The organism is Echinicola salinicaeni, from assembly GCF_014280965.1.
In the GTDB taxonomy this organism is placed as follows: domain Bacteria; phylum Bacteroidota; class Bacteroidia; order Cytophagales; family Cyclobacteriaceae; genus Echinicola; species Echinicola salinicaeni.
Window position 1 is genome coordinate 1 of the sequence record NZ_JACODZ010000009.1, and the last position, 57,671, is coordinate 57,671.

Annotated in this window: 32 protein-coding genes (1 of these 32 running past the window's edge); 22 read left to right on the forward strand and 10 right to left on the reverse strand. The window is 39.8% G+C overall.

Annotation, left to right across the window (positions count from 1 at the left end):
* Positions 1-930: 930 nt before the first annotated feature.
* The gene (locus H7U17_RS17360) at positions 931-2,151 is read left to right on the forward strand and encodes a glycosyltransferase family protein (protein ID WP_186758029.1); all 1,221 of its coding nucleotides are present in this window, start codon (positions 931-933) and stop codon (positions 2,149-2,151) included.
* A gap of 1,906 nt (positions 2,152-4,057) precedes the next feature.
* Here the strand turns inward: H7U17_RS17360 and H7U17_RS17365 are convergent.
* Positions 4,058-4,234, reverse strand: a complete 177-nt coding sequence (locus H7U17_RS17365) for a hypothetical protein (protein WP_186758030.1) — start codon at positions 4,232-4,234, stop codon at positions 4,058-4,060.
* Positions 4,235-4,865: 631 nt separating this feature from the next.
* Between H7U17_RS17365 and H7U17_RS17370 the strand changes: the two genes are divergently transcribed.
* Positions 4,866-6,044 carry a hypothetical protein gene (locus H7U17_RS17370; protein ID WP_186758031.1) on the forward strand — a complete coding sequence of 393 codons (1,179 nt, stop codon included), beginning with the start codon at positions 4,866-4,868 and terminating at the stop codon, positions 6,042-6,044.
* A 502-nt stretch (positions 6,045-6,546) separates the two neighbouring features.
* Here H7U17_RS17370 and H7U17_RS17375 read toward each other — a convergent pair.
* A complete protein-coding gene (locus H7U17_RS17375; protein WP_186758032.1) occupies positions 6,547-6,714 on the reverse strand; it encodes a hypothetical protein in 168 nt (55 codons plus the stop codon).
* A gap of 1,350 nt (positions 6,715-8,064) precedes the next feature.
* Here H7U17_RS17375 and H7U17_RS17380 point away from each other — a divergent pair.
* The gene (locus tag H7U17_RS17380; RefSeq protein ID WP_186758033.1) at positions 8,065-9,048 is read left to right on the forward strand and encodes a polysaccharide deacetylase family protein; all 984 of its coding nucleotides are present in this window, start codon (positions 8,065-8,067) and stop codon (positions 9,046-9,048) included.
* A gap of 192 nt (positions 9,049-9,240) precedes the next feature.
* On the opposite strand, the gene H7U17_RS17385 is transcribed toward H7U17_RS17380, so the two are convergent.
* Together H7U17_RS17385 and H7U17_RS17390 are read right to left on the reverse strand one after the other, a co-directional pair.
* The gene (locus H7U17_RS17385; RefSeq protein WP_186758034.1) at positions 9,241-9,423 is read right to left on the reverse strand and encodes a hypothetical protein; all 183 of its coding nucleotides are present in this window, start codon (positions 9,421-9,423) and stop codon (positions 9,241-9,243) included.
* A gap of 323 nt (positions 9,424-9,746) precedes the next feature.
* Complete coding sequence (locus H7U17_RS17390; protein ID WP_186758035.1) at positions 9,747-10,043, reverse strand: hypothetical protein; 297 nt, start codon at positions 10,041-10,043, stop codon at positions 9,747-9,749.
* A gap of 1,143 nt (positions 10,044-11,186) precedes the next feature.
* On the opposite strand from H7U17_RS17390, the gene H7U17_RS17395 reads away from it, so the two are divergent.
* The 12 genes from H7U17_RS17395 (at position 11,187) to H7U17_RS17450 (ending at position 33,453) form a co-directional block, all read left to right on the forward strand.
* Positions 11,187-13,256 carry a sulfatase-like hydrolase/transferase gene (locus H7U17_RS17395; RefSeq protein WP_186758036.1) on the forward strand — a complete coding sequence of 690 codons (2,070 nt, stop codon included), beginning with the start codon at positions 11,187-11,189 and terminating at the stop codon, positions 13,254-13,256.
* 520 nt (positions 13,257-13,776) lie between these two features.
* Positions 13,777-15,339, forward strand: a complete 1,563-nt coding sequence (locus tag H7U17_RS17400) for a sulfatase family protein (protein ID WP_186758037.1) — start codon at positions 13,777-13,779, stop codon at positions 15,337-15,339.
* A 920-nt stretch (positions 15,340-16,259) separates the two neighbouring features.
* Positions 16,260-16,721, forward strand: coding sequence for an IS200/IS605 family transposase (tnpA, locus tag H7U17_RS17405; RefSeq protein ID WP_186758038.1), 462 nt, complete (start codon positions 16,260-16,262; stop codon positions 16,719-16,721).
* A 465-nt stretch (positions 16,722-17,186) separates the two neighbouring features.
* The gene (locus H7U17_RS17410; RefSeq protein WP_186758039.1) at positions 17,187-17,597 is read left to right on the forward strand and encodes an SRPBCC family protein; all 411 of its coding nucleotides are present in this window, start codon (positions 17,187-17,189) and stop codon (positions 17,595-17,597) included.
* Positions 17,598-17,996: 399 nt separating this feature from the next.
* Positions 17,997-18,677, forward strand: a complete 681-nt coding sequence (locus H7U17_RS17415) for an RNA polymerase sigma factor (protein WP_186758040.1) — start codon at positions 17,997-17,999, stop codon at positions 18,675-18,677.
* A gap of 226 nt (positions 18,678-18,903) precedes the next feature.
* Entirely contained in the window at positions 18,904-19,956 is a 1,053-nt protein-coding gene (locus H7U17_RS17420) for a FecR family protein (protein ID WP_186758041.1), read from the forward strand.
* 55 nt (positions 19,957-20,011) lie between these two features.
* Complete coding sequence (locus H7U17_RS17425; protein ID WP_230981464.1) at positions 20,012-23,392, forward strand: SusC/RagA family TonB-linked outer membrane protein; 3,381 nt, start codon at positions 20,012-20,014, stop codon at positions 23,390-23,392.
* 26 nt (positions 23,393-23,418) lie between these two features.
* Positions 23,419-24,942: a RagB/SusD family nutrient uptake outer membrane protein gene (locus tag H7U17_RS17430; RefSeq protein ID WP_186758042.1), complete on the forward strand. Its 1,524-nt coding sequence runs from the start codon at positions 23,419-23,421 to the stop codon at positions 24,940-24,942.
* Between the two features lie 120 nt (positions 24,943-25,062).
* A complete protein-coding gene (locus tag H7U17_RS17435; RefSeq protein WP_186758043.1) occupies positions 25,063-27,516 on the forward strand; it encodes a glycoside hydrolase family 95 protein in 2,454 nt (817 codons plus the stop codon).
* A 17-nt stretch (positions 27,517-27,533) separates the two neighbouring features.
* Positions 27,534-29,198 carry a glycoside hydrolase family protein gene (locus H7U17_RS17440; RefSeq protein WP_222439231.1) on the forward strand — a complete coding sequence of 555 codons (1,665 nt, stop codon included), beginning with the start codon at positions 27,534-27,536 and terminating at the stop codon, positions 29,196-29,198.
* Between the two features lie 422 nt (positions 29,199-29,620).
* On the forward strand, positions 29,621-31,150 hold the full coding sequence (locus H7U17_RS17445) for a sulfatase (RefSeq protein ID WP_230981466.1): 1,530 nt from the start codon (positions 29,621-29,623) through the stop codon (positions 31,148-31,150).
* A gap of 689 nt (positions 31,151-31,839) precedes the next feature.
* Positions 31,840-33,453 (forward strand): FN3 domain-containing metallophosphoesterase family protein, encoded by a 1,614-nt coding sequence (locus H7U17_RS17450; RefSeq protein ID WP_186758044.1) that lies wholly within the window; start codon positions 31,840-31,842, stop codon positions 33,451-33,453.
* Positions 33,454-33,549: 96 nt separating this feature from the next.
* On the opposite strand, the gene H7U17_RS17455 is transcribed toward H7U17_RS17450, so the two are convergent.
* The 5 genes from H7U17_RS17455 to H7U17_RS17475 all read right to left on the reverse strand — a co-directional run bounded on the left by H7U17_RS17455 (position 33,550) and on the right by H7U17_RS17475 (position 41,963).
* Positions 33,550-33,939, reverse strand: a complete 390-nt coding sequence (locus H7U17_RS17455) for a response regulator (protein ID WP_186758045.1) — start codon at positions 33,937-33,939, stop codon at positions 33,550-33,552.
* Between the two features lie 623 nt (positions 33,940-34,562).
* Positions 34,563-37,175: a PAS domain-containing protein gene (locus H7U17_RS17460; RefSeq protein WP_222439232.1), complete on the reverse strand. Its 2,613-nt coding sequence runs from the start codon at positions 37,173-37,175 to the stop codon at positions 34,563-34,565.
* Positions 37,176-37,365: 190 nt separating this feature from the next.
* A complete protein-coding gene (gene corA / locus H7U17_RS17465) occupies positions 37,366-38,463 on the reverse strand; it encodes a magnesium/cobalt transporter CorA (RefSeq protein WP_222439233.1) in 1,098 nt (365 codons plus the stop codon).
* Positions 38,464-39,057: 594 nt separating this feature from the next.
* Positions 39,058-41,409 carry a type IA DNA topoisomerase gene (locus H7U17_RS17470; RefSeq protein WP_186758047.1) on the reverse strand — a complete coding sequence of 784 codons (2,352 nt, stop codon included), beginning with the start codon at positions 41,407-41,409 and terminating at the stop codon, positions 39,058-39,060.
* Between the two features lie 74 nt (positions 41,410-41,483).
* A complete protein-coding gene (locus tag H7U17_RS17475) occupies positions 41,484-41,963 on the reverse strand; it encodes a YchJ family protein (RefSeq protein WP_186758048.1) in 480 nt (159 codons plus the stop codon).
* Between the two features lie 279 nt (positions 41,964-42,242).
* On the opposite strand from H7U17_RS17475, the gene H7U17_RS17480 reads away from it, so the two are divergent.
* From H7U17_RS17480 to H7U17_RS17510, 7 genes are all read left to right on the forward strand, one after another.
* The gene (locus H7U17_RS17480) at positions 42,243-43,754 is read left to right on the forward strand and encodes a sulfatase (RefSeq protein ID WP_230981470.1); all 1,512 of its coding nucleotides are present in this window, start codon (positions 42,243-42,245) and stop codon (positions 43,752-43,754) included.
* A gap of 701 nt (positions 43,755-44,455) precedes the next feature.
* On the forward strand, positions 44,456-48,172 hold the full coding sequence (locus tag H7U17_RS17485) for a helix-turn-helix domain-containing protein (RefSeq protein ID WP_186758049.1): 3,717 nt from the start codon (positions 44,456-44,458) through the stop codon (positions 48,170-48,172).
* Positions 48,173-48,347: 175 nt separating this feature from the next.
* Positions 48,348-51,416 (forward strand): SusC/RagA family TonB-linked outer membrane protein, encoded by a 3,069-nt coding sequence (locus H7U17_RS17490; RefSeq protein ID WP_186758050.1) that lies wholly within the window; start codon positions 48,348-48,350, stop codon positions 51,414-51,416.
* 21 nt (positions 51,417-51,437) lie between these two features.
* Positions 51,438-53,018 carry a RagB/SusD family nutrient uptake outer membrane protein gene (locus H7U17_RS17495; RefSeq protein ID WP_186758051.1) on the forward strand — a complete coding sequence of 527 codons (1,581 nt, stop codon included), beginning with the start codon at positions 51,438-51,440 and terminating at the stop codon, positions 53,016-53,018.
* Between the two features lie 102 nt (positions 53,019-53,120).
* Positions 53,121-54,962 carry an alkaline phosphatase gene (locus H7U17_RS17500; protein WP_186758052.1) on the forward strand — a complete coding sequence of 614 codons (1,842 nt, stop codon included), beginning with the start codon at positions 53,121-53,123 and terminating at the stop codon, positions 54,960-54,962.
* A 3-nt stretch (positions 54,963-54,965) separates the two neighbouring features.
* Positions 54,966-56,474, forward strand: coding sequence for a calcineurin-like phosphoesterase C-terminal domain-containing protein (locus H7U17_RS17505; RefSeq protein ID WP_186758053.1), 1,509 nt, complete (start codon positions 54,966-54,968; stop codon positions 56,472-56,474).
* Positions 56,475-56,500: 26 nt separating this feature from the next.
* Positions 56,501-57,283, forward strand: coding sequence for a glycerophosphodiester phosphodiesterase (locus tag H7U17_RS17510; RefSeq protein WP_186758054.1), 783 nt, complete (start codon positions 56,501-56,503; stop codon positions 57,281-57,283).
* 78 nt (positions 57,284-57,361) lie between these two features.
* On the opposite strand, the gene H7U17_RS17515 is transcribed toward H7U17_RS17510, so the two are convergent.
* Positions 57,362-57,671: the 3' portion of a rhodanese-like domain-containing protein gene (locus H7U17_RS17515; RefSeq protein ID WP_186758055.1), read on the reverse strand. 155 nt of this gene lie beyond the right edge of the window; 310 of the gene's 465 nt are visible here — the last part of the coding sequence; its start codon lies off the right edge, out of view; the stop codon is at positions 57,362-57,364.

A 57,671-nucleotide genomic window follows, 5' to 3' on the forward strand; every position in this document is an offset into this window, starting at 1 on the left:
TGACAAGGAGCTATAGCTGCTCAGCATTTGTCATATGAAGCGTATCCAGTCTTTACTCTTTGTTCTTTCTTCTATTATCTCAAGTCTCAAGTCTCTTTACCCTTGCTACTTGATACTAGCTACTAGATACTTCAAATAATGCTGTTCCCCCTTCGGGGTCTTGAGGGAAAAAGGTTAATTAGGAATGCCGAAAGCTGAATGTCAAAAGTCTAAGGCTGAAAGCTTAGTCCCATACTCAGTCTTTGCTCTTTGTTCTTGACTCTTGATACAAGCTACTAGCTACTAGATACTCAATTCTTCAATTAATGCTGTTCCACATTTGCAATGTGGAACCCCTATAAACGGGCATTTGCAATGCCCCTTTGAATCCATGGAAAACGAATATATGCAGATATATGATCCCCAGGCTAGTGTAAAAAATAATGCGATGTCGTAAAGAGATTCTTCCTTGCAGTCAGAATGACAAGGAGCTATAGCTGCTCAGCATTTGTCATATGAAGCGTATCCAGTCTTTACTCTTTGTTCTTTCTTCTATTATCTCAAGTCTCAAGTCTCTTTACCCTTGCTACTTGATACTAGCTACTAGATACTTCAAATAATGCTGTTCCCCCTTCGGGGTCTTGAGGGAAAAAGGTTAATTAGGAATGCCGAAAGCTGAATGTCAAAAGTCTAAGGCTGAAAGCTTAGTCCCATACTCAGTCTTTGCTCTTTGTTCTTGACTCTTGATACAAGCTACTAGCTACTAGATACTCAATTCTTCAAATAATGCTGTTCCACATTTGTAACTTGGAAGCGTATCCAGTCTTTGATCTTTACCCTGTCCCGATGACTATCGGGATCTTTTTTCATTACTCTTATATCTCACGTCTCCTGTCTCACGTCTAGGGTCTAGCATCTAATATTACTCTCACCCAATAACTTTATCTTAACTTGAATAACGTCAACCACCCCAAAAAACTCCTCTTCATCACCTGGGACAGTGACAGCACCAATTACCTGGAAAGCCTTTTCCTGCCCATATTGGATGGCCTCCAGGAACAGGGAGAATATAGCTGTGCCATCCTCCAATTTTCCTGGGCCAAGCCAAATAAGGTAAAGCAATTAAAAAGCCTGGCTGCAGAAAAAGGCATAGCCTATTGGCATCATCCCATTACCAGAAAACCACATCCATTGCTGGGAACCTTATGGACTACTTACCAAGGGAGAAAGATGATCAAAAAACTGATCAAGCAGGAAGGGGTTGATATCATCATGCCCAGAAGCACCATGCCGGCCCTGATGGTCAATAGACTCTGGTGGGTATTGAAAAGGAAAGAGGTGAAGGTGGTCTTTGATGCAGATGGCCTGCCCTTGGAAGAGCGCTTGGACTTTACCTCATTGGAAACGACAGACTTTCAGTACAAATACCTAAAAAGGCAAGAGACCAAGATGCTCAAAAAGGCAGATAAGGTCTTATGTCGGACCCAAAAGTCCATAGACTACCATATTCCCAAAGTCGGGGAGAGCAGGAGAAGGGATTTTTCTTTGGTAAGCAATGGTCGGGATGCCTCCCTATTTTCATTTTCTGTCAAGTCACGGGAGCGGGTCAGAGAGGGCTTGGGCTTGGAAGAGGAGGCAAAGCTTTGGGTGTATACAGGTACCTTGGGACCCCAATATGCCCTGAAGGAGATGCTGGGGATATTTGCATTATACCTGGAAAAACATCCCCAAAGCCGCTTTTTAATTTTATCATCCAATGATATTTATCTAAAACAACATACCCCAAAAGACCTTAAAGACAAACTGATCCATAAGGCGGTGCCCTTTAAGGAAATTCCCGCTTATTTATCTGCTGCTGACATAGCCCTTTCCCTGCGCCTACCAGCATGGAGCATGAGGGGAGTAGCGCCCATTAAGCTAGGGGAGTATTTGTTGATGGGACTTCCCGTGATAGCCAGCAGTGGTATAGGAGATACCGAACTACTATTTCAAGGCCTGCCCTTTGTCCATTTATATTACCACCGCGAGCAGGAGAGAAAGGAAAAAGCCGTAGAATGGCTCGAACAATTGCCCCCAGTCAACCGCCAAGAAATCAGAAGCTTTGCTTTAAACCATTTTACCTTGGCAAAAAGCGTGGAGGCTTATAAAAAAGTATTAAGTGAGGTTGTTTAATGGTTTGATTTTAAGTTGTTTAAATTATCCTAGTTAGTGTTGATTACACAGCTGTTCCACATTTGTTATGTGGAACCAATATATCAGGGCATTTGCAATGCCCTTACGTTTACGTCTCCGTTGTCCCGTCAGTTGTACTGCGGGACGATGAAGCTTGAGTCTCTGACTCAACTATATTTATGTGTCTCAAATCTCAATACCCTTTGCTAGCCTGAATTTGCAATCCAGACTCACCGAAAATTGGCATTTGTAAGCCACAAACGGATTCAAGCTTCCAACTTTACACTTCCCACTTTGTACCTTATACTTCGTACCTTATCTCCGGTCTCCTGTCTCCCGTCTCAAATCCTTTCTACTTCAAACCTTGTTCTATAGCGCGTTAGGCTCCCCTTCAGGGGCCGGGGGTAGCGATGGGAATGCAGAGCGCCTAAGGCCTAAAGTTGAAAGTCAAAAGTCGAAAGCAGATAACCTATTCCATTCCCAATCTTTACTCTTTATTCTTTACCCTCATCTTGCTACTAGCTACTAGCTACTCAATACTCCAAATAATGCTGTTTCCCATTTACAATTTGGAACTCATATAAAATGGCATTTGCAATGCCCCAACCCACAAACAATTAACCAGTTAACCCTTAACCATTCCCGAATCCCAATCCCCAATCCTCCAATCCCCCAGCCAGGCTGCCGCAAGGCAGGTTCGACAGTTCAACAGTTCGACAATTCACCTGTTCAACCATTTTTCATTCCTAATTCTTCATTCCCCATTCATCATACTCCCTTCTCCCGTCTCCAGTCTCAAATCTCAAATCTTCACCTAATATCAAACGATGCTGCAAAGAGACTCTCTGTTCCTAAGGTCTAGTTGATATATTGAAGCTAAAGGCCAAAGGCCGAAAGCTGAAAGTTCGTTCACGGAGCTGTTCAACATTTACAATAAGGTGCCTGATCCTTCGTACTTTCTACATCGTACTTCCCACCTCATACTTCATACTCCCATCTCACGACTCAATACTCATGACTCAGACAACTAAGACGCTCTACCAAAGGCAGCCAGGTTCGCTACCCTCAGAGAGCCAAAAGATAGCGTGAATCTATTCTTACAAGAGGGAGCATCCAGTCTTTGTTCTTTACTCTTTTCTCTTTATTCTTTACTCTCATCTTGCTACTAGATACTAGCTACTCAATACTCCAAATAATGCTGTTCCCCATTTGCAATGTGGAACTCATATAAAAGGGCATTTGCAATGCCCCAACCTCAAACAATTTACCATTTAACCTTAACCATTCCCGAATCCCGAACCCCAATCCCCCAGCCAGGCTGCTGCAAGGCAGGTTCTACAGTTCGACAATTCATCAATTCAACCATTTTTCATTCTTCATTCCTAATTCTTCATTACCCAGTTAACCCTTAACCATTCCCGAACCCCAATCCCCCAGCCAGGCTGCTGCAAGGCAGGTTCTACAGTTCGACAATTCATCAATTCAACCATTTTTCATTCTTCATTCCTAATTCTTCATTACCCAGTTAACCCTTAACCATTCCCGAACCCCAATCCCCCAATCCTCCAGCCAGGCTGCCGCAAGGCAGGTTCGACAGTTCAACAGTTCGACAATTCATCAGTTCAACCATTTTTCATTCCTAATTCTTCATTACCCATTCATCATCTTCCATACTTCCTACCTCGTACTCCGTTCTCCAGTCTCAAATCTCAAATCTCAAATCTCCACCTAATATCATACGATGCTGCAAAGAGACTCTCAACCTACCAAAGTTAGACAGGTTCGCTACCCTCAGAGAGACAAAAGATAGCGTGAATCTATTCTTACAAGAGGGAGCATCCAGTCTTTGTTCTTTACTCATTTCTCTTTATTCTTTATCCTCATCTTGCTACTAGCTACTAGCTACTCAATACTCCAAATAATGCTGTTTCCCATTTACAATTTGGACCTCATATAAAATGGCATTTGCAATGCCCCATACCCAAACAATTAACCAGTTAACCCTTAACCATTCGCAATCCACCAATTCCCCATCCTGGCTGCCGCAAGGCAGGTTCGACAGTTCAACAGTTCGACAATTCATCAGTTCAACCATTTTTCATTCCTAATTCTTCATTCCCCATTCATCATCTTCCATACTTCCCACCTCATACTTCATACTCCCATCTCACGACTCAATACTCATGACTCAGACAACTAAGACGCTCTACCAAAGGCAGCCAGGTTCGCTACCCTCAGAGAGACAAAAGATAGCGTGAATCTATTCTTACAAGAGGGAGCATCCAGTCTTTGTTCTTTACTCTTTTCTCTTTATTCTTTACTCTCATCTTGCTACTAGATACTAGCTACTCAATACTCCAAATAATGCTGTTCCCCATTTGCAATGTGGACCTCATATAAAATGGCATTTGCAATGCCCCAACCTCAAACAATTTACCATTTAACCCTTAACCATTCCCGAACCCCAATCCCCCAATCCCGAATCCCGAATCCCCAATCCCCAATCCAACAATTCCCCATCCTGGCTGCCGCAAGGCAGGTTCGACAGTTCAACAGTTCGACAATTCACCAGTTCAACCATTTTTCATTCCCCATTCATCATACTCCCGTCTTCCGTCTCCCGTCTCCCGACTCAATCCCCCATCTAAAATCTCATATCTCAATTCTCAAGTCTTAAATTTTTACTAGTTTAGATTTTTCTTAACCACCGAAATATGCTCCAGTACCTTTTTGTTATTCTATTGATTTGTCTATGCATAGTGGACAATATGCGAATGGCCAAAAGAAAAGCGATGCCCAATACCTACCTGGCCCACCTTCAGGGGCTATTGCTATATCATATGTCCATGGTACTGGTTTTTAGCTACTATATAGGCATGGAAGGAGGGGATAGCAAAGGCTATTGGGCACTGAGCGGCCCTTTGGCAGATCCTAATGCAGATTCTTGGGGCGATTATTTTGGGGTAGGCTATCCATTTATCTATTGGCTCAATTATCTCCCTTCCAAAGTCCTTAACTGGTCATGGTGGACAGGGAATATAATCTATGCCCTGATCGCCTATTATGGCTTTAGGTATTGGAGTAATATCATACTTTATCATTACCATAGTGGTCCAAAGTTTAAGGGATTGCCTCTGGCCTTGGGCTTACTTTATTTGCCCAATATACATTTTTGGACAGCAGGGGTAGGGAAGGAAGCACTCTGTTTTTGGGGATTGTCAGCACTGGTTTTTGCACTGTCTCAAAAGAGTGAAAGGAAATATTGGGTCTTGGCGATGATGGCCTTGGCAAGTGTTTTTATGGTAAGGACCTATTTGGCAGCCTTGATCGCTATCGCTTTGATAGGGGTATATGCTTTGGAGCTAAAATGGCTTTCCAAGCGCTACAAAATAATTTTTGTACTGGCTTTGGTACTATCGGGATTGAGTATACCCGTATTTTACTGGTATTCAGGAATCAAGGAACTGCCTAACCTTAACCCAATTGAAATTAGTAGGCAGCAGATAGCAATGCTCAGTGGTGAGGGCATAGGTTCCTCCGTGCCCATGTTGGAATACGGACAAGCCATGCGTTTGATAACCTATTGGTTCAGGCCATTTATCTGGGAAATAAAAGGTGGATATATGGTGATGGCAGCGGCCATAGAAAATAGTCTGATGATGGTCCTCTTGATTTTCTTTTTGCTTAAGGCAAGATGGCAGTCTTGGAGGATAATCCCACTTTTTCATCGCTTTGGGCTGCTATTATTTCTGTTTAGCTCCCTATTATATGCCAATAGCCTGGGGAATTGGGGAATAATGATGCGCATGAAAGCCCCCTATATGCTATTGATCATATTGTTCCTGGCTTGGATGTACAAGGAGAAAACCAAAGAAGCCTCTCAAGGCATTTAGCGATCAGTTTTTAAGGTTCGACCCCTTCGGGGGCTAGGGAGGAAAATCGGAATGATGGATGCCGAATGCCTAAAGCTGGAAGGCAAAAGCTTAAACCCTATTCTATTCCCAATCTTTACTCTTTATTCTTTACCCTCATCTTGCTACTAGATACTAGCTACTTGATACTTCATATAATGCTGTTCCAAATTTGCAATTTGGAACTCATATAACATGGCATTTGCAATGCCCCTAAAATTCATATTAAACCAAATCTCTATTGGTTCTACTTTAAGATTTGTCTGTTATCGTGTGAGGTTCGACCCCTTTGGGGTCGTTGGGACGACGTGTTGAATGACGTCTACGTATATTTGACCCCTTCGGGGTCTGGGGAGGAAAATCGGAATGATGGATGCCGAATGCCTAAGGCTGGAAGGCAAAAGCTTAAACCCTATTCTATTCCCAATCTTTACTCTTTATTCTTTACCCTCATCTTGCTACTAGATACTAGCTACTTGATACTTCATATAATGCTGTTCCAAATTTGCAATTTGGAACTCATATAAAAGGGCATTTGCAATGCCCCAACCTCAAACAATTTACCATTAACCCTTAACCATTCCCAATCCACCAATTCCCCATCCTGGCTGCCACAAGGCAGGTTCGACAGTTCAACAGTTCGACAATTCATCAGTTCAACCATTCTTCATTCCTAATTCTTCATTACCCATTCATTATACTTCGTACATCGTACCTTATCTCCGGTCTCCTGTCTCCCGTCTCAAATCCTTTCTACTTCAAACCTCGTTCTATAGCGCGTTAGGCTCCCCTTCAGGGGCCGGGGGTAGCGATGGGAATGCAGAGCGCCTAAGGCCTAAAGTTGAAAGTCAAAAGTCGAAAGCAGATAACCTATTCCATTCCCAATCTTTACTCTTTATTCTTTACCCTCACCTTGCTACTAGATACTAGCTACTCAATACTCCAAATAATGCTGTTCCAAATTTGCAATTTGGAACTCATATAAAAGGGCATTTGCAATGCCCCTAAAATTCATATTAAACCAAATCTCTATTGGTTCTACTTTAAGATTTGTCTGTTATCGTGTGAGGTTCGACCCCTTTGGGGTCGTTGGGACGACGTGTTGCATGACGTCTACGTATATTTGACCCCTTCGGGGTCTGGGGAGGAAAACAGGAATGTTGAATTAGGAATGTGGAATACAGAAAGCTGAATGTCAAAAGTCTAATGCTTAAAGCTTAGTCCTATTCTCAGTCTTTACTCTTTCTTCTATTATCTAAAGTCTCAAATCTTACATCTCTTTATTCTTTACCCTCATCTTGCTACTAGCTACTAGCTACTCAATACTCCAAATAATGCTGTTTCCCATTTGCAATTTGGAACTCATATAAAAGGGCATTTGCAATGCCCCAACCTCAAACAATTAACCAGTTAACCATTAACCCTTAACCATTCCCAATCCACCAATCCCCCAGCCAGGCTGCCGCAAGGCAGGTTCGACAGTTCAACAGTTCGACAATTCATCAGTTCAACCATTTTTCATTCTTCATTCCTAATTCTTCATTCCCCATTCATCATACTCCCGTCTCCTGTCTCAAACCTTTCCATGATACTTTGTACTTCGTACTTCATCCCTCGTACCACGCAATGCCCCAACCTCAAACAATTAACCAGTTAACCATTAACCCTTAACCATTCCTAATCCCCCAATCCCCTAGCCAGGCTGCCGCAAGGCAGGTTCAACAGTTCATCAGTTCAACAATTCATCAGCCTGGCTGCCGCAAGGCAGGTTCAACCATTTTTCATTCTTCATTCCCCATTCATCATACTTCCTACCTCGTATTTCCCACCTCCCACCTCATACTTCCTACTAAATTTCACTTTATAGACTTAATTAACTAGTTTTGCTAAACAATTGAATACCTTTAATACTCCCCTAAAAGGGAATAAAATTCACGCCTTTTGAAATGTTTTTGTGATAAACAGTGAATATTTATATACAAAAGTGTATTTTTAGTTATTAATGAGAAATTCCATTTTTACCATATCGCTGGATTTTGAACTGCACTGGGGAAGATTCGATAAATTCCCACTGGCTGCTGAACGGGATTATTACCAAAATGCTCGCCTGGCAATACCCAAAATATTGGAATTGTTTGAGGCTTTTGGGATAGAGGCCACCTGGGCTACAGTGGGTATGCTCTTCGCCGAAAGCTGGGACGAATGGAAGGATTATTTGCCAAGTGATTTTCCTACTTATACCAATACCAATCTTTCTGCTTTTGAGTGGGCAGCAAATAATATGAACGCGGACCCAAAAAGCCTTTTTGCTCCGGAATTGATCAAAAGGATCATCAACAGCCCCGGACAGGAAATAGGCTCCCATACTTTTTCACATTATTATACCCAGGAAGAGGGGCAGGAATTGTCTCAATTTCGGGCAGATTTAAAGATGGCCAAGAAGATTGCCAAGGAAAAATTTGGGCTTTGCCTCAGCTCTTTGGTATTTCCTAGAAATCAATATGGGCCAGAAAGTATTGCCATCTGTAAAGAGGAGGGCTTTGAGGCTTTTAGGGGAAATCCCTCTGATTGGTTTTGGAGAGCCCCGGAAAAAAGCAACTTATTGAAAAAGGTTTTTCGCACTGGAGATACACTTTATGCATTGGGCAACAGGACTTCCTACCCCTTGGAGCAGGTTTTTAATGATCCATCCGGGATGATCAACCTACCCGCCTCCCGTCTGTTGAGGCCATATAGGCAGCCTTCTATTTTTAATCAACGCAGGATACAGCGGATTATGGAAGAAATGACCTTGGCAGCAAAAAACGGGGAGGTATACCATTTATGGTGGCATCCACATAATTTTGGTGCCTATACCTCGGAAAACTTAAGTTTTTTGAAGGTGATTTTACAACATTTTAAAGGGTTGGAGGAACAATACGGCATGCAGTCCTATAATATGCTTTCCCTCAGCGGCACACACAAAAAAGTAAAGGCAGTCTCTTAAAACCAAAAGACCAAGCTAATCCATTATGGCTAAGGCTGAAAACCTATTCCATTCCCAATCTTTACTCTTTATTCTTTACTCTCATCTTGCTACTCAATACTCCAAATAATGCTGTTCCAAATTTGCAATTTGGAACTCATATAAAAGGGCATTTGCAACGCCCCAACCCCCAAACAATTAACCAGTTAACCATTAACCATTAACCATTCCCCATTCCCAATCCACCAATCCCCCAGCCAGTCTGCCGAAAGCCAAGTTCAACAGTTCGACAATTAACCAGTTCAACCATTCCCCATTAATCTCCGTTGTCCCGTCAGTTGTACTGCGGGACGATGAAACTTGAGTCTCTGACTCAACTATATTTAAGTATCTCAAATCTCAATACCCTTTGCTAGCCTGAATTTGCAATCCAGACTCACCGAAAATTGGCATTTGTAAGGCACAAACGGATTCAAGCTTCCAACTTCCCAGTTCGTACTTTATACTTCGTACTCCTGTCTCCCGTCTCAAATCCTTTCTACTTCAAACCTCGTTCTATAGCGCGTTAGGCTCCCCTTCAGGGGCCGGGGGTAGCGATGGGAATGCCGAGCGCCTAAGTCCTAAAATTGAAAGTCAAAAGTCGAAAGCAGATAACCTATCCCATTCCCAATCTTTACTCTTTATTCTTTACCCTCATCTTGCTACTAGATACTAGCTACTCAATACACCAAATAATGCTGTTCCAAATTTGCAATTTGGAACTCATATAAAAGGGCATTTGCAATGCCCCACCCCCAAACAATTAACCAGTTCAACCATTCCCCATTCCCGAACCACAATCCACCAATCCCCCAGCCAAGCTGCCGCAAGGCAGGTTCGACAGTTCGACAATCCATCAGTTCAACCATTCCCCATTCCCGAATCCCGAATCCCGAATCCCGAATCCCGAATCCCAATCCACCAATTCCCCAGCCAGGCTGCCGCAAGGCAGGTTCAACAGTTCGACAGTTGGACAATTCATCAGTTCACCCATTCCCGAATCCCGAACCCCAATCCACCAATTCCCTAGACTGGCCGCCGCAAGGCAGGTTCGACAGTTCGACAATTCATCAGTTAACCCTTAACCATTCCCCATTCCCGACTCCACCCAATAAATTCCTTTTCCTTTTGAAATAACATTATTTCCTTTCTTATTTTTTGACTAATGAGCTAAAACCATAAAAAATGATCAAGATTATTTAAATAAATTCAATAAATTGGCTTCTTAAATTTGGATTAGCTTAAGCGAAATTGAAGAAGCTCTTCAATGAGAAATTTTAAGACCTTAATTTAGATTGAGGTTTTGTTCGGATTTATTTCACTCTATAAAAGATTAGACTCCTGGGGGTGTAAGTTTGATTTCATTTATAGTATTATTTGTACGAGTTAAATCAATTAAAAATGAAAATTCAAAGGATGGCCATTGGAGGATCAGTTTTTGAATAATTGTTGAAGGTGTTTAAAAAAGGAGTTAGCTTGTGAAGTGGACGAGCAAGATCAACTCATTTTTAACCTGAAGCAATTTTTCAAAATCAAATTGGGAATATGAAAAAGCTCGGAAATGAAATTGACCAATTTGAAGGAGGCTCCACAGGCCTAGTCCCGATAGCTATCGGGATGGTTCTTTTCATCAATGGAAATGCGCAGCATTCATGAAGACCATTAAGAACAAAACAATACCTGAATAAAAGAACAGAAAACTTCATTAAGAAACTATAAAACAACTATGTAAATAAAATTTATTATGTATATCCGCAAAGACACCACTAGCTTTTTGTAAATAAGATATTCTTTCAGTAAGAACACAAAAGTCCAAAGAAACGATATTTTATTCCGTGAAAATCTGTGGAATCCGTGAGAAATAAGCTTACTGGTGTAATAGCGGATAATCATAAAATTTATTATGTATATCCGCAATTGCACCAGTAAAAGTTAAAAGCGAATCGAAATGTTCGTTTTAATTTAAATATCAACTCCTTCGGTCTTCAGTCTTCAAACTCCCGACCACTTAAGCAAAGGATTTAAGGTTACTGGCATCATTGCGGATAATCAGAAAATTTATTACTCAGATTATAAATTAAAAAAAAAGCAAAAAAATAAATCTATTAAACCCCTTAATAATGCATAAAAATTATCGCTTTTTTAGTTTAGCACTAATTAGCAGCTTATTAATTTCTTTTGGCCTTAAGGCACAGCAGGCTTCACCAGAAAAGCCAAACATTATCTTTATACTTACCGACGACCTTGGATACGGGGACTTGGGTAAATTCTTCCAAAATGAGCGAATGGCTGCTGGAGACCGCAGTGAGCCTTGGATATTAACACCCGAATTGGACAATATGGCTGAAGCAGGAGCCATGCTGACCAATCATTATACGGCAGCACCGGTTTGTGCGCCTTCTAGGGCTTCCATTCTAATGGGGGTAAACCAAGGCCATGCCCATGTGAGGGACAATCAGTTTGATAAGTACCTGGGAGATAATTACACCATAGCAGACGTACTCAAAGAAGCAGGCTATTCCACCGCCCTGATCGGTAAGTGGGGCTTGCAAGGTCCAGGAGAAGGCCCTGATTGGCCATCGCATCCGCTCAAAAAAGGATTTGATTATTACTATGGTTATATCCGTCATCGTGATGGTCACGAACACTATCCTGTGGAAGGCATTTATCGTGGAGCAAAGGACGTGTATGAAAATTATGATATTGCCCAAGGGCTGGACAAATGCTATACGGGGGATCTTTTCACTGCCAAGGCCAAGCAATATATTATTGAGCATAATAAGGACAAGGAAGATGAGCCATTCTTTATGTTCCTTTCCTATGATACGCCCCATGCGGTTTTGGAGCTGCCTACACAGGATTACCCTGAAGGAGGCGGTCTAAATGGTGGTTTACAATGGCTCGGAACTCCAGGTAAAATGATCAATACGGCCTCTGGAGAGGTGGATTCCTTTACCTATCCAGAATTTGCCAATGCTACCTATGACGATGATAAAAACTCGGCTACACCGGAAGTGGCTTGGCCCGATACTTATAAGCGCTATGCAACGGTCAATAGGAGAATTGATGATCAGGTAGGTGATATCCTGCAATTATTGAAAGACTTGGAAATTGATGAGCATACCTTGGTGGTCTTTACTTCTGATAACGGACCTTCTAGGGAGTCTTATTTGCCAAAAGAATACGTTAATTACACCCCAGAGTTCTTCAATAACTTTGCCCATTTCGATGGGATCAAAAGGGATGTATATGAAGGAGGATTGAGAACGGCCACCATAGCCTACTGGCCAGGTCAGATAAAGGAAAATACCGTGGTGGATGAGCCAAGTATTTCTTATGATTGGTTGCCTACTTTTGCAGCTGCAGCAGGTATAGCTGCCCCGGTAAGAACCGATGGGGTATCATTATTGGCCTCGCTGACCGGAAAAGGAAAGCAGTCGGAAAGTCAAGTATACGTGGAATATTCCCAAGGTGGAAAAATACCTAATTATGCGGAGTTCAATGAAGCCCACCAAGGTAAGAAACGTGGTCAAATGCAAATGATCCGTAAAGGAAATATGGTAGGCGTAAGGTATGATATCCAAAGCCATGATGAAGATTTTGAGATCTATGATGTCACTGAAGACTCCCATCAGGCCCAGGATTTGGCTGCCTCAATGCCCGAACTTCAAAAGGAGTTTAAAGCTGCTGTTTTGAGAAGAAGGATTGCTGATGCAGAGGCTCCTAGACCTTATGATAAGGAATTGGTGCCAGCTGTGGATTTGAAAAAGGCAAAACCAGGATTAACGGTTCATAGCTTCAACCATGATGCCCCTTGGATTCCGCAATGGACCGGTAAGGCTATTCAACGTAAAAAAATAAACACCCTGTCTTTTGGCGATGAGCAGTCTAAAGGTAACCTTCAGGTATATGAAGGCTATATAAGAGTGCCGGGAGATGGTAAATATGAGTTTTCCGTGGAAGCTGGAGGCCAAAAAGTCTTCATGAGAATCCATAATATTGGAGTTTTGGATGGGAACTATTCCTCTGAAGGGCCAATCTCCGGTACCGTATACCTAGAAGCTGGTTATCATCCCATCAAGCTTTATTATTCAAATAAGGACCTAACCGCTGCCCCAGCATTGAACCTATACTGGAACTTCAATGACACTGGCAAAACTGAGCTACCCGACAATGTCTATTTCAAGTAACCAATTACTGCCTAATTTAGAAATAAAATTATTGTCCAGTAACTCAGCTGTTGGACAATATTATACCTGAATGTGTATCCGTGTCTTTGCACGTATCCTCTGAGATACGAAATAATCACCGAAATCCCTTATTCGGCCTTTGGAGCATTCGGTTTTGGAACAGTTGAGGAGGGCGTTAAGAAAATGAGCTAGCTCGCGTAGTGGAACAGCGAGATCCGCTCATTTTTAGCCCGAAACAAGTTTTCCAAAATCAAATTGAGTTAATGGTCCCAATCGAATCCGTAAGCGACTCAATTTGAAGAAGGCTCCATGGCCTAGATTTTTTGCCTACTTTTTCATCAATGGAAAAAGTAGGAAAGCTTAAAAACAAACTTCTATCTTTGTTTGGCTACATGAGGTTTAGTGGTTACACATATAATCTTGAGCATTTTGCTCAAAAAACAACCATAAAGTGAATTTCAATCAAGAGTGTTAAGACGATATTTAATGAGAACCAAAACAAATAAACAATAAACCACTTATGAAGTACAAACCTTTAAAACTCCTGGCCCTGGGCTTTCTAGCCACCATGTCTGGAGTAGCATGTAGTTCCAAGACCCAAACTGAAACTACTGAAGCTGAAGTAAGCAAACCCAATATCATCGTTATCTATATGGATGATTTGGGATATGGGGATGTCAGCGCTTACGGGGCCACTGAAATCAATACGCCAAATATGGACAAGCTGGCCAATGGTGGAATCCGCTTTACCAATGGATATGCTTCATCGGCGACCTGTACCCCAAGCCGTTATGCGCTATTGACGGGCATGTATCCATGGAGAAATAAAAATGCTAAAATCCTTCCTGGGACAGCACCTTTATTGATCAGTACTGAGCAAATGACCCTTCCTAAAATGCTGAAAGAACAAGGCTATTATACCGGGATAGTAGGGAAATGGCACCTTGGTCTGGGCAATGGGAATGTCAACTGGAATGAAAAGATCAGCCCTAGTCCCAATGAAGTGGGCTTTGATTATAGCCATATTTTGGCAGCTACCCAAGATAGGGTGCCTACAGTTTATATAGAAGATGGCCATGTGGTCAACCTTGATCCAAACGATCCTATTGAGGTGAGCTATTCCAAGAACTTTGAAGGAGAGCCTACTGGCAAGGATAACCCGGAATTATTGACCATGAGATGGCACCATGGACATAATAACAGCATCGTGAACGGTGTGCCAAGAATTGGCTTTATGAAAGGTGGGGAATCAGCCAAGTGGTCTGATGTGGACATGGCTGATCATTTCTTGGCCAAGGCCCAAGATTATGTAAAAGCCCATAAAGATGAGCCTTTTTTCCTTTACTATGCACTGCAGCAACCTCACGTACCCCGTACCCCGCATCCTAGATTTGAAGGTAAATCAGGTATGGGACCTAGAGGGGATGTCATCTTGGAAGCAGATTGGTGTGTAGGTGAATTCATGAAAACCTTGGAAGAAGAAGGCTTATTGGAGAACACATTGATTGTTTTCTCAAGTGATAATGGTCCAGTATTGAATGATGGCTATTATGATGATGCAGTAGAGAAATTAGGGGACCATACACCTGCAGGTCCGCTAAGAGGTGGTAAATACAGCCTGTTCGAAGCGGGCACCCGTGTGCCGTTTATGGTTTATTGGAAAGATAAAATTGCCCCTCAGGTTTCTGATGCCTTGGTATGTCAAATGGATTTGCTGAATTCAATGGCTGACCTGGTAGGCAGTGACCAAAAAGATTTGGATAGCAAAAACCTCTTGGATGTTTTTATGGGAGATTCCCAAGAAGGCAGGGATGAATTGGTCTTGGAAGCCACTTCGAGAACCGCCTTGAGGCAAGGGGACTGGATCATGATTCCTCCATACAAAGGAGCAGCAGTAGCGAGCCAGGTGAATATTGAATTGGGCAATGATAGTGAATACCAACTCTATAACCTCAAGGATGATATTGGACAGCAGAACAACCTGGCAGCAAGTAACCCAGAAAAACTGAAAGCAATGGTCGCTGATTATAACCAAATCAGAGGCAATGAAAACACAGAAGTTGAAGCTTTGGAATTAAAATAAGCCTCACCAAAACTACTCAAAAGAGGCTGTCTCATAGGTCTATTTTTGTGTCATTCTGACGAAAGATTTCTTCCCGTTGACTAACGGGAAAGAATCTCATCTAGTTGATTTTCACCATTAAGCAAATCAATAGATTTATCCTCACATCGACATGACAAATATTGAGACAGCCTTAATTTTTTTATTAGCCGAGTTTGATAGCTGAAACACGATATGTTCGACTCCTTTGGAGTCGCAGGATACTTTAGATTAGACGATCTCGTTAAGAATGTTTGATCCCTTCGGGATCATTGTGCAGAAGTAACCTATTCTTGATGCCATATTTTTTAATGTCATAGTACTAAGGGTTAAAATATGCTTGATCCATTTGCATCCAGATATGGTCTCACTTCCTCTAAGAAAATTAGCCATGTTACGGTCTATACCCCGAAGGGGGTAAAACATTTTTATATTCATAAAGAAGATTGATCTTTTGATCGGAATGAGGTCAAATATACCATTAGGTAAGAGACCATTATAATCTTTGCACTATGCGATTGGCCTTATCGATAGTTCCCTTAATATATTTATTACCCACCTCTCTATTGCCCTTACCCCGAAGGGGTAAAACATTTTTATATTCATAAAGAAGATTGATCTTTTGATCGGAATGAGGTCAAATATACCATCAGGTAAGAGACCATTATAATCTTTGCACTATGCGATTGGCCTTATCGATAGTTCCCTTAATATATTTATTACCCACCTCTCTATTGCCCTTACCCCGAAGGGGTAAAACATAATTAGGATCGAAAGCGATAATCAGAACACGACCCCGAAGGGGTCGAACAATATAGCAGCCAGAACAGGCTAGAAGGGTAAATCATTGAAAAAAAGAACAATAATGATTAGATTAATAATTCACTTTTAAATTTATAACTATGTCTAGTACTTTTTCTCAAATTTACATCCATATCATCTTTGCAGTAAAAGGAAGGAAAAGCCTTATTGATCCTGAATGGGAGGCTGAAGTTTACAAATACATCACAGGGATTATCACTAATAAAGGTCAAAAATTAATGGCCATAAATGGAATGCCCGATCATATTCATATCCTTATTGGAATGAGACCGTCCTGCTGCTTATCTGATTTGGTCAGGGAAATAAAAAAATCCAGTAATGTTTATATCAATGAAATATTTCGGAAAGATCGTTTTTTTTGTTGGCAAGAAGGTTTTGGGGCTTTTTCTCACTGTCCAGCATCTATAGATCGAGTTATTAATTATATTCACAATCAAAAAGAACACCATACCAAGAATACATTTCGTAAAGAGTATAGGAAATACTTAAATGAATATAAGATGGAGTTTAAGGAGGAATATTTATTTGACTGGATTGATTGAGCTCAACATAGAAGTTTTTTGTTCCAATCCTTTGGAGTAGGTAGGTACTTATAACCTTTGGTTATAATATGAATGTATGGTCCCTTCGGGATCTTGAAATATTTCTATTACCCCAAAGGGGGAACACCCAATTAGATTCGTAAAGGAAATTTATTTTCCGCCCCCAATGAGGTCCAACATTATGTTTTAGTTTAAGCAATATGGATTGGATATTAGGTACAAAGTTATTTTTGTTTCTCTCACTTATTCATCCGTTTTGTAAGACTCCTTCGGAGTCGTTATTTGTTTATTGCAATAGGTCTCGTTAGGAATGTTTGATTCCTTAGGGATCTTAAAACATAGTTAGAATCGTTAACGAAAATCAGAACACGACCCCGAGGGGGTCGAATATTTTAACGAGTAAAGAAATTGATTAAAAATACCAAAAACATTATATTCCATAACTACAACCAATAAACCCTGGCTATGGAAAAAATCACCATAAAAACCACTATCAATGCCCCAATAGAAAAAGTTTGGGTGTATTGGACCGAACCGGAACACATCACCAATTGGAATGCCGCCACTGATGAATGGCATTGCCCAAGTGCCAATAATGACCTGAGAAAGGGAGGAACTTTCACCTCAAGAATGGAAGCAAAAGATGGCAGTATGGGCTTTGACTTTTCTGGAGTGTACCTGGATGTGGTCCAAGGAGAACTGATAGCCTATGATCTTGATGATGGCCGAAATGTAAAATTAAACTTTGTGAAAGAGGGGAATAAAACCATTATTGAAGAAATATTCCAGCCGGAATCCTCCAATCCACTGGAAATGCAGCGGGCGGGCTGGCAGGCAATCCTCGATAACTTTAAAAAGTATGTGGAATCGAATTGACCCATACCTATTTGAGAAGAACCAGTGTTTGAAGGTAGGGAAATAAAGGCATATAGCCCTACCGGTTTTTTTCAATCCTTATTTTATTTATAAGGCCATTTGACCCCATTTTTTATTTGAAGCACCTTAAATGCTTGTTGGACTAAGGAACCACTTTTAACAGGGATGGCAACCACTTTTCTTAATGGTTTTTTTAGTTATTGACTTTATTTTATCCAATATCCATACTTGATTTGCAATTAGGATAAAAACGTTTTAGTAAATTTTGATATTAAGCTATTCAGTTGCTGTTTTATTTTGATTTAGGGTAATGGGTAGGGGTGAATAATACATTATTGCAAGCTCCTATCCATAATTCATCTCTAATATTCTTTTGCAATATTTCCAAAAACAACCAAAATGCTTCGCCTGAATACGCAGTTTTCAGATAATATAGATGATCCTAATAGGGAGGGGGGCTTACCTATTGTGGGCAATTCAGTTAGTACGCTAACAGATGAATTATTATGGGAAGGCGTTAAAATGGGAGAAGATGAGGCACTGGCTGAAATTTATACTCGCTTTGCCAATAAATTGTTTAATTATGGCACGCAGATTACCCACGATCGGGACTTGGCCTATGATATTGTACAAGATGTATTTCTGTATATGGTCTCGAAAAAGAACCAGTTGGGAGAAATTAAATCCATAAAAAATTATCTTTATTCATCTTATCGTAGAAAACTGCTGAGGGTCTTAAAGCGTAACCGAAAGATAAAACTAAATGAAGATTATGAGCGGCTGGATGGGTTTAAAATGGAGGTGGAAGCTGAATTTTATGCTTTGACAACCCCTTTGACTGTAGATGTAAAAAAACTACTTCATAAAATCAGCAATGATTTACCTATAAGGCAAAGAGAAATCATATCACTATATTTTTTTGAACAGCTTTCGTATAAGGAAATAGCAGGGATCATGGGGTTCTCCAATTTACGTTCTGCTAGAAACCTCCTCTATAAAGCCATTAACAATATGTCAGAGGTCTTAAAAAAACACGAAGACATACTTTTTCTACTGCCTATATTATTGAATATGGTTTGATTTTAACTTCTCTTATCACTTCCAACCTTCAATCTCTCACTTCGGACTTCCCACTCCCAACTTTCAAATCAGCCTTATTCAGGCTATTGGCTTTATTTCAGATAAGCAGATTTTAGGCTAATTAATTTTTTTTCGAAAAAATCTCACTTTTCCCGATGTCACTTTTCGAACTCGTGTCTCTCAATAATCAATAACGCAAAATTGATTTCAATCAAGAGATATATAAATGGAATTCGAGCCAAAGAACGAATCTGATTTTCTGAAGAACACCTTTTTTATCAAATGGGTAAGTGCACCAAATGACCATAGCAATAGGTACTGGGAGAAATGGTGCAGAAATAATCCTGATAAGATGAAAATGTTCAATAATGCCAGACTGATTGCCAAAAACCTCAAACCTGTTGAAGAAAATAGGATAGATGAAGAGAGGTTCTATAAGGGATTGGACCAACTTATCCTTGCCAATCATAAGAGTGATGAAGTGAAAAGTAGTAGACACTATGCAGCGGATAAGCCGGGAATTTTTACCTGGGGAAGGTCCATAGCTGCATCTATCCTTCTTTTGGGAATGATGATGGTGGTTTATAGCATTTGGTTTGACAAACCAAAGGATGTTATGCTCTCTATGAGCATACCTATAATCAATAAAGAAGCCCCAAAAGGTATAAAAAAGACAGTTTTGCTTCCTGATGGTTCAAAAGTGGTTTTGAATTCTGGTAGTAGCATAAGTTATCCGGAAACTTTTGGTGATACAAGGCAGATAGATTTAAAGGGGCAGGCATTTTTTGATGTGGAAAGGGATACAGCCAGGCCTTTTATAGTGAAAAGTGGGGAATTGGAGACCCGTGTATTGGGAACCTCTTTTGATATCAAAGCCTATGAAGAACAAAATATGTTACATGTAGCTGTAGTGACAGGCAAGGTTAAAGTCACTACAGGGAATGGTATAGAAAGTCATATCACTCCGGAAGAGGCTGTTTTTTATAACCGTAAAACCAATGCCCTGAGCAAGGATTTTTACGACTATGAATTATTGGTGGGCTGGAAAGAGAAGATCCTAAAATTCCAGGATGCAAAATATGAAGAGGTTTTTGAGCAGCTTTCTAATTGGTATGATGTCACCTTTATCATAGAAAAAGATGTAAAACTGGAAGGGGACTATACAGGGAGGTTTGAGGACCAAAGCCTAAAAAATGTTTTGATGGGCATGGAATATTCCGCAGGGATAAAATTTGAAATCCAAGGACATAAAATTTTAGTGAAATCAAAGGTCAAATAATAATAGGCATATCAATAAATATAATCACATAATTTTCAACTAACCCAAAATGATTATGAATCAAAAAGTACCAATTCTAAATTTTAAAAGGACCATAGGGATGTCATTTTTACTGGCATTCCTCGTACTAGCAAAGACGGTTGCTGCGGCAGTCAATAGTTCTCAAGACAAAGGAATAGATCAGGTATACCTGACCATTGATGCTAATCAGCAAGAGGTGTATACCATATTTGAGGAAATTGAACGGAAGACAGGATATGCTTTTGCTTACGAGAAGCAAAGACTTGGTGATTTGCCCCTACAGGATCTTTCTGTTCATAATGGTACTTTATTGTCAGCCTTAGAAGAGCTTTCCAGAAATGCTAAACTCCGCTTTAAAAGCATTAATAACACCATTCATGTATCCAAACAAAAGGAAAAGGAAATCGTGGAAAGTGTGGTCTTTGAGCGGACAGTAAGAGGAGTGGTCACATCAGCTGTGGATGGGCAGGCTATTCCTGGGGCAACAATAAGTATTAAAGGGACTACGACAGGTACGGCCACCGATATTGATGGAGCTTTTAGTATCACTGTTCCTAATGATGAGGCGATACTGATCTTTTCATTTGTGGGTTACAAAGCCCAAGAGATTATGGTAGGTAACCAATCAATAATTGAGGTGGTGTTGGAAGAGGATCTTCAGGGTTTGGAAGAAGTAGTGGTAGTAGGGTATGGTACCCAGAAAAAAATCAATGTTACGGGTGCGGTTGCAGATGTAGGGGGAGATGTACTCAATAAAAGACCCGTAACCAATGCTGCTTCGATGCTTCAAGGCAGAATGCCTGGTGTAAGGGTGGTGCAAAACTCTGGACAACCAGGGAATGAAGGTCTGGGAATTCAGATAAGAGGACAGGGAACTTTTAGTGGTGCAGGTTCCAATCCTTTGGTACTGATAGATGGTGTGGAAGGAAGTCTTTCCGATATTTCACCTAATGATATAGAAAATGTTTCTGTACTAAAAGATGCAGCCTCAGCATCCATTTATGGATCAAGAGCTGCCAATGGAGTGATCCTTGTTACTACCAAAAAAGGAAGCAAAGGGGGATTGAAAATAGATTATAATGGAAACTATGCTATCAATAGCCCATCAAGAATGCCGGAATTCATTACCAATTCGGCTGAGTACATGGAATTGTTCAACGAGGCAAAGTTGAATACCAATATTAATACAGGTCTGTACACCCAAGAACAAATTGACATGTATAGAAATGCTACAGATAGAAATAAATACCCCAATGCTGATTGGGTGGACATCATGTTTAATCCTGCTCCCACACAAAATCATTATTTGTCTTTTAACGGAGGAGAAAAGCTGACCACTTATAATGTGTCTTTGGGATATGTCAATCAAGAAGGGGTGATGAAGGGCTTCGATTATGAACGCTATAACTTCCGGGTAAACTTAAATTCTGGTTTGAATGAAAATGTCAAGTTTGGTACTAACCTATCATTTAAAAGGGGAGATCGCTCCAATCCAAGACAAGGAGCTGTAGACTCCTTCTTGGCTACCTTGGCCCAAGCTCCAACTTATTTGCCTACTTTACCTGATGGTTCTGGAAGGTACTCCTATAAAGCGTTTCCATTTGAAAGCAATAACAAAAACCCAGTAGCCATCATTGAAAATGGTGTGCTTAATAATGTGGTGGACCATTCTATCAATGCACAAGCTTGGACTGAATTCCAATTGGTACCGGGATTAAAATGGTATACAAAAGGAGCCGTCGTGGCTGATTTTACTAAGAGCAAAGACTGGAGGCCAGCTGTGCCGCTATACAACTACCACACCGGTGATTTTATGACCGATTTGGATGTAGGAGGTAGAGGACTGATCGTAGATGCTTATCAGAATATCTATACCAATTTGTTTACTTACCTAAACTATGAAAAAAACTTAGGTGGCAATCATAATTTAAACTTACAGGCCGGTTACAGTCAAGAGAATAACTCTTATGAATTTCTTAGAGGTTATAGAGAACGTTTTTCCAGTAATGAACTATTAGAGCTAAATGCTGGTAGTCCAGCAGTACAAAATGCATCTGGAACCAGTAATGCATGGGCGATACAGTCTTTCTTCGGACGTGCTGGATATAATTATGATGAGCGCTATTTATTAGAGGTGAATCTAAGGTACGATGGTACCAGTAGGTTGAGCCCTGATACCAGGTGGGGTGCTTTCCCATCTGTTTCAGCTGGCTGGAGGGTTTCTGAAGAGTCATTTATTGCAGATGGAAATATCGACTGGTTAAATGACCTCAAGTTAAGGGCTTCTTATGGTGAATTGGGAAATCAGAACATAGGCCTTTATCCTTACCAAGACATATTATTATTCACAGGTGCTTATCCATTTGACAATGCAGACCTTTCCACTGGCGTGGCACAGACCAGACTTTCTAATGCCAATATCAAATGGGAAACCACTAAGGTGACCGATATTGGGCTGGATATGATGATATTCAATGGATTGAGTGTGACAGTAGATTGGTATAGAAAGGTGACCTCAGACATCTTGAGGCAATCTCAATTGGCTGGTGTTGTCGGCTTGACACCTCCGACGATAAATGATGGGGTGATGCAAAATACCGGCTTGGAATTTAGCATGAATTATAGAAACTATATCAAGGATGGAAGCTTGCAAGGTCTTAATTATGAAGCTGGTTTCTTTATTGATCGATTCAGAAATGAGTTGGTAGAATACGGTGCTGAGCAGATCAGTGGTAATAATATTTATCGCGAGGGATTACCTTGGGGTAGCTATTATATGTTGGAATGGGAAGGGATTTTCCAAACCCAAGAAGAAGTTAATAATGCTCCCAAACAATTCAATGATAATACCACTCCGGGAGATTTGAAATTTAAGGATCAAAATGGGGATAATGTGATCAATGCGGATGACCGCATAGTAATTGGTAACCCTTTTCCAAAGTTTGAATATTCATTTAACCTGGGCGCTTCTTATAAAGGATTCGACTTTTCAGCCTTTTTCCAGGGAGTGCAAAAAAGAGATGTATTTGTCAATGGCTGGGGAACCATTCCTTTTGTTCAAGGAGCAGTTCCTACCGTAGATTGGAGAAATCGTTGGACGCCAGAAAACCCTTCTACAACCATGCCTAAAATGTATTGGGGCTGGAATGATGGAGGAAAGATTTCTAGAGCGTCTACCTACTTTTTACAGGATGCTAGCTATTTGAGAATGAAGAATTTAGTGTTGGGGTACAGCTTTAATGAGGTAGTTTTAAATAAGCTAAAGCTCAACAAATTGAGGGTTTATTTCTCTGGAGACAACTTGGTTACTATAACTGATTACCCAGGGCTTGACCCTGAAAGAGGTGGAAATGGAAGGTTTGTCAACTATCCTCAAAATAAGATTTACTCTTTCGGTCTTCAGGTTCAACTTTAATTCTCCCATTCAAAAACTAAGCGATTATGAAAAGAATAAAAAAATATACATTAATCATTTTGTCAATGACGCTAATGGCTGGGTGTGAAGGATTTCTTGATAAAAACCCCACCGATCAGCTTTCTTCCAGTTTGTTCTGGAAATCTAAATCCGATTTTGATAATGCCCTAACAGCAATTTATGGTACCATTCAAAATTCCATGTATTCCTTTGGTGCACCTAATTTGGATGTTTTGACCGATAATGGTTATGGTCAGCATAATTACTGGGGATCTAGGGAAATTGTTCAGGGGAATATCAACCCAACTTCTGGAGGATATGTGTCTAATATCTATAGTTCTAGCTATCAGGCCATAGCAAGGGTGAATATTTTCCTAGACCAATTATCCAATTATATGGGCACAGATATTAGCCCTGAGCAAATAGGAGTTTACGAGGGGGAAGCCAAATTCTTTAGGGCATATTTTTATTTCGAGCTTTATAAAGCTTATGGTTCGGTGCCAGTAGTAACAGCACCCCTTAACCTTGAAAATCAGCATCAGGAGAAACAGCCAGAATCAGCTGTATTAGCACAAATTACGGCTGACCTCAATGAGGCTATAGGGAAACTGAGTGCAGTTCCATTCAGTGATGGTGCTGGACATGTAGTAAAATCCTCAGCTGAGGGCTTATTGTTAAGGGTACTTATGTACGATGCTTATGATGAAAATGGCAATGCCAAAATGGATGTGCTTCAGGACGCCAAAAGTCTAGCGACTTCTTTAATGGGGGCAGGATATGGTTTGGCTGATGAATATGTCAATGTATTCAAGGATGGCACACAGGAAGGAAATAAGGAAATTATATTTTCCATCAAATTCTTGGCTCCTGATAATGCCACATCAATGGACCAGTGGTATGGTGACTGGTTTGTGATTAGTCCTTTGCAAAATTTTGTGGATGATTATGAATGTATCGATGGCCTTCCATATGGGGAATCTCCCTTAACTGATACTGAACAACCCTTTAATAATAGGGATAGCCGATTGACCAAAACAGTATTCAAAGATATTGTTGATTGGGGCGATGGCAATACTCATACTCCTTCCAATGGCGGTCCAACTACATTTGGCTTGAAGAAATTCCTGACTCCAAGCTTGATCCCTTATGGTTATTCGACCAGAAGTCAACAGGACTGGGTATTGCTTAGATATGCAGATGTGTTATTGATGTATGCAGAGCTTGAAAATGAGCTTTCAGGCCCTAATGCAGACGTTTATGATGCAATCAATGAAGTGAGATTAAGATCCGATATGCCTGCATTGCCTGCCGGGCTTTCGAAAGAGGAGATGCGTGAGCGAATCAGACATGAAAGAAGAATTGAGTTGGCCTTTGAAGGATTAAGACTTTATGATTTGAAAAGGTGGAGAATTGCCGAAGACGTCCTGAATAATGTCGAAGATGGAATAGTTGGTTATCATTACGAAGATAAGTTCTTTCATTGGCCAATCCCGCAGTCCGAAATTGATAAAAGCAATGGTATATTGGAGCAAAATCCCGATTATCAATAAAATTCAATAGATTAAATAGAAAAGCTTTGGGATTATTCAAGGCTTTTCTACTTTTAGGGCAACCACACTAACTGGAACCCTGACATACTTCTTAGTTTTATAGAATATACATTTTAGTAAATGAAAAAGCTTTTTAGAAAAGCCCTTCCACTTTTGGGAGGTTTGGTTTTATTAGGGCAAAATCTATGGGCGCAACAAGCCGATTTAAGCCTTTATTTTAAGCAACCTGCAGGAAACCATTTGGAATCTTTGCCAATAGGTAATGGGGAACTTGGGGGAATGATCTTTGGCAATCCCAATCATGATAGGATTATCCTGAATGAAAAATCCCTATGGTCAGGGGGAGTTCAGGATGCAGATCGGGAAAATGCTCATGAGTACTTGGATGATATCCAAAAGTTATTACTTGAAGGAAATAACAAGGAGGCAGAGGCACTCTTGCAAAAGAATTTTGTCAGTAAAGGTCCCGGATCTGGCAGAGGTAGGGGAGCCAATGTAAGTTATGGTAGTTACCAGACTCTCGGCGACCTTTGGATTACCTGGAAGGATACAACCGCCGATTATTCTGATTATTCAAGGATATTGGATATAGAAAATGCCCTGGCCCGAACAGAATGGTCCAGAGAAGGTATAGATTATGTTCAAGAAGTGTTTTCTAGTATCGATGATGAGGTGATGTTGATTAAGCTTTCAGCCTCTAAAAAGAAAAAACTCAGCTTTACCATTAGCTTGACAAGAAAGGAAAATGCCCGTACCGAAGTATTGGGGAATGAGCAGCTGCTTATGACCGGTCAACTTCCTAATGGTGATCTTCCAGGAATGAAGTTTGCCTCGGCAGTAAAGCTTGTTGCCCAAGGCGGGAATATAAACAGTCAGGAGGGTGAAATTATTGTGGAAGGTGCCAATACCTGTTATTTGATTATAGCTGCGGCAACGGATTTTAATATAGATGATCCTAAGACAAGGGCTGCTAATCCACTAGATATAGTAAATAAAAGACTTGCTGCTTTTGAAATTAAAGGTGCCCAAAAACGCCATATTGAAGCTTATCAGGAATATTTTAAGAGAAATACCTTTGTTTTGGATCATCAGAATGAAGAAGTCAAGGGCTTAAGTACTCCCGAAAGGTTACAAAGATATGCTGAAGGAAAGGAAGATGCCCAATTGCCTGTATTGTATTATAATTACGGTAAGTACTTGATGATTTCTTCCTCTCAGCCTGGCCAGTTGCCGTCCAATTTGCAAGGAATCTGGGCACCAGAGTATCAAGCCCCTTGGAATGGAGACTATCATTTGGATATTAACCTTCAGATGAATTATTGGGTGGCTGAGCAAGTAGGTTTAGGAGATCTGGCAGAACCAGTACACCAGTTTGCCGCTGATTTGGTAGAACACGGTGAGAAAACTGCAAAAGCCTACTATAATGCACCAGGATGGGTGGCCCATGTGATCAGTAATCCATGGAGATATACTTCCCCAGGGGAAGGAGCGAGCTGGGGATCTACCATGACAGGTGGAGCGTGGTTGTCAGAACATATTTGGGAACACTTTAGGTTTACCCGTGACACCGCCTTTTTGGAGACTTATTATCCGGTGCTGAAAGGTGCTGCCCAATTTTTATCATCGGTGCTTATCGAAGAACCTGAAAACCAGTATTTGGTTACTGCCCCTTCCAATTCTCCAGAAAGTGCTTATGTGAAGCCCAATGGCTATAGAGGTCATACCGTAATGGGACCGACTATGGATATGCAAATCAGCAGGGAGCTTTTTGGAAGTACCATCAAAGCTGCAGAAATCCTTGGGGTCGACAAAGCTTTTGCTCAGGAATTAGCCGAAAAACGTTCAAGACTTGCTCCCAACAAAATAGGTGCTGAAGGAGATCTCAATGAATGGTTGCATGATTGGAAAGATGCAGATCCAAAACACCGTCATGTTTCGCATTTGTATGGCTTGCACCCTTATGATGAAATTACCCCTTGGGATACTCCTGAATTGGCCGAGGCAGTAACAAAAAGCCTTGAAATAAGAGGTGACGGTGGTACAGGCTGGAGCCGTGCTTGGAAAATTAATTTTTGGGCTAGATTGGGAGATGGAGACCATGCTTTATTATTACTTAAAAAGTTATTGCAACCTGTCGGAGGTAAGGGCACCAAGATGGTCATGAGCAATGGCGGAACCTATCCAAATTTATTCTGTGCCCATCCACCATTCCAAATAGACGGGAATTTTGGAGGGGCAGCTGGTGTCGCCGAAATGCTTTTCCAAAGCCAAGGTCAGGATGAAACCTTAAGATTTCTTCCTGCTTTGCCTAGTGATGATGCTTGGCAAAATGGTAGTGTAAAAGGAATGCGGGGCAGAGGAGCCTTTAAGGTTGATTTCTCTTGGGAAAATGGGAATATTGTAAAGGCCTCTATTGAATCCTTGGCAGGATCAGCATGTAGTGTATTGGTGCCAGCTGGAATGAAGGTGACGACCACTAAGGGTAAAACACTGCTTGAGAATTCAAATAATGTAGCAAAAGTAATGTCCTTTGACACAGACAAGGGAGAAAATTATATTTTGACTGAGATTTAAATATATAACTTTCTAATATGTCAATATGCAATAAAGTTTATGGGGCTTTTATGGTTTTGATATTGATTACTGGTATCAAAGCCATTGCCCAAATTCAAGAAAGGCCAAGGCCTGAAGAATGGAATAACTTGGTGGAAGGCGGTCGGTTTCTCGACCTATTTAAACCCATAGAGCCTGTCGGAGATTTGGTTAAAGAAACATGGGGAGAGGAAGGTGTAGTGCCAAGGTACGTGGACAATGGTGTTGAAGATGGAGAATGGTCTTATTGGGGAGGAAATATGATATTGGCCGAGGATGGTAAGTATCACCTTTTTGTTTGTAGGTGGAAAGAAGATGCAGCTAAGGGGCATATGGAATGGCCTAATTCCATTGTGGTACATGCTGTAGCTGACAATGCTATTGGGCCCTTTGAGGTGATTGATACCATAGGGAAGGGGCACAATCCGGAAATGTACCAAACCAAGGATGGTAGGTATATCATTTATGTAATAGATGGCTATTATGTCTCAGATAATTTAAATGGCCCTTGGCAGTATGGTAAGTTTGAATTTGACCAAAGAGACCGACCGATAATTGAGGGATTATCCAATTTGACCTTTGCCCAACGTGAAGATGGATCCTATCTGATGATCTGTAGAGGAGGCGGGGTTTGGTTCAGCAAGGACGGTATCGCTCCCTTTCACCAGGTGAGCAATGAAAGGGTTTACCCGCCAGTTGATGGACGGTTTGAGGATCCGGTGGTTTGGAAGGACCATGTTCAATACCACCTCATTGTAAATGATTGGTTAGGAAGGATTGCTTTTTACCTTCGGTCAAAGGATGGTATTCACTGGAAGACGGACCCAGGGGAGGCCTATATGCCAGGAATCACCCGCTATACCGATGGAACCATAGAAGATTGGTTCAAATATGAAAGGATAAAAATCCTTCAGGATGAACTTGGCAGGGCTGTTCAGGCAAACTTTGCGGTGATTGATTATTTGAAGCATGAGGACAAACCCAATGATAAACATAGTTCCAAGAACATAGGAATTCCATTGGTAGTGGGAAGGCAGTTGACGATCCTAAGCAAAAAAGAAATCAATAAAAAGACCAAGCGGATTGAGGTCTTGTTAAAGTCTGAAAGCGGTTTTGATGCCCAAAAGGATGTGGACCTTTCCACCCTCCGTTTTGGGGCATCTGAGGAAGTGAACTTTGGCCGTGGAAGTAAACTACTCACTTCAAGACCTTCAGGGGATGACCTTATTTTGGTTTTTGAGGGGAAGGGAAATGGCTTTAGAGAGGATAATTTCGCCGGAAAGCTCCTAGGTAAGGACCTAGAAGGAAAATTGCTATTTGGCTTTGCGAGGTTGCCTTGGGTGGATTATTTGGAGCCAGCTCTTTCTGCAAAATTGCCCATACTGGAAGAAAATAGGCTTTCAGTGGAAGTACAGAATTTTGGGCAGGTCGACGCTGAAAGATCTAAACTAAGATTACAATACAAAAAGGGAGATGACTTGATAGAAATCGGAAGAGTAAATATTCCTGCATTAAGTCCCTTTGAAAAAACAACCGTGCAAATTCCAATTAACAAAGGAAAATTACCAAAAGGATCGTTTGAGCTTGAAGTATTGATAAGCTCAAAAGGAAAAGTTTCAGATAAATTAAAGGGGGAAGTTAAAGACGCTTCACCAGTAAAATAAGTATATGCGTATCCATGTCTTTGCACGTATCCTCTAATAAACGAAATATTCACCGAAATCTATTATTTGACGTTTGGAGCATTCGGTTTTGGAACGATTGAGGAGGGCGTTAAGAAAATGAGCTAGCTCGCGTCGTGGAGGGACGTGCGTAAAGAAAACAGTCAGTGACTGTTTTTAGCGAGTAGCCAGCTTGCAGGGTAGGTCCGCTCATTTTTAGCCCCTAGCAAGAGTTCCAAAATCAAATTGAGATAATAGTACCTAATCGAAACCGTATTCGGCTCAATTTGAAGAAGGCTCAACGGTCTAGATTTTTTGCCTACTTTTTCATCGATGGAAAAAGTAGGAAAGTCTAAAAATAAGTTAAACCCTTTGTTTATTCGGCTACATGCAGCACAACGGATACACATAAATTAAGTATTATTATGATGATAAATAAAACAATAAAAGCTTTCGGCTCTATATTTTTACTTATCCTGATTTTAAATTCAGGAATGCTTTTGGCCCAAACTGAAGAACAGGAGAAAGCCCCCAATATAGTTTTCTTCTTTGTAGACGATATGGGCTGGCAAGACACCTCATTGCCTTTTTATAAAGAGAGGACCAAACTAAATAAACAATATTATACACCCAATATGGAAAAGCTGGCCAGTGAAGGTGATAAATTTACCCAAGCCTATGCCTCGGCGGTTTGTTCTCCTTCTAGGATCAGTTTAATGACCGGTATGAATGCCGCGAGGCACCGTGTAACAAGTTGGACTTTAAATAAAGATAAATCCCCTGATCATGATCATCCCGTTTTAAAGTCTCCAAAATGGAATTTAAACGGACTTACTGATGGAGAGGGACAGGATTTGACGGTTTACCATAGCACCCTACCACAGCTATTGCGTGAGGCAGGCTATGAAACGATTCATGTGGGCAAGGCCCATTTCGGTGCAAAGGATACTCCTGGAGAAGACCCTCGTAACCTAGGCTTTGATGTCAATATAGCAGGCCATGCAGCAGGCGGTCCAGGGAGTTATCATGGAACACATAATTTCAGTGCTGTTTGGAGATCAGGAAGTCCTGTTTGGGATGTGCCAGGTTTGGAAAAGTACCATGGTAAAGATATTTTCTTGACTGAAGCACTGACCATTGAAGCAAATAAAGCTATGGCGAATGCGGTGGATAAGGGCAAACCCTTCTACTTGTATATGTCACATTATGCCATTCATGCACCATGGGAAAAGGATGATCGTTTTTACCAAAAATACATCGATGCGGGGCTTGATGAATTTCAGGCTACTTATGCTTCCATGATTGAGGGCATGGATAAATCCTTGGGAGATATCATCAATCAACTGGAAAAACTAGGAGTAAAGGATAATACCATTATCGTATTTATGTCGGACAATGGAAGCCCTAGTCAAACCCCTAGAAATCTTCCTTTGAGAGGACATAAAATAACCCCTTATGAAGGAGGAATCAGGGTGCCCATGATCGTGAAATGGCCGGGCATCAGTCAACCTGGAAGAGTGATCAATGATTATTTGATCATTGAAGATGTCTACCCTAGTTTTCTGGAAATGGCTGGCGTTTCCAAAGGTATCGATAAAGCTGTTGATGGACAAAGCTTTGTGCCTTTACTAAAAGGGGAGCAGGTCAATGATGAACGGCCCCTATTTTGGCATTATCCCAATACTTATGACCAGCCGCCATATAGCGTGGTGAGAAAAGGGGACTGGAAATTGATCTACCACCATGTGGACCAATCTTTTGAGCTTTTCAATATTGCAGATGATATCAGTGAAGCACATAATTTATTGGCCCAAAACCCTAAAATAGGCAAGGAATTGGCCAAGTTGCTGACCCAGCATTTAAAGAAGACCAAGGCTCAGATGCCTATCATAAAAGCAACGGGCGAGCCTGTTCCATATCCTAATTCTGCTTTGCAGCGTGCTGGAAATTTATAACTGGGAAGACAGGAAAATATTCACTGATTGATATAAACCACATTGCGATCTGAAGCAATGTGGTTTTTTTTGAATCCGGATTATTCATTAGCGATCGTAGTGAGGTCTGAAAGTGCAAGAAAATCAGTTAGTTTGGAGACATAAGCGTAGCACCGCTACGGTGAAGTCGAAAACTAAAGCATAGCGACTGATTTTGAAGCACTTTAATGCCGGAATAGATAGGCTAATGCATATTTCGGGTTGAAATAGTTTTAGATAGAAATAAATAAGCCATTGTTTAGGATAGCTATAATAGTCCTTTTTAATAATGCTGAGTTTACATAATGATAATGTCGTATTGGATAAGGAAAAGATACCAATGATTAATTTTAGCACATGATTCCTAATAAGTAAATATTGCCTATTATGTATATCCGCAATTGCACCACTGGATTTTGAATAGTATGATAATCTTTCAAAAAGTATATGAAAGTTCCGAGAAATTAGGTTTTATTCCGTGCAAACCTGTCTTCCGCCAGGTAGATCTGTAGAGTCTCCCGATAAATCGAGACAGGCTGTGAGAAATAAAGCTACTGGTGCGAAAACAGACTATCATATTGACTATTATAGGAATACCCATTATTGACTTAATATGTGCAAAACATTTGCCATACGTTTCTATTATTTTAAAACCATCATATACCACCATAATGAGTACAGTGTTTTTAGATCCCAAGTGCAGAACAATAGCTTGTTTTTTATTTCTTTTTTTATCTATTGTGGTGAATGGCTCAGCCCAACAATTAGAAATCAAACCTTATTTACAAAATGCAGCGCCAAATGAGATAACAATCATGTGGCAAACCAATTTTGGTGAGGAAAGTATAGTAGAATGGGGTACATCCTCCAAATTGGGCAATCAGACAGAAGGCAAGGCATTTGATATCAATTTTACGGAAGCACGGGTACATGAGGTGAAACTGGAGGGGCTGCAAAGACTGACGGAATATTATTATCGCGTAAGGACAGGGGAAGCTGTATCGGATATATATCAATTTAAGACACCACCATTTTCCAGTGATCGAAAATCCTTCAACCTTATTGCGATGAGCGATATGCAGATTGATGGCAATGAACCTGATAAGTTTAATGAAATCGTGAATGAAGGGATACTGTCCTATTTGGAAAAGGAATTTGAAGGAGAGGTCCCTGAAAACTTGGCCATGGTACTTATCCCCGGGGACCTGGTAAGCAGGGGAAGTGTTTATGAACAATGGCAAGGGCACTTCTTTGGCCCCGCATCCAAACTCTTTTCACAGGTACCAGTGTACCCTGTATTGGGCAATCACGAAGATCAATCACTATTCTATTTTAAGTATTTTAGTTTACCTGAAAATGGGACACCTGCTTATGCTGAAAACTGGTGGTTCAAGGATTATGGCAACACCCGTATTTTAGGTTTGAATTCAAATGTGGAGGATGGCATTGGAGGAAGCAAGGTCCAACTAAATTGGTTGGACAGGGTGTTGGCAGAAACAGAAAAAATGGATGAAATAGATTTTGTTTTTGCCCAGATGCACCATCCTCATAAATCTGAACTATGGATCCCTGGTGAATCGGATTTTACCGGTGAAGTGGTCAAAAGACTGGAGACCTTTACTGAGAAAACAGGGAAGCCCAGTGTGCACTTCTTTGGGCATACGCATGGCTATTCTAGGGGCCAATCCAAAAACCACAAGCACCTATGGATCAATGTGGCTTCTGCAGGAGGCTCATTGGACAATTGGGGGGAGTTCGAAAGTCGCGATTATGATGAGTTTACCGTGACCCAAGATGAGTATGGTTTTGTGATGGTAGAGGTCGATGCCAATCCGGCTGACCCAAAATTTACCGTAAAAAGGATCAGTCGTGGTAATCAATATCAGCCTCGGGATAATGAATTAAGGGATTCTATTACAGTTTGGAAAATGAACTGGTTGCCAAAGGCTCCGCAGGCAGCTTACCCTAAAAATGAAGAAGCACCAGCAAAGGGTTTGGTATTGAAGGCTGGAGACTTCCATAGTGACCGAAAAGTAGCTTTCCATGCAGCCTCCAATTGGCAAATAAGTACTGATCCTGATTTCTCCGATCTGGTTTTGGATACTTGGAAGCAGCATGAAAATTGGTATTATAATGAAAACCAACAAAAGGATGATGACCTTAGGGATGAAAGGGTCTTTAAACTACTAACAGCGGGCAAGAAGTACTATTGGCGCGTAAGGTATCGTGATCAATATCTCAACTGGAGTGAATGGTCCGATATTCAGTCATTTGAAGCGAAGTAGCACGAGGATATAAGTTTATAAAGGAAACTAAGTCTGGCCTTTAAAGCAAGGTTTTATAGGACCTCAAAAGGGGAGGGGGCTAAAGGAAAAGGACTTCTAGCTAACCAATAACTGGCTGATATTTTCTACAGAGATAGGCTTAATGATGAAATTGTCAATAACATCATATTCTTTGGCTTTCTCATGATCCTTAGGGTCAATCGAACTGGAGATAATATAAACTTTAGCTTGTTGTGTGGTTTTAATTTTGGTGAATTCATCGAGGAATTTCCATCCGTTCCATATGGGCATATTGATGTCCAATAAAATTATTTCAGGAAGGGATTTTCCTTCATTGAGGGATTTGGATAGCTTTTCAAAGGCCTCTTTACCATTTTCGTAAAATATGGTGTCTACATCGAAGCCTCCCAGCTCGATTATTTTCTTTAATCCAAAAGTATAGATGGGATCATCATCTATGATGCAAAGACTACTGATTTTTTTCATGTCATTATCCATAAATATTTCTAATCAATAAAAAGAGAGTAAACTTCATTAAAGAATAGATGAAAATGTGTCATTTTTTCTTTTCAATATCTTTTGCATAATGATGGTTTATATTACCATCAATAAACAAATATATGAAATATGTGTCAGCTGTTTTTGTTGAAACATAAAATTTTATTCTATAATTTTTATTTATACCTTAAAATTTAACTAGATCTAAAATATGGTTTAATAAAATATTTTAGATGAATAAGTCTTATTCTTTCGTAATCTTTCGGTAAATAATCCAGTTTGTTAGGTAAATAAAAATAATTTTAAATCCATTCTTTCAATGGTAACTTATTTAATATATGAATTTGTAGATCAATTCGCACCATCAACCTTTAAATATTGAAGCAAAGTGCAAAAAGGTATGGCTATAATTTCGGTCAGTGATAGTCAGTGATTTATCATTATATCCGGTATTCTGCCAGTAAGTATAACCGTCAAAACATGCTCTCAAAAATGACACATTATTTCACAGAAATAATTAATTAAACCTTTCTACCGTAAGGTAGATCAGTGGAAATCTGTGAAATCTGTGAGTAATATAGCTACTGGTGTGCAAACGGGTAATCGGTGATTTATTTACATTTTCGAAAGTATACCTTAAATATTGTCCCTTTATTTACTTCACTTTCAACCTCTATTTTTCCTCCCAATGCATCTACCTGACTTTTGGTGATAAATAGGCCTATACCCCTGGATTCAGGATGTCTATGGAAGGTTTTATACATTCCAAAAAGCTCTTTCTTATTGCGCTCTAAATCAATTCCCAATCCATTGTCCTCAAACTTTAAAACGATATAGTCAGGCTGCTCATAACTGCTGATTTCAAGATTGTCATTAGCTCCATTTGAACGGTACTTGATGCTATTGGTCAAAAAATTGAGAATAATGCTATCCAAATAAGCTGGAAGTCCTAAAATTTTATGGCTAGGGCTTACTGTATTGGAAATGCTTACATCGGCAGATTTGGCCAGGGCAGAAATGTTTTCTATACCTTTGTTGATGGAATCATAGACTGATAGGCACTTGAGGTTTTCTTTTATAGAAGTATTGATGATCGCCACTTCATTTAAATGGTAGATGGTTTCCGATAGATTTTTGGAGGCTTGCTTTAAATGGGCGATGGTCGGAAGATCTTTTAATTCCGGTCTTTCGTCCAATACAATATCGATCATAAAATCAATATTCCCTGAATGGGATTTGAGGTTATGCGAAACAATATGGGCGAAGTTTTGTAACCTGCTGTTTTGCTCCTGTGTAGTGTTAAGTAAGCTTTGTATTTTTTGCTGGGCTTTTTTCAGTTCTGTAATATCAATTATTTGGGAAATAAAATACATGGGATTATTATTGACATCCCTCAACAGGGACACTGCTAGGATGATATGAATTATTTCTCCGTTTTTATGGAAATATCTCTTTTCCATTTGATAGTTTTCTCTATGGCCAGCCAATAATTCCTCACAAAAAGCCAGGTCAGTTTCAAGGTCATCAGGGTGTGTGATTTCCGCAAAAGTAAGATTCATCAGTTCTTCTGAACTATAGCCGGTTATTTGGCAAAGTTTTTTGTTGACTTTTAGCCAAAAACCCTCCAGACTGACAAGGGCCATTCCAATGGCAGCATTGGAAAAAGTCCTTGAGAATGATAGTTCGCTGATTTTTAACTTTTCTTCATTGATTTTTTCTTGGGTAATGTCTTCAGCAGAAATGATAAAACCACCAATTTTTCCATTATTATCCAACCAAGGACTGGCTTCCCATTTCAACCACATTACCTTCCCATCCTTTGTTAATTTAAAAGCTTCCTCTGAATAGTTGGCACCTTTAATACACTGTTCCTTAATTTCTTTGATTTTGTCCTTTGCATCAGGGAAAGTGTCCAAAAGGCTGAGATGATGGATAGACTCATCTTCCATTTGGAAGCTCTTTAACCATTTTTGGGAAGCAACGGTATATTGGAGATCAAGATTGACCATTGCAAGGGCTGAAGGGACATTTTTTATAAAGAGTCCCTGGTTTTCTGACAACTGTTTACTGGTATTGATATCCCGATGTGTTCCAAACATGTACAAGGGCTCACCGTCAGCGGTCCAAGTGAATACTTTTCCCTTGTCCAGAATCCATAACCAATGGCCGTTTTTATGTCTTACTCTATATTCACATTTGTAAAACTCTGATTTTCCAGAAAAGTATTTCTTAAGTTTTTTTTGTTGTTTCTTTAAATCATCAGGATGGATGAATCCTTCTAAGGTTTTGATGGATATGGGGCTCAGTTCCTCTAATGTATAGCCTATCATCTCTGCCCATCGCTCATTACAAATCGTTTCGCCTGTTTGGACATTCCATTCCCATGTACCCACATTGGTCCCATTGATGACATTATTGAGCTTTTCTTTTTCTTTGGTCAGTTTTAGACTTTGGACTTTTTGTTCATCGATATCTTGAATAGTACCATAAAATCCAAGGACTTGACCTTCGTGTATTTGAGGAATGCCAATAATTTTGACCCAGTGCCTGCTTCCATTTGAACCAAGGATGGATACTTCTAATTCGAACGGACGGTTGCTTTCTATAGCTTGCCGACTGCTGTTGATGATTAATTGTTTGTCGTTATGATGTTCTAATTTACTTAAACAGGCTCTTAGCTGTGGCTGACAATCTTGCTCATATTGTAAAATTTTCTTGGCTGTGCTACCAAGATCTAATTTTAGTGTTTTGATGTTTAAGTTCCAGTGACCAATGGAAGCCGCTTCATTACATTGTTCAAGGATTTCTTCCTTCCTTTTGAGTTCACTCAGATCGGTATGTGCGCCCAGCATCCGGATGGCTTTACCGTTTTGGTCCCTAAGTGCCATGCCTCGGCATCTTATCCACACAGTCTGACCATTTTTATGGTGGTATCGAACAATTTGGTCGTATGGATGATCAGGATTATTGCAATGCTTTTCGAAATTGACATGAACTTTTTCTAGATCCTCTTTAAAGATGATATCTTGCCATGTAGCAGATTGATGAGGCATTGATTCAGGGTCATAGCCTAAGGTCGTCCAGAATTTATTATCCATCCATTCATTTTCAGGATTTTCTATGTCCCAATACCATATTCCATCTAATGAGGAATCTTTGATGAAATCAAAGATTGAACCATCCTTTTGAAGTAATTCCTTTAGCTCTTTCTCTAAATAATTCATGCGGTCTAGCATTTCTCCTTTTACTTAATAATTTGCAGTACTTCCTGGTATTATCATAAATACAGATTGCTTAAATCTTTATATTGGAATCCTACAAATGGCCATTTCACTTTTTGCTTCATTAGCAGGTTTATTTTGCCAGTCTAAATATCAATAATTTTCATTGTTAATATGCGAAATTAGATGATCTTTAAAACCACTTTTTCTTTTTAAAATAAACCAACATAGATAGGGTAATCACGATCATTACCAACCACATGATATAATAACTGTATCGATAATGGAGCTCGGGAAGAACGTCAAAATTAGTCCCATATATGCCAGCAATAAATGTTAGTGGAATAAAAATGACTGAAAAAATGGTGAGAAACTTCATGATATCATTTAGCTTGGCACTAATGGTGGTGTGGTAGATATTTAACTGATCGGATAGCATTTCCCGGTAATTGTCTGAAGTTTCACTGGCATGGCTGATGTTTACCTGAAGTTCCCTGTAGTAAATTTCGTTTTCTTCATCAATCAAATCTGTATCTAACTTGGCAAGGTTCAGAATCATTTCCTTGGCAGGTTTAATACTTTTTCTCATGAAGTTGAGCTCCCTTTTATACCTATTGATTTGATCGATGGTTTTTTTGTTCTGATTGACCAAAAGTCGATCCTCTAAATCTTCTATTTTTTCACCTAATATCCCGAGATTATAGATATAGTTGTCAATAACAATATCCAGTAAGGTAAAGGCCAGATAATCTGTTCCTGAATTTCTGATACGTTTTTTGTTCATTCGAATCCTCTCCCGCACAGGTTCAAATACATCCCCCTTTTTTTCTTGAAAAGAGATCAACATATTTTCGGTGATAACAAGACTTAAATTTTCTACAGTTATTTGGTCTGTTACCGGGTCACGTTGCATCATTTTAAGGGAAATGAACAGGCTGTTTTCAAAGTCTTGAACCGTGGGACGCGCCTGGGTATCCATTACCGTAGAGAGGACAAGTTTAGGTAATTCTATTCCCTTATATATTTTATCCATTAAAGTGGCATCATGGAGACCATCTATATTGAGCCAAGTAACTGAATCTGTTTTATTCAATGGGAATGCTTCTTCAATATGCTTTATGGACTTTTCCTCTAATTTTTCACCATTAAAATCTATGATGTTTAAATGGACTTTATCTGATTTCCTTATTCCTCGGAACAATAACTCATCAGGGGAAATACCGATTTCTTGTTTTTGTTTTTTAAGGAATTTAAAAGGATTTGAAGGCATGGGTATTTTAGGTGTAATCATAATTCGAAAAGTTTTTGATGCTTTCTAAAAATACAAGATATAATTTTTTTGAATTTATCGACTGGAAAATATGGGCACATGTTGAAAAAAATGGAACAGAATTTTAGTACTACTATAATTTTATGACTCTATATGAAATAGTATGGCTAAACCTTAATAAGGTACCATCTTAGTTAGGCAGCGGCAGTAGACCTCAAGTGTATTTGCAAATCCGCCTTACAGATATTGAGCGTTAAGAAATTAAAGAAGTGGGTAAGCAAGAAGGCAGGCTTGCCTGCCTGACCGGCGAGGCAGGTCTGACGAAATGCTGAACAAAGAGGTGGCAGGCAGCTATGAAAGAGGAGTTTGCCTGCATTAGGGCGGGCTTTAGTTTTAGCACAATAGATGTATAGCGGCGGGGTTTTTTGGTTACTTTTTTCACCTGTAGGAAAAAAGTAACAAATGGAATGAGGTGAAAGTCACTCTAAAATTTGGTAAACAAAGTAAAAGTTACCCACAGTAAATCATATAGAACCAATTTTATGAAGTAATATGGAGTGATTAAGGCTTGGAAATAAGATAAGCTTGATTAGATGTCTGCTATTGCACTCTTATTTAGCTGCTGATGATTTCAAGAACAAGCTTTTTAGTCAATGGCCTGCCATTGGCCTTTGTCTTGATATCCTGAAAAGCAAACCTAAAGTCACATCCTGATTTCCAATTGCTGCAGCCATAGGCTGTCTTTCCTTTGATAATGGTGCCATTTTTGCATTTTGGACAGGCAGGCATTTTATTGGTATCCGCTTCCTTTGGCTTACTGTCTTTTGACTCAAACTCAAGCTGAAAATCATCCCTTAGCTTAATAATACCATCTGTTTTTTGACCACTATACATGAATCCTTTCAATTTGGTAGTGGCCTTTTTTTCAATCAGTCTTTGGACTTGTTTGTCTGTTAGTTTTTTCTCTAAAAACTTGAAAGGTAGGCGGAGATTACATCCTGATTTCCAGTTGCTACAACCATAGGCAGATTTTCCCTTGATGATACGGCCTTGATTACATTTTGGACAAACGACCTCTTCAATGCTTTTAGCACTTTTCTTGCTATTGGAAGCCGTGGAAGTTTTAGCTGTGGTGTTATTATTGGTCGCTTTTGGCTTGGCTGCAAAGGCTTCAGGAGCTGCCAGCCTAGGTTTGCCGGTTTCCAAACGGACTTCTTGTACAAGCTCGGCCACCATTTTTTTCATATTATGGATAAACTTGATGGCACTGAATTCACCTTCCTCGATTTCCTTCAGTTGTTTTTCCCATTGTCCGGTAAGCTCTGCAGATTTTAACAGTTCATTTTGGATGGTACCGATCAGCTGAATGCCCATTTCTGTAGGAACCACCTGCTTTTTTCTTCTTTCTATATACTTCCTTCTGAAAAGCGTTTCTATAATACTTGCCCTGGTAGACGGTCTTCCTATCCCATTAGCTTTCATGAGATCCCGGAGTTCTTCGTCTTCTACCTGCTTACCGGCAGTTTCCATGGCACGCAATAGTGAGGCCTCGGTATAGTTCTTTGGGGGCTTGGTGGTCTTTTCTATAAAAGAAGGTTCATGTGGTCCATGCTCACCTTTATCAAAGGACGGTAAGATGCCTTCCTCGTCTTCCTTATCATCATCTTCCTTGTTTTTCTTGGACTCCTTGGGAAAGAGTACTCTCCAACCTTCCTCTAGGATTTCCTTTCCTTTGGCTTGAAAGGTGACGGTTTCTACGGCTGCGCTTACCGAAGTTTTGGCTACTTTACAATCAGGGTAAAATACGGCAATAAAACGTCGGACAATAATATCATAAACCTTTTGCTCTGCATTGGGCAAGGGCTTTTGTTCACCGGTCGGGATGATGGCATGGTGGTCGGTCACCTTTTTGTCATTGAAGACCTTAGCGGATTTTCTGATCTTTTTTCCCAATAAGGGTTCGGTATATTGGGAATAATCACTGAGTCCTTTTAATATTTCAGGCACCTTAGGGTACATATCGTTGGGCAGGAAGGTGGTATCCACCCTAGGGTAGGTGACCACTTTCATTTCATAAAGTTTCTGCACCAATTTAAGTGTGGTGTCGGCAGTAAAACCAAACTTATTGTTGCAATAAACTTGTAAACTGGTCAGGTCAAAGAGCTTTGGAGCATATTCTTTGCCTTCCTTTTTCTCAATATCAGTAATAAACAGGTCCTTGCCGCTAACTTGCTCAAGCAGCTTTTCTCCGTCTTCTTTTTTGAAAAACTTTCCTTCAGTGCTGCTGAACTTGGTTTCTCGGTAAAGGGTCTGAAGCTCCCAATAAGGTTCTGGCTTGAAGTGCTCTATTTCATGGTGTCTTTGGACCAACATGGCAAGGGTAGGAGTTTGAACCCTGCCAATGGAAAGCACCTGTTTATAACCACCGTATTTGAGGGTATAAAGTCTTGTCGCATTCATACCCAAGAGCCAATCACCAATGGCCCTGGAGCTGCCCGCATAGAAAAGATTATCAAAATCCTCAGCGGGTTTTAAATTATCAAAGCCTGATTGAATGGAGTCTGTAGTTAACGAAGAAATCCATAACCGCTGAACAGGCCCTTTATATTCAGCCTGTTTCATCACCCAACGTTGGATAAGCTCTCCTTCTTGACCGGCATCACCACAGTTAATGACTAATTCAGCTTTTTTAAATAACTGTTGGATAACCTTAAACTGCTTTTTTACGCCGCTATCCTCAATGACCTTGGTTTCAAACCTCTTGGGCAACATGGGTAAAGTGTAAAGGTCCCATCTTTTCCAGCTGGTATCATAATCTTCAGGCGGGTAAAGGGTGCAGAAATGTCCAAAGGTCCAGGTAACCTGGTAGCCATTACCTTCAAAATATCCATCCTTTCTGGCATTGGCCCCTAGGACTTGGGCAATCTCTTTGGCTACACTGGGTTTCTCGGCGATACAAACTTTCATGGAAATGGGAAAACAGGACTTGAAGATGGCCTGATGAATAAATTGATTGGGTTAAAAATAAAGAACTATAATGGTTAGCCACAACATTTTTTGAACTTCTTGCCACTTCCGCATGGGCAAGGATCGTTACGGGAAATTTTATTGGATTGGATTGGGGCAGATTTTGGATAACTACCCTCCAAGTAAAACCATTTTCCGTCTTCCTTTAGAAATACTGATCTTTCATGATGGATATGAGCTTTGCCATCAGCAGCGATAAAGTGTGCCTTAAATTCAACTATTCCTTCCTTATCTGAAGAACGGCCCTTTTCAGTTTGAATGATTTCCAGTTTAGTCCATTGGTTTTCTTTGGCCCAGTTTTGAATATCCTCAAACCTATATTGATCCTGTACCTTGGGATGGGCGGTTTGGTGGATATATGCAGCATCAGCAATGCAATAAGCAGCATACCTGGATCGCATTAAAGCTTCAGCTGTAGGAGCAGCTTTGGATCCAATTATTGGTCCGCAGCAATCCTGAAAGGGCCTTCCTGATCCGCAATAGCAATCTGTCATATCCGATGTTTTTTTTAACTGGAAAATTGATACAAAGATATCCATTGATATTAGGGATTAAAGAATGTGCTGGGTGAAAATTAAAAATGAACTTACAGATGGATTTGGATGTCACTGAAAACTTGTTGGTTAAGGCAAGAGAAAATTGAAAGAGGATCATTTATAGGGAAACAAATTTTGCTTGTAGAAGGAGAGAACGGTTTTTAAATCTGTATTTATTTTGTGAACTAAAATAATACCATGATTTTTATGCTCTAATTTTGAACATTATAAAACCAAATGCCTGCTAAATTGAGAAAATTGAATTTTTTACCCTATGAGCTAATCAAGCAAAATGTCCTTTTAGGATTAATAATGCTTTTGACCCTATCCTGTCAAGAGAAGAAGGACCTTCCTATGAATGTCCTTTTCATCGCTATTGATGACTTAAGACCCGAATTAGGGGCATATGGAAAGGATTATGTGCATTCACCCAATCTGGATAAATTGGCTGGGCAAAGCAGTTTGTTTAAAAATCATTATGTCACCGTTCCCACTTGTGGCGCTTCCAGGTATAGTTTGTTGACCGGTCAATTGCCCAAAAATAAGGGCGATTTGAGTAATCAGGCGGCAGCAAATAAAATTGCTGGAAAGCCTGAAGGAGAGCTGCCTGAAAGCTTTGTCCATCAGCTGAAGAGAAATGGATATTATACGGTAGGGATCGGGAAAATTTCACATCATCCGGATGGTTATGTTTATGGCTATATGGACCCAAAAAGCAACCAGTTGGAATTGCCTCATAGTTGGGATGAAATGCTATTGGATGCAGGGAAATGGGGTACTGGCCATAATGCTTTTTTTGGTTATGCAGATGGAAGCAATAGAAATGGTATGAACAAGCAGGTAAAGCCTTACGAATCAGCCGCTGTTGAAGATGAGGGTTATCCTGATGGCCTGACAGCTAATTTGGCCATAAAAAAATTAAAAGAACTAAAATCCAAGAAAGATGGTGAACCCTTCTTTTTGGGAGTAGGTTTTTTCAAGCCTCACTTACCTTTTACTGCTCCCAAAAAATATTGGGACCTTTATAAGGAGGAAGATATTCCCTTGGCCCCATTTGCAGCTATTCCTGAAAATTCCTCCAAAGCCAGTTTATTAGAGAGTGGTGAACTTAATCAATACGCTCTAGGTGAAGAAAAAGCAGGCTTGGACCATAAAGTTTCTGATGCTTACGCCAGAAAACTTCGTCATGGTTATCTAGCAGCTGTTAGCTATGTGGATGCCCAAGTGGGAAAAGTTTTGAATGAACTGGAGCGTTTGGGATTGGATGAGAATACGGTAGTAGTGGTTTGGGGAGATCATGGCTGGCATTTGGGAGACCAATTGGTTTGGGGCAAGCATACCATTTTTGAGAATGGCCTGAAAAGTGTTTTGATGGTTAAGCATCCCAAAGTGGAAGCTCAGGAAATTGAGAAAATCGTTAGTACCGTTGATATTTATCCTACTTTGATGGATTTGATGAGGGTGAAAACCGACTATCCATTGGATGGAAAAAGTATGGTTCCTTTAATGGAAAACCCTGATTGGGAGGAATGGAGGAATACAGCCTATGGTTATTTTAGAAATGGAATTTCATTAAGGACACCCGAATACAGATTGAGTAAATATTATAGGGATCAAGAGCCAAAAATAGAACTTTATGATCATAAGAATGATCCCAATGAGACCGTGAATATTGCCGAACAAAACTCAGATATAGTCGAGCAATTAATGCCGCTTTGGGAGCAGGGAAATACGGGAATCTATGAATAGCCGCTGGTTTTTATTGAATCCACCTAGGGTACTGAGGCTTATTCAATTTAACATGGCTCTGGATTGCAAATCTAGAGCAGCTATAAAAGCTATTCGGGATTTTAAATCCCGAATAGCAAATTTAGAGGGATTTAAAATCTCTCTTTTGTTTATAAAGCTAGGTGTAGTTTAAAACTGTTCCTGGCTAAATTATCCTTGTTCTTCTTCACTTCGGAAGTGATGATTTTTTGTGGTATGAGGTGGAATGCTATCTGTTTTTCTAACCGTTTTAGGATGCCTTCTTACTGGCATAAATTCGGATAAGCGTATTAATCAGAATATAGATTTAATTATCTACTAAAATAACGTTTGTCCAGGTTATTGTTGATAAAACTTAACGCATTGATAATCTTTATTTGAATTGTTTCGAGCGTTTTCTGAATAATTTTGTATTTTCATAAATCCCCAATATTCAATGTTCAGCATCCATCATGATGCTATAAGGATTTCAACGATTGAGATGATTATAAACAGGAGCGAGTAGGTTAACTGATCATCCTTACGTCTGGTATCCTTTTATATGACCAAAACTATAAGATTGCTAAAGTATTTATAAGGCTAAAACCTATTATGATATATGATTTTAGGATATGTTAGAGATTGCATTTAGCCAAACAGTCAATACTTTTTTTACAGTATAATTAATTGATTAGCCCCTTGGAATGAAACAATTGAAATTATTAATAACCAGCTTTATTTGCCTCATTATTAATTTCCATATTGCATATGGTCAAAATCTAAAATTTAAAACCTATCAGGTAGAAGAGGGACTTTCCAATAATTCTATCAACCAAATTGTCAATGATGAATCAGGAGGCTTGTGGATTGCAAGTTGGGATGGACTTAATTATTTTGATGGAAGCAATTTCAAGGTTTATAAACATAATGCTGAGGACAGCACTTCTATATCGGGGAATTTTATTTCAGAGTTATTATTGGACAGCTCCTCTAACTTATGGCTGCAGTCCAGTACCAATGCAGTAAGTTTAAAAAAGGGAGATCAATTTAAGAATTTTTACTTTAACAGTACTGTCAATGAGTTGGGTCTAAATCAAGATGGAACTGTAGTTGTTAAGGTGCAAGAGGATTATTATGCATATGCAGATGGAAAATTTAAAGTTTGTCAAAACTGTGAATTAAAAGAAGACACTCAGAGTCGACTCAAGCAGTTATTGCTCCGGAAATACCCCTATGTTGAAATTTTAGATACCCATACAGATTCTAAAGGTCAGGTATGGTATGCCACATTAAAACATGGGCTTTTCGTATTGCCCAATGAATCGGCCTCAATTTCCGATTTGGAATTCGATAACTATAAGACAGACCTTTCAAATCCATATAGCCTTAAAAGTAATGAGGTATGTGCCATCAATGAGGATGTGTTTGGAAACATTTGGTTGGGCTTGAAAGATGGTGGTATTAGTATGGCCTTTAAAAATTCTAATGAGGTCTATTCCGTATATCCCCATCCTAGGGATAATCCCGAACTTCCTCAAGAAACAATCAGGGCAATATCCCAAGACCAATCCGGAAGCGTTTGGTTGGGTTTTTATAATTCTGGCTTATTTATTAATGATAATGAGTCTGGGCAATTCAAAAGCTTTCCGCTTAAACTAAGTGCAGAAGATGAGGATTGGAAAAGAATAAGGAGCCTGTTCACAGATCATTTGGGCAGGGTTTGGGTTGGGACCTATGCAGGCATTGCCAGAGTAGATACAGATTTCAATGTTGAATTTTTCAAAAGTGAAAACATAGCCAATTTTCCTAATGATAGGAACTATGACTTTTTTGAGGACAAAGAAGAAAATTGTATTTGGATAGCTTGTTGGGGTGGTTTGGCAAAATATGATTTAAGTACAGATCAATTTGTGTCTTTTAGCGGACAAAATGAATTGAATACCTTAAATATCCGTCAAATTATAAAGGCAAACAATGCTTTATATCTGGCCACTGAAAATGATGGTTTAATCATTTTTGGGGAAGGAGAAATCAGAAAAGTGAGCAATAATGAAGGATTATTAAGCAATAGTATATATGCCTTGAGCGAGGATAAGGGATCTGGAAATATTTGGGTAGCCACTCTTGGGGGAGTAAGCATTTATGATCCAGAAAAGGGGGTGATAAAAAATATTGACCAGTATGATGGCTTAAAAAGTCAATTCGTCTACGCAGTCCTGCCCAGTGAAAAGTATATGTGGTTAAGTACTACTAATGGAATAGCCAGAATTGATAAAAATGATTTTACGGTAAGGACTTTGGCAGCTGACGAAGGTTGGCAAGGGGCCGAATTTTCAGAAGGGGCATTCTATAAAAGTGACAGGGGAATGATGTTCTTTGGTGGGGTGAATGGCTTGAATTATTTTCATCCTAATAGTTTGGACCTCAAAGACGATTTGCCTCTCTTGTCCATAGAAAGACCCAAAGAACAGGTTTGGGAATCTTTGCTTTCTAGTGGAACTTTGGAAGTGGAGGTCCTGCCGATAGCTTTTACCAAGAGTCCTCAGAATAGACTTCAATACAAATTAATTCCTGGTCAGGGCAATTGGACTGATTTGGGAGCGGATAATAGGATATTTATTGAAGGCCTATCGGCCGGACAGTATAGTATTTTGGTAAGGAATTCCCTTGAACTAAATCCTGAGAGCTATATTTCGATGGATTTTGCAGTGCCCAAACCAATTTGGCATTATCCAATTTTGTGGGTAGCCGCTTTGCTGTTTTTGCTTACAATGATCTTGATATGGAGAAATAATAGGAACAAGGCCAACCAAGCGTTGCTTCAGAGAAAAATTGAGGAGCGTACCCAATTGATCAGGGAGCAGAAGGCCAAGTTGGAAAAAATCAACCGGGACCTAGATCTTAAGAACAGGGAGATCAATCACCAAAAGGAGGCTCTTTTGGCTTTGCATCAAAGGCATAAAGATGCCGATTTTGAGATTGAAAAATTCAGAAACTATATGTTGGGACAGTTTAAACTTCCACTGTCAGAACTAAAAGAAACCTTGGAAACCCTGAGGACCCATAGTAAATCTGGAAAAGAGACTGTAATGGGATTGGTGGAGCAGATGATGAACCAGGTGAAGGAATGGGATAAACTCACCAAATTGGATCAAATCGATACAGGAGGTAAGTCCCTGACAATTGCTGCTGATCTAATGGAAAGTGTAGTGAAAAACATGCTTCCACAATTTGAGCAACATGGAATTTCTATTAAGGAGAATTACCAGCTCAGTGATCAGTGGATCGAAATGGATGTGTTTAAGTTCAAGCTTTTTTGGCAATACCTGCTCCGCGAAATGAAAAAGTATATGGAAGAAGGGGCCGGGTTGGAAATCGATGCTCATTCCAGTGAAAATGGAATCAATGTGGGCTTGAAGGTTTCCAGCCAATTATTAGTTCACAATATGGATGAGATTGAAAAATACAGTCCTTATTGGAAAAGCTCCATTCAACTGCTTAAATCCCTATCTGGTCAGATTTCCCATGAAATCAAAGACGAGAACTTGATCATTAAAGTGGGAATCCCTGTACAGGCCTTTAATAGGACTCCTGAAAAGCTTAATATCAAACATTGGAAGCATTTAAACCTTGGTGAGCAATTGGATCCAAACAAGCACCATGTGATTTTATTGGGTAAAAAGTATGAGTCTGATTCGCTTGTGAAGATTATCCATAATGATGATTTTGATATTATTGTGGAAGAGGAGGTGAAAATGGTGGTTTCAGCTATCCGTAATGCCAAGATTGATGCCCTGATCATATATAATGAGAAAATTAGTCAGCATATCGTGGACTTGATCGATGCGATCAAAGTCAAGGGAGGCCAAAAGATTGATATTCCTGTGATTTATATATACGATACCATTGAAGTGGGCTTTCTGGATAAGTTGATGGATTTGGGAGTAGAGACCTTCATTCAGTTACCCGCAAGTAGCCGTTTTATAATGAAGAAAATAGCTACCCAGCTTAATAACCTGCAACGATATAAATCTGAGCGGAATATACTTTCCACCTTGCCTGATAATGAGGATAATGCTTATACCAGCCCCAATGAAAAATTAGTTAAAGAGGGTGTGAAGATTATAAGGGAGCAGCTTTCCAATGGTGATTTTAAGGTGGAGACTTTAAGTGATGAATTGGGCATTAGTAAAATAAAATGCTACCGGGTCTTTAAAGAGGTCCTGGGCACTTCTCCTTCTGACTTGATCATTAGCTTAAAGCTGGAAAAAGCCCAAAAGTTGCTACTTAAAAATAAAATGAATATTTCAGAAGTTAGTTTTGCCTGTGGATTTAACGATCCTAAATATTTCAGTAAGCTCTTCAAGAGACATTTTGGCAAATCTCCCAAGCATTTTCAGCAGCCCGAGGAAGTGCTCTAAATTTATCTTAAAAATACCCTATTGTTAAGGCAATGTTGCTGAAGGGAAAATACCCCAAAACAGTCAGAATAGGAGGGTTTTGAGTATGATTTGTCCAACTTATTGAAATATTTGTCCACCTTATAGGTATTGAATTGCGCTAGTTTTGATCTATCAACAATCTAAAACTAGCCAAATGAAAAAATCTTTTTACACCTTATTTGTGCTGAGTTTTCTTCTTGTAATGGGGGTAAATGCCCAAACCATTATTAAGGGGACTGTGCTCAGCAAAGTTGACAATTTTCCCATTCCAGGAGCTACAGTTATTCCTGATGGAAACAGCAATCAAGGTACCACTACTGATGTAGATGGTAAATTTTCTTTGTCATTAACTTCTTCAGAAGGGACCGTGACCATTTCTTTTATAGGGATGCAATCCCAAACCATTTCATTTAGCGGTTCTACTGAATTGAATGTTTTACTTGAAGAAGCGGTAAATGATCTTGATGAAGTAGTGATGATAGGATATGGTACTTCCAAGAAGGAAAACCTCACCTCATCGGTATCTTCGGTATCTGGTTTAGACAAATTGTCCAGCAGGCCAGTTGCCAATCTAAATGACTTCTTGCAGGGTAATGTCCCTGGGGTAACAGTACTACAACAAGGTGGTGATCCTTCCCAAGAAGGAATGGTAGTGATTCGTGGTTATGGGTCACTTGCTGATGAAAGGCCATTGACAGTAGTGGATGGAATGCCTTACTATGGTCCTCCAATTAACCCTAACGATATCGAGTCTGTATCCATATTGAAGGATGCTGCCGCAGCGGCCATTTATGGTGCCCAAGCAGCATCAGGAGTAATTGTAATTACTACCAAGCAAGGTGAATATGGTAAACCTAAGGTAAGTCTTGATTTTTACACTGGTATTCAAAAAGCCAGTAATTTGCCAACCCCTCTGAATGCTAAGCAGCAAGCAGATGTATATAATCTTGCCGCAGATAATGCCGGTGCAGCTCGTCAAGCAGCACATGATGCCAACCAAAACCCTTGGGGCCAAACTACCAGGACCAATTGGATGGATGCGATCTTTAGAAATGCTGCGATCTATAATGCCAATGTCAATGTGAGTGGGGCAGGCGAGTCTGCTAGCTATATGGCCTCTTTGGGGTATATGAACAAGGAAGGTTTGCTTCAGGGAACTGAATTTGAAAGATATTCCATCCGATTGAAGTCTGATTTTTACCTTTCTGATAAAGTTACCCTTGGAGAAAATATTTACATTTCCCGATCTAACGCTGTAGGGACCAATTCAAGCAGTTCCTATTCAGGAAGTATTATTAATGCCTTGTATATGCCTTCTGCAGCTCCTGTATATGATGATGCCGGTGAGTTTCACGGTGTAGTACCTTATGAGCTTTCCCAGTTCGCAGGTACCTATGGTGATGTTTACAACCCTATGGGATTATTGTTGAGACCTACCTCCAATAACCCTGTAAACCATATCAATACCAATACTTACTTGAATTATGAGATTATTCCTGGTTTGTCATTTAGAAGTACCTTCAGTTATAATTTGACCAATACAGAGAATAAGAGATTTAGCCCACGGATTCCCGAATTGGGAAGGACTAATCTTCAGAATTATCTGTATCAGAGCAATTCATCCACCAATCGTTGGATATGGGATAATCAAGTTTCTTATCAAAGAATTTTTGGAAAGCATGATTTGAATTTGACAGCGGTCTATTCTTCCCAGTTTACAGAATACGAATATTATTTTCAGGAGGGTAGGGGCTTTAGTAGTGAAGAGCCATTTAACCAATACATGAGTAATGCTTCTGAATTCTTGACTCCAGAGACCAGTGTTTATGAGGATGCTTTGACTTCAGCCATTGGAAGGGCCATGTATAATTATGATGGACGATATTTTATTTCTGCCAGTATCAGAAGAGATGAAACTTCAAGATTGGCGATAGATAATCAGGATAGCTTTTTCCCTTCTGTTTCAGGTGCTTGGAAAATTTCTGATGAAGCCTTCTTCAAAAGTAGTTTGTTCGATAACTTGAAAATGAGGGCTTCTTGGGGGCAGATAGGTAATATCAATTCCGTAGGTTACTATTCCTTTGACGTACCTATGGGCACCCAAACCGTGGTATTGGGTGAAGGGGCAACATATGATTATAAAGCTGTTTTTGCTAATCAGCAGTCTAACCCCAATCTGAAATGGGAAATATCTGAATCTTCCAACTTCGGTTTAGATGCCAACCTATTGAATAACAAGTTGGAATTGACCTTGGATTACTTTATCAAAACTACCAAGGGAATGATTTTGCCAGGGCTTGAAGACCTACACCAAGGAACTTCTGCTGCGGATGTAAATGGAGGGCAGGTTAGAAACAAGGGACTTGAGTTTTCTGCTGGATATTTTGACCAATTTGGAGAGTTGAACTTCGGTGCACGAGCCAACTTCAGTATGTTGGACAATGAGCTAATCAATCTAGACGGTTACAATAATAGCAATATTGATTTCATTGCCCATAATGATAATGTGAGAAGCACTTTGACTCCTTACAGGTCTATGGTTGGCCAGCCGCTTTATGCTACTTACCTGGTACCATATTTAGGAATCTTCCAGTCTGAAGCTGAAATTGATGCTTATAGTAAAGATGGACAGTTGATCCAACCGAATGCTCAACCTGGTGATTTTAAATTCCAGGATGTAAATAATGATGGTAAGATTTCTGATGAGGACCGTGTGTTTATGGATAGTTATTTACCTGACTTCACTTATGGGTTTAACCTAAGTCTTGATTATAAGGGGTTTGATGCTAATATTATTCTACAGGGTGTATCTGGGGTAAAAGTATTCAATGGTTATAAGTTTACTGTCTTGAACGCTTCCCAATCAGGTTATAATTTGGACAATAGGGTATTGGATGCTTGGACACCAGAAAATACAGATACAGAAATTCCAAGATTGTCGACCAAAGATGATAATAGAAACTTTGGAACCTCATCAAGTTGGTATTTGGAAGATGCTTCCTACCTAAGAATGAAGAACCTGACCATAGGTTATACCTTCCCATCCACATTGCTTAAAAATGTGGCAAAGAACAGCAATTTACGACTGTATTTCTCTACAGAAAACTTGTTTACCATTACCCCATATAGTGGTATGGATCCAGAAGTGGGAGGAAAAGGCTTGGATGTGGCCAAATATCCACTTCCAAAAACTTTTACCGCAGGTCTTTCCCTAACCCTTTAATTCAATAAAAAAGACAACAAGATGAAAAATACCATATTTAAAATATCTACAGCGCTTGCTTTGGGACTAGGCTCCTTGAGCAGTTGCTCCGATGATTTTACTAATCTCGAACCACTGGGCAGCACTTCTTACCAAAACTTCTTTCAAAATGAGCAGGATGCCATAGAAGCTGCCAATAGCTTGTATTTCTATATGAAGGATGAGGATATGTTTTCCAGAGGTTTTTTCTGGTATATCAATGCCTCTGATGATATGGTCACAGGAAGGATAAATTCCACAGCAGACAATATCAAAAACTTTAACTTGACCGGAGATGAAGGCTATACCTATTGGATGTACCCTCAGAGTTATAAAATCATTCGCAGGGCCAATGATATTTTGCTCAATGTGCCTAATATGGACTTAACTGAAAGTTTGAAAAACAGATTGTTGGGAGAGGCTTATTTTATGAGAGCATTCCATTATTTCTGGTTGGCGCATACCTATGGTGATGATGTGAGTGGTGGTGTACCTATCGTTACTGAGGAAAATATGTTGGATGATGCAGGAAGTTATAGTCGACCTGCTAGTGTAACTGATAATTATGCTCAGATCGTAGAAGATTTGAAAAAAGCGGCGGATTTATTGCCTCTTTTTACCTCATATAGTGCGGAAGATAAAGGTAGGGCCCACAAAGATGCGGCCTTGGCCTATATGGCTAAAACCTATCTGTACTGGGCTGAATATGATGCATCTAAGTATGCTGACGTTGTAACCTATGCCGATATGGTGGCCAATTCTGGTTCTGGCAGGGCGCTTTACGATACGGACAATCCTGAGGAAGATTTCAGAATGCTGCATAGCCACTTGAATAACTGGGGACCAGAATATATTTGGTCTGTTGTTTCTGGTGTGAATGGTGGAAGTAAATTACCTGGTGTATCTCTTGAAAACAAAGGTTGGGGCAAGTATAATGGTTGGGGGTATTATATGCCTACCAATGATCTTTATGAAGAATATGAAACTGGTGACCATAGAAGAGAAGTTACAATATTGAAATTCGGGGATGAGTTTAAGTTCTTTGGGGAAACCAAGAAATACCAATCTGAAAACTCTCTTTCAGGTCTTCAGTTCAATAAATACTTGTATGAATACCAGTTTGAAGATCCGATAGGAACCTATATTAATTCAAACGGTAATGATCCTACAACGATCTATAATGTTCCATTACTTCGATATGCAGAAGTCCTATTGATGAAATCAGAAGCATTAATCATGCAGGGCTTAAATGGAGATGCCCCATTAAATATGGTCAGAGAGAGAGCTGGTTTAGCGCCGAAGTCGAATGCCACCATTGATGATCTAAAGCACGAAAGAAGGGTTGAGCTAGCTGGGGAATTTGCTAATAGACATTATGACCTGGTAAGATGGGGAGATGCCGAAGAAGTCTACAGTAAGCCATTGTATGGAAGAATGCATACGGATAAAGCCGATCCAGATTCTCCTTATAATGTGGAAGAAATATGGCCAGCTAGGGACTTTGACCCTGAGGTAATGCATGTTTGGCCTATTCCTAACAGGGTGATTAATTCCTCTGGGATATCCCAAAATAAAGGATGGTAAGTTGAATATATCAATTCTTACAGAGGAGACTATGACAGTAGTCTCCTTTCCTAGTTTAAAAATGTAGTATATTAGAATTAGTTTGTCGTAAAGAAACTTCATATGAACATCAGAAATTTTCTGGCACTTTTGTGCTTTTTTTGGTCCTTTCAATTAACAGCCCAAGAAGGTCCACTTTTTAAGTTGCATTCGCATAATGATTACCTTCAAAACGTACCTTTTTGGACTGCTTTTTCCAACCATTGTGCTTCGATCGAGGCTGATGTATTATTGGTGGATGGTCAATTGATGGTGGCTCATGAAAAGGAAAGTGTAAAAGCAGGCCGGACCCTGGAAAGCCTTTATCTGGAACCTATTAGGAAAGCTGCTCAACTGGGCCTTGAACCTTCCATGGACTTTCAACTTTTAGTCGATATCAAAACGGAAGCCTATGCTACTATGGAAGTTTTGGAAGAGATGCTTGAAAATTACAGGGATATTCTTTCTGATGGTTCCAAAGACGGAGTTCAGGTGGTTGTCTCGGGAAGCAGACCAGACCCAAATGATTATTCAAAATATTCAGACCTTATCCAATTTGATTTTCAAAGTACAGATTTGCCCCGTGATTTGCCGTGGGATAAAATAGCCTTGATAAGTCTTCCTTATAGTGGATATTCAAGCTGGAATGGAAAGGGAAGATTGGTAGCTGAAGAGGAAAAAGTGCTCAAGGAATTAGTTCAACAGGTCCATAATGCCAATAGGCCCATCAGGTTCTGGGGTGCACCAGACAGCAAAACGGCTTGGAAAGCATTTTTTGATTTGGGAATAGATTATATCAATACCGATCAACCGAACAAAGCCTATGAATATCTTCGAAAGATGCCAAGCAATGTGGTGGGAAGCAAGCATCAACATGAAATTTACCAGCCACAATATCTTGTAGATGGACAAGAGGAGCCAATAAAACAAATCATTTTGATGGTAGGGGATGGCAATGGACTTGCTCATATTTCAGCTGGCATGTATGCCAATGGAGGTGAACTGACCCTCACACAGTTGAACCATATTGGCTTGGTCAAGACGCAGGCGGCAGATGATTTTACTACGGATTCAGCAGCTGGTGCGACTGCCTTGGCCACTGGCGAAAAAGTCAATAACAGGGCTATTGGTTATTCTGTAAATGATACGCCCTTACAAAATCTTCCTGAATTGCTCAGACAATATAATTTTAACAGCGGAATTGTAACTACTGATCATGTTACTGGAGCTACTCCATCTTCCTTTTATGCTCATCGCAAGGACAGGGGAATGATTGGAGGAATTGCTCAGGATTTGAGTAAAAGCCAATTGAATTTGTTTGTTGGCGCAGGGAAAAATGATTTTGTATCGGGTGGTAGAAGCTATATTAAAGATTTAGAGCAATCAGGTTTTGTTATGGCCAAATCATTAGGAGAAATAGCCCAATCTGACCAAGCCCGAATCGGCTATTTTGCCAGTATCCAGGGCTTGCCAAAAGTGACCAATGGTAGGTCTGGTTATCTCTTACAGGCAGCGCAGAATGCTTTGGCTTTTTTGGATAGCAAAGAAGCCCCATTTTTCCTTTTGATAGAAGGAGCTATGATCGATTCAGGAGGACATATCAATGATGCTGAAATGGTCGTGGAAGAGGAAATAGATTTTGATGTGGCTATTGGGGAGGTGATCAAATATGCGGATGAAAATCCTGGTACTTTGGTCTTGATCACTGCTGACCATGAAACCGGAGGGGTAACTCTACCACAAGGAAGTTTAGCAGAGGGGCAAGTAGAGTTTGAATTTAGCACGCATGACCATACTGGAATTATGGTGCCTCTTTTTGCTTATGGTGCCCATGCTAATGAGTTTACTGGCGTTTATGAAAACACTGCAATTTTTGAAAAAATCACCAAGCTGGTTAAAAAGTATCATTATAAAAGTGAAAAATAAGATATGAAAAGATACTTTTTTGCCTTCCTATTAATGTTTGGGCAGAAATTAAGTGTTTCTGCTCAAGAAATTGATCAGCTGGAAGGTTATGTTTATAATGATGAGAACAGGAATCAATTAAAGGACTTAGGGGAGAAAGGAATAAGAAATGTATTGGTATCCAATGGTAGGGATATAGTTTCTACTGATGAAAAAGGGCATTATACGATCAATGCTATCGGAAAGGAACCTGTTTTTATTATCAAGCCTTCTGGCTTCATTTCACCCCTTTCTGAAGATAATAGGGTACTGTCATTTGTGCTTAGTGATCAGTGGGAAGCCAAGGATAGAAAGGTGAATTTCCCATTAAATGCACATGAAGAGGAAGGAAAGGTCCGTATGGCCTGGCTTGGTGATCCTCAAGTGGATATTATAGATGATGTATATCATGTGGGTAGGTTGGTTACTGAAGAATTGATGGCCAATCCGCCTGACTTCATTATTCCTTTGGGGGATTTGTCCTTTGATAACCTGGAAATTTTCAAGCCCTTGGCTGAGACAATAGGCAAGGTAGGTGTGCCCGTATTTTACACTATTGGTAACCATGATTTGAATTTTGGAGGCAAAGCATTGGATGAGCGAGATGATGCTTTCAATGCTTATTTTGGACCTTCTTACTATGCTTTTGAGTATGGTGAAGAGTTATTCATTGTTTTGAATAATATATATCCAATTGAGGGAAGGAAGTATGAAGGAAGGGTTGATGAAAAGCAAATGACATTTCTACGGAATTTATTGAGACATTATTCTGGTAAGAAAAGTGTTCATGTGGCCATGCATATACCTTTGGAAGAAGTGGTCAACAGGGCTGAACTACTATCACTTTTTGATGGTTTTGAAGATGTTTTTTTTGCTGTTGGACATACCCATACCCAGTATCACAGGTATTTTGATAGAGCGGATTTACCGGCCATCCATGAATTGGTCGGTGGAGCAGTATGTGGGGCTTGGTGGCAAGGACCTCATGATTTCCAAGGTACTCCTTGGGCAATTATGTATGATGGTACTCCAAAAGGATATTGGATCATGGAAAAAAATAATGATGATCGGAAACTAAGTTATAAAGTTTCTGGGGCAGCTTCGTCAACACAAATGAATATTTGGACCCCACAAAACTATGAATGGGACACCTTGCTTAATGAATTGAATGAACCATTTATTTATGCCAATGTTTTTGGCGCGGCTCCCGAAACAGTTGTAAAGGTCAGTTTTGATGATGGAGGAACTTGGCAATTGATGGAGAGCTATTCTGGGGTGGATCCTTTCTTTCAGCGAATGATTTTCAACCAAAAGGCGGGAAGATACAGTTCATTGCCCATAAGCAAGATCCCCGATGTGCAAAGAAAGAGCCAGCACCTTTGGCGATGGCCTATTCCAGAGGATTTGCCACAGGGTGTTCATAAACTTATTATCAAGGCCAATGATGAGCGTTTTGGGTTTAGTGCTAAAGCTTATAAATTATTATGGAGGTGATAAGAAAGTCTATAATTTACATTTTGATGACTTTAGCCTTGTCATCCATCAATCATAAGAATGTTTTTGGACAAAGTGCAGAAAGGGTGATAAGTGGGAATTATCGATTGATAGCCCATCGTGGTGGGGTGGTCAATGATAGTATTCCAGAAAATAGTCTGGCATCTCTGTCTGAAGCCATCAATAGAGGATACTATATGGTAGAAGTTGATGTTAGGCTTAGCAAGGATGGGATGCTTATTACCCATCATGATAAGGATTTTGTTAGATATTATGGAAATGGAAAATTGGTTTCTGAAATGACTTGGTCGGAAATCCAAAAATTGGAAGGTGAGAATGGACAAAAAGTGCTTCAGTTGGAAACGGTATTGGCAGCATGCCAAGGTAAGATCAAGGTGATGATTGATAATAAAATTGCTGGTTATGATGAAAGTGCTTTTAATGTTATTTTAGGATTGTTGGAAAAATACCAACTAAGAAAAGGAGCACTGATGATTGGTACTGATGAATCGACATCATTTTTTACCGGGAGGATCAAGCTCAGTTGTACTAGAAAACAAATAGAAGAAAATAAGAAAATGGCCTCTTATAATCCTCATGATTATTATTTGTTTTCTAGTAAGATCAGTAAATCAGATATAGTTTGGGCAAAACAAAATGATATTGAAGTAGTGGGGGCCGTAAATGCTTGGGCAATAAAGGATCAGGGATTTATGGAAACTGCCAAAGCAATTATTGACCAAATGAAGGATGCAGGGGTAAGTTGTTTTCAAGTTGACAGCATTTTTGATCCATACTTTTATAATTGATCTTTATATCAAAAAAGAGCGAAATTCATCCTAATGGTTTGTTTCGCTCTTTTTTACATTAATTAACTATGATATGATTTATTTTTCCAATGGATAATTTTTATCAATCCAATCGACTTTTATATTAGTCAATAGGGCTAGTAATTTATGATTTTTAAAGCCCATATCATTCAGAAGCGTAAAAGCAGGTCTAGCATTTGGGCACTTGGTAAGGGGACAGCATCCACAATAAATAACTATTTCAGCATTCTTTGGAACATCTGCCAATCTAGTTTTTAAGTCTTTAAGGTTATCCTTGTTTTCACCGGGGCCAATATCAATAGAGTTTTTGATAACGGCCTGTGGCCCTATGCTGATGATAATAGGCTGTTTAGCATCAGGTAACTGT

Bases quoted from the DNA above. Each gene is read 5' to 3' on its own strand.
- H7U17_RS17365 (WP_186758030.1), bottom strand. From the start codon at position 4,234: ATGAATTGTCGAACTGTTGAACTGTCGAACCTGCCTTGCGGCAGCCAG.
- H7U17_RS17370 (WP_186758031.1), top strand. From the start codon at position 4,866: ATGCTCCAGTACCTTTTTGTTATTCTATTGATTTGTCTATGCATAGTG.
- H7U17_RS17375 (WP_186758032.1), bottom strand. From the start codon at position 6,714: ATGAATTGTCGAACTGTTGAACTGTCGAACCTGCCTTGTGGCAGCCAG.
- H7U17_RS17380 (WP_186758033.1), top strand. From the start codon at position 8,065: ATGAGAAATTCCATTTTTACCATATCGCTGGATTTTGAACTGCACTGG.
- H7U17_RS17395 (WP_186758036.1), top strand. From the start codon at position 11,187: ATGCATAAAAATTATCGCTTTTTTAGTTTAGCACTAATTAGCAGCTTA.
- H7U17_RS17400 (WP_186758037.1), top strand. From the start codon at position 13,777: ATGAAGTACAAACCTTTAAAACTCCTGGCCCTGGGCTTTCTAGCCACC.
- tnpA (WP_186758038.1), top strand. From the start codon at position 16,260: ATGTCTAGTACTTTTTCTCAAATTTACATCCATATCATCTTTGCAGTA.
- H7U17_RS17410 (WP_186758039.1), top strand. From the start codon at position 17,187: ATGGAAAAAATCACCATAAAAACCACTATCAATGCCCCAATAGAAAAA.
- H7U17_RS17415 (WP_186758040.1), top strand. From the start codon at position 17,997: ATGCTTCGCCTGAATACGCAGTTTTCAGATAATATAGATGATCCTAAT.
- H7U17_RS17420 (WP_186758041.1), top strand. From the start codon at position 18,904: ATGGAATTCGAGCCAAAGAACGAATCTGATTTTCTGAAGAACACCTTT.
- H7U17_RS17425 (WP_230981464.1), top strand. From the start codon at position 20,012: ATGAATCAAAAAGTACCAATTCTAAATTTTAAAAGGACCATAGGGATG.
- H7U17_RS17430 (WP_186758042.1), top strand. From the start codon at position 23,419: ATGAAAAGAATAAAAAAATATACATTAATCATTTTGTCAATGACGCTA.
- H7U17_RS17435 (WP_186758043.1), top strand. From the start codon at position 25,063: ATGAAAAAGCTTTTTAGAAAAGCCCTTCCACTTTTGGGAGGTTTGGTT.
- H7U17_RS17440 (WP_222439231.1), top strand. From the start codon at position 27,534: ATGTCAATATGCAATAAAGTTTATGGGGCTTTTATGGTTTTGATATTG.
- H7U17_RS17445 (WP_230981466.1), top strand. From the start codon at position 29,621: ATGATGATAAATAAAACAATAAAAGCTTTCGGCTCTATATTTTTACTT.
- H7U17_RS17450 (WP_186758044.1), top strand. From the start codon at position 31,840: ATGAGTACAGTGTTTTTAGATCCCAAGTGCAGAACAATAGCTTGTTTT.
- H7U17_RS17455 (WP_186758045.1), bottom strand. From the start codon at position 33,939: ATGAAAAAAATCAGTAGTCTTTGCATCATAGATGATGATCCCATCTAT.
- H7U17_RS17460 (WP_222439232.1), bottom strand. From the start codon at position 37,175: ATGAATTATTTAGAGAAAGAGCTAAAGGAATTACTTCAAAAGGATGGT.
- corA (WP_222439233.1), bottom strand. From the start codon at position 38,463: ATGATTACACCTAAAATACCCATGCCTTCAAATCCTTTTAAATTCCTT.
- H7U17_RS17470 (WP_186758047.1), bottom strand. From the start codon at position 41,409: ATGAAAGTTTGTATCGCCGAGAAACCCAGTGTAGCCAAAGAGATTGCC.
- H7U17_RS17475 (WP_186758048.1), bottom strand. From the start codon at position 41,963: ATGACAGATTGCTATTGCGGATCAGGAAGGCCCTTTCAGGATTGCTGC.
- H7U17_RS17480 (WP_230981470.1), top strand. From the start codon at position 42,243: ATGCCTGCTAAATTGAGAAAATTGAATTTTTTACCCTATGAGCTAATC.
- H7U17_RS17485 (WP_186758049.1), top strand. From the start codon at position 44,456: ATGAAACAATTGAAATTATTAATAACCAGCTTTATTTGCCTCATTATT.
- H7U17_RS17490 (WP_186758050.1), top strand. From the start codon at position 48,348: ATGAAAAAATCTTTTTACACCTTATTTGTGCTGAGTTTTCTTCTTGTA.
- H7U17_RS17495 (WP_186758051.1), top strand. From the start codon at position 51,438: ATGAAAAATACCATATTTAAAATATCTACAGCGCTTGCTTTGGGACTA.
- H7U17_RS17500 (WP_186758052.1), top strand. From the start codon at position 53,121: ATGAACATCAGAAATTTTCTGGCACTTTTGTGCTTTTTTTGGTCCTTT.
- H7U17_RS17505 (WP_186758053.1), top strand. From the start codon at position 54,966: ATGAAAAGATACTTTTTTGCCTTCCTATTAATGTTTGGGCAGAAATTA.
- H7U17_RS17510 (WP_186758054.1), top strand. From the start codon at position 56,501: ATGACTTTAGCCTTGTCATCCATCAATCATAAGAATGTTTTTGGACAA.